General features: G+C 71.3%; 29 protein-coding genes and 1 pseudogene. 21 read left to right on the top strand and 9 right to left on the bottom strand.

What is annotated here, in order from left to right; genetic code table 11:
• Positions 1–93: 93 nt before the first annotated feature.
• Positions 94–690, bottom strand: coding sequence for a DM13 domain-containing protein (locus ACFU3E_RS32655; protein WP_384166509.1), 597 nt, complete (start codon positions 688–690; stop codon positions 94–96).
• A gap of 369 nt (positions 691–1059) precedes the next feature.
• Here ACFU3E_RS32655 and ACFU3E_RS32650 point away from each other — a divergent pair, with 369 nt between their 5' ends.
• The 5 genes from ACFU3E_RS32650 to ACFU3E_RS32630 all read left to right on the top strand — a co-directional run bounded on the left by ACFU3E_RS32650 (position 1060) and on the right by ACFU3E_RS32630 (position 9223).
• Positions 1060–2100 (top strand): TerC family protein, encoded by a 1041-nt coding sequence (locus ACFU3E_RS32650; RefSeq protein WP_384166506.1) that lies wholly within the window; start codon positions 1060–1062, stop codon positions 2098–2100.
• Between the two features lie 1236 nt (positions 2101–3336).
• Entirely contained in the window at positions 3337–4863 is a 1527-nt protein-coding gene (locus ACFU3E_RS32645; RefSeq protein ID WP_384166503.1) for an alanine/glycine:cation symporter family protein, read from the top strand.
• 248 nt (positions 4864–5111) lie between these two features.
• Positions 5112–6425, top strand: coding sequence for a Na+/H+ antiporter NhaA (gene nhaA / locus ACFU3E_RS32640; RefSeq protein WP_384166500.1), 1314 nt, complete (start codon positions 5112–5114; stop codon positions 6423–6425).
• Between the two features lie 67 nt (positions 6426–6492).
• Positions 6493–6762 carry a hypothetical protein gene (locus tag ACFU3E_RS32635; protein ID WP_384166497.1) on the top strand — a complete coding sequence of 90 codons (270 nt, stop codon included), beginning with the start codon at positions 6493–6495 and terminating at the stop codon, positions 6760–6762.
• An 877-nt stretch (positions 6763–7639) separates the two neighbouring features.
• The gene (locus ACFU3E_RS32630; protein ID WP_384166494.1) at positions 7640–9223 is read left to right on the top strand and encodes a prenyltransferase/squalene oxidase repeat-containing protein; all 1584 of its coding nucleotides are present in this window, start codon (positions 7640–7642) and stop codon (positions 9221–9223) included.
• A gap of 100 nt (positions 9224–9323) precedes the next feature.
• Here ACFU3E_RS32630 and ACFU3E_RS32625 read toward each other — a convergent pair whose 3' ends face one another.
• Positions 9324–10637, bottom strand: a complete 1314-nt coding sequence (locus ACFU3E_RS32625) for a BTAD domain-containing putative transcriptional regulator (protein WP_384166491.1) — start codon at positions 10635–10637, stop codon at positions 9324–9326.
• Between the two features lie 1364 nt (positions 10638–12001).
• On the opposite strand from ACFU3E_RS32625, the gene dxs reads away from it, so the two are divergent.
• From dxs to ACFU3E_RS32560, 13 genes are all read left to right on the top strand, one after another.
• Positions 12002–13963: a 1-deoxy-D-xylulose-5-phosphate synthase gene (gene dxs, locus ACFU3E_RS32620; protein WP_384166488.1), complete on the top strand. Its 1962-nt coding sequence runs from the start codon at positions 12002–12004 to the stop codon at positions 13961–13963.
• Entirely contained in the window at positions 13950–15107 is a 1158-nt protein-coding gene (gene ispG, locus ACFU3E_RS32615) for a flavodoxin-dependent (E)-4-hydroxy-3-methylbut-2-enyl-diphosphate synthase (RefSeq protein ID WP_384166485.1), read from the top strand. Before dxs ends, ispG begins: the two co-directional genes overlap by 14 nt.
• Before the next feature lie 9 nt (positions 15108–15116).
• Complete coding sequence (gene ispH, locus ACFU3E_RS32610; RefSeq protein WP_384166482.1) at positions 15117–17099, top strand: 4-hydroxy-3-methylbut-2-enyl diphosphate reductase; 1983 nt, start codon at positions 15117–15119, stop codon at positions 17097–17099.
• 189 nt (positions 17100–17288) lie between these two features.
• Complete coding sequence (locus ACFU3E_RS32605; protein WP_384166479.1) at positions 17289–18221, top strand: aromatic prenyltransferase; 933 nt, start codon at positions 17289–17291, stop codon at positions 18219–18221.
• A gap of 195 nt (positions 18222–18416) precedes the next feature.
• The gene (locus ACFU3E_RS32600; protein ID WP_384166476.1) at positions 18417–19640 is read left to right on the top strand and encodes an FAD-dependent monooxygenase; all 1224 of its coding nucleotides are present in this window, start codon (positions 18417–18419) and stop codon (positions 19638–19640) included.
• Between the two features lie 243 nt (positions 19641–19883).
• Positions 19884–20720, top strand: coding sequence for a PhzF family phenazine biosynthesis isomerase (locus tag ACFU3E_RS32595; RefSeq protein ID WP_384166473.1), 837 nt, complete (start codon positions 19884–19886; stop codon positions 20718–20720).
• A gap of 28 nt (positions 20721–20748) precedes the next feature.
• Positions 20749–21399, top strand: a complete 651-nt coding sequence (gene phzG / locus ACFU3E_RS32590; protein WP_384166470.1) for a phenazine biosynthesis FMN-dependent oxidase PhzG — start codon at positions 20749–20751, stop codon at positions 21397–21399.
• A gap of 267 nt (positions 21400–21666) precedes the next feature.
• Positions 21667–22176: a PhzA/PhzB family protein gene (locus tag ACFU3E_RS32585; protein ID WP_384166467.1), complete on the top strand. Its 510-nt coding sequence runs from the start codon at positions 21667–21669 to the stop codon at positions 22174–22176.
• Positions 22177–22924: 748 nt separating this feature from the next.
• Entirely contained in the window at positions 22925–25036 is a 2112-nt protein-coding gene (locus ACFU3E_RS32580) for an MMPL family transporter (protein ID WP_384166464.1), read from the top strand.
• A gap of 494 nt (positions 25037–25530) precedes the next feature.
• The gene (locus tag ACFU3E_RS32575; protein ID WP_384166461.1) at positions 25531–25992 is read left to right on the top strand and encodes a PhzA/PhzB family protein; all 462 of its coding nucleotides are present in this window, start codon (positions 25531–25533) and stop codon (positions 25990–25992) included.
• 45 nt (positions 25993–26037) lie between these two features.
• Complete coding sequence (locus ACFU3E_RS32570) at positions 26038–27210, top strand: 3-deoxy-7-phosphoheptulonate synthase (RefSeq protein WP_384166458.1); 1173 nt, start codon at positions 26038–26040, stop codon at positions 27208–27210.
• A 123-nt stretch (positions 27211–27333) separates the two neighbouring features.
• On the top strand, positions 27334–27957 hold the full coding sequence (locus tag ACFU3E_RS32565) for an isochorismatase family protein (protein ID WP_384166455.1): 624 nt from the start codon (positions 27334–27336) through the stop codon (positions 27955–27957).
• Between the two features lie 74 nt (positions 27958–28031).
• Entirely contained in the window at positions 28032–29942 is a 1911-nt protein-coding gene (locus ACFU3E_RS32560; protein ID WP_384166518.1) for an anthranilate synthase family protein, read from the top strand.
• 99 nt (positions 29943–30041) lie between these two features.
• Here ACFU3E_RS32560 and ACFU3E_RS32555 read toward each other — a convergent pair whose 3' ends face one another.
• From ACFU3E_RS32555 to ACFU3E_RS32535, 5 genes are all read right to left on the bottom strand, one after another.
• A complete protein-coding gene (locus ACFU3E_RS32555; RefSeq protein ID WP_384166452.1) occupies positions 30042–32834 on the bottom strand; it encodes an SWIM zinc finger family protein in 2793 nt (930 codons plus the stop codon).
• Complete coding sequence (locus tag ACFU3E_RS32550) at positions 32831–35662, bottom strand: DEAD/DEAH box helicase (protein WP_384166449.1); 2832 nt, start codon at positions 35660–35662, stop codon at positions 32831–32833. Before ACFU3E_RS32550 ends, ACFU3E_RS32555 begins: the two co-directional genes overlap by 4 nt.
• A 250-nt stretch (positions 35663–35912) precedes the next feature.
• On the bottom strand, positions 35913–36494 hold the full coding sequence (locus ACFU3E_RS32545) for a sugar kinase (RefSeq protein ID WP_384166447.1): 582 nt from the start codon (positions 36492–36494) through the stop codon (positions 35913–35915).
• Positions 36491–37639: an ROK family glucokinase gene (locus ACFU3E_RS32540; protein WP_384166444.1), complete on the bottom strand. Its 1149-nt coding sequence runs from the start codon at positions 37637–37639 to the stop codon at positions 36491–36493. Before ACFU3E_RS32540 ends, ACFU3E_RS32545 begins: the two co-directional genes overlap by 4 nt.
• Positions 37640–37747: 108 nt before the next feature.
• Complete coding sequence (locus tag ACFU3E_RS32535; RefSeq protein WP_384166515.1) at positions 37748–38485, bottom strand: GntR family transcriptional regulator; 738 nt, start codon at positions 38483–38485, stop codon at positions 37748–37750.
• A 128-nt stretch (positions 38486–38613) separates the two neighbouring features.
• Between ACFU3E_RS32535 and ACFU3E_RS32530 the strand changes: the two genes are divergently transcribed.
• Entirely contained in the window at positions 38614–39636 is a 1023-nt protein-coding gene (locus tag ACFU3E_RS32530) for a Gfo/Idh/MocA family oxidoreductase (protein ID WP_384166441.1), read from the top strand.
• A gap of 16 nt (positions 39637–39652) precedes the next feature.
• On the opposite strand, the gene ACFU3E_RS32525 is transcribed toward ACFU3E_RS32530, so the two are convergent.
• Together ACFU3E_RS32525 and ACFU3E_RS32520 are read right to left on the bottom strand one after the other, a co-directional pair.
• The gene (locus ACFU3E_RS32525) at positions 39653–40330 is read right to left on the bottom strand and encodes a response regulator (protein WP_384166438.1); all 678 of its coding nucleotides are present in this window, start codon (positions 40328–40330) and stop codon (positions 39653–39655) included.
• 103 nt (positions 40331–40433) lie between these two features.
• Positions 40434–41708 carry a sensor histidine kinase gene (locus tag ACFU3E_RS32520; protein ID WP_384166512.1) on the bottom strand — a complete coding sequence of 425 codons (1275 nt, stop codon included), beginning with the start codon at positions 41706–41708 and terminating at the stop codon, positions 40434–40436.
• Positions 41709–41887: 179 nt separating this feature from the next.
• Between ACFU3E_RS32520 and ACFU3E_RS32515 the strand changes: the two genes are divergently transcribed.
• Both ACFU3E_RS32515 and ACFU3E_RS32510 read left to right on the top strand, forming a co-directional pair.
• Positions 41888–42088 carry a hypothetical protein gene (locus tag ACFU3E_RS32515; protein ID WP_384166435.1) on the top strand — a complete coding sequence of 67 codons (201 nt, stop codon included), beginning with the start codon at positions 41888–41890 and terminating at the stop codon, positions 42086–42088.
• 50 nt (positions 42089–42138) lie between these two features.
• A pseudogene (locus tag ACFU3E_RS32510) lies at positions 42139–42222 on the top strand (oxidoreductase); the annotation flags it as partial.
• Between the last annotated feature and the right edge of the window lie 133 nt (positions 42223–42355).

The raw sequence follows: 42355 nt of genomic DNA, 5'->3' as shown, positions 1-42355 counted from the left end.
GGCCGCCACCCGTCTTGGGCGGCGGCCCGCTGCCGTCCCGGAGCCGGTCTGGTCGTCCTGACCCGTGGGCTCCGGCGAGGCCGGGTCCCGGTGTCAGGCTCGGGCGAGTTCGGCGGCGCCGAAGGACACGTCGAAACGGTCGCACCAGATGCTGACGCTGGTGAAGCCGGCGGGGTCGATGTCGTCGGGCAGGGCGTAGTTCTGGCTGCCCTTGTTGCCCTTGAGCTTGCCGAGGCTGACGTACTTCCCGTCGTCGAAGACGTGCCAGCCGGCGCGTCCCTCCGTCACCGCTGCGTCGGTCAGCCACACACGCAGGTCAGGACCGTTGCTGGTGTCGAGGTTCTCCAGCCGGACGACGTGGGAGCCGTCGGTCAGCCGTACCAGTTTCACCGTGCCGGACGTCGCGTGCTCGTGACTGATGAGTTCGCCGCTCGCCAGTGTCTGTGGTCCGGTCGGCGCGGAGGGCGCGGAGGGCGCGGAGGGCGCGGAGGGCGCGGAGGGCTCCTGGGAGGGCTCCGCCGCGGGAGGGGCCGAGGCCTGCACAGCCTGGGGCAGGGCCTCTTCGACCGTTTCGTCCTGCCACAGTTTCCACGGCTGGAACCAGTACAGCCCGAATCCCGCTCCGACCACCGCTATCACCAGCACTCCGATGACCAACGGTCTGGTCAGTACCTTCTGCACGCGCTCCATCTCCGCCTCGCTTCTTGGGTGTCTGCCTGTCGCTACCCCATTCAACGCACCGGGCGGCCGTCCTGTGGCCCACAGCAGATGACGGAACCCTTACGTCGTCGCCCAGCATCGGGGCGACCGGCAGCGGATACCGGGCATCGCCTTCGCGATACCGCCGGAAGCCGAGCCGGCGGTCGGCCCGTCTCCCCCCGGCCGCCTTGGCCGACCACGCCATGGACGGGCGTCATGACGCCGCGTGGACCCAGGGCGTCCGGCACCTCACGAGCCACGACCCCGCCGACCCCGGCAGCGGACCGGGGAGACAACCTCTGTCGCGTGCCCCAAACTCGTAAGAAGACTGCCGGACGGTCGCGTGGAGGGGTCGGGCCCGTGCATGACGTGCCGCTGTGGATGTGGGTGGCGTTCGCCGTCACCGTACTGGTGTCGTTGGCAGTCGATCTTCTCGCACACCGGCAGGAACACATCATCGGCTTCCGGGAGGCCGCCGCCTGGAGCGGTGTCTGGGTGGGGTTGGCGATCATCTTCGGTGGCGTGGTCTTCGCCGTGGTCGGCACGTCGGCCGGAGTCGAGTACACGACCGCGTGGCTTCTGGAGAAGAGCCTGTCGGTCGACAACCTCTTCGTCTTCGCCCTGATCTTCGGCTACTTCAAGGTGCCGCGCGCATACCAGCACCGTGTGCTGTTTCTCGGCGTCCTCGGCGCCCTGGTCTTCCGCGGCATCTTCCTCGCCGCAGGTGTGGCGGTGGTCAGCCGCTTCACCGCCGTCCTGTTCGTCTTCGCCGCGATCCTCTTCTACAGCACGTACAAGATCCTCAAGGAGGAGGAGGACAGCTTCGACCCCGGCAAGAGCATCGCCGTGAAGCTGCTGCGCAAGATCATCCCGGTACGGGACGAGTACGCGGGGGCCCGGTTCTTCGTCAAGGAAGCCGGGAGACGCGTCGCCACACCGCTGCTCGCCGTCGTCGCCGCCATCGAAGCCGCCGACATCGTCTTCGCGGTCGACAGTGTGCCGGCCGTCCTGGCCGTCAGCAGCGACGCCTTCATCGTCTACACCAGCAACGCCTTCGCCATCCTCGGACTGCGCGCTCTGTACTTCATGCTCGCCGGGCTGCTCGACCGCTTCCACTACCTCAGCAAGGGCCTGGCGCTCATCCTCGCCTTCATCGGGGTCAAGCTCATCCTTCAGGCGTCCCACAAGACGATCAGTACCGCCGTTCCAGAGATTCCCTCACTCCTCAGCCTGGCCGTCATCGTGGTCGTACTCGCCGTTTCCGTCGGGCTGAGCATGGCCCGGCCTTTGCCGTCCGGCCCCGCTCCCGCCCCTGGGGCCGGGGACGACGTCTCCCCCGCAGCCGACGGGGATCCACCGCGGGCCAATCCGCACGGCACGTCCGGGCCACCCGATTCCTGAGGTCCAAGCAACTACCAAGAACGGCTAAAGAAGTCGTAAAGTGAGGGTATGGGTTCAAGTAGGAAGAAAAAGGAAACCACGTCGTCCGGAATGGTCTGCCGCTCCTGCAAACAGCACGTAGACGCCGTCGTGAAACGACACAAGACCATGGGCGTCTTCGTTCCCGTCTGGACCGCAGGCCCCTGCCGCAACCCACTGTGTCCGGAATACGAGCCCGAACAGGCGCCGATCGACTCGGCACACGGCGGCAGACGCTTCAAGCCGACGGACTGGGAAGGCATCTAGCAGGTCACCCGGGTGCGCGGATCGCCGTCGGCATCGTTCCCGCCGTCGCGACAGGCCTCCGGGGAAGAGGCCGACTCCGGACGTCACCCGCCAGGACGTGTCCGGCCGGTCCCTGTGCCGCGGGCCGCGATCGTCGCGCACCACGGATCACCCATGGCACGCGCGACTACGAGGTCTTCGTCTACGCAACCGCGGACCCGCGCACCGGTGCCGGGCGGCACACCTGCGACGTCTCCTCGACGATCTCCACGCGATGACTCCCAGCCTTCTCCGCACCCATCGGCGACCGGAGTGGGGCCGGGGTGTGGACGAGCACGGTGGCGCCGCTGATCTCCCAGACGTCGGCCGTCGATACGGATCCTCCCGCCCGAACCCGTCACCACCGAGACGACGCAGGCACCTCCGCCGGCCATGGCGTCCACCCGAAGCGGACCGCTCGGAGAGGGAGCAGGCGGCGCAGCGCGACGGGGCACCCGAAGAGCACAGCGACTGCTGCGGGCGGCGATGACAGAGGGGCCCCCACCACAGCCGGTGCGGCTGTGATGACCCACCGTGCCCGGCCCGGGCACCCCGCAGGGAACGCCGACGAGCGACAGCCCGGCCCCGGCGCCGCCACCGTCACATAGGTGTCCGATGAACGGATCCGAACCTCCGCATAACGGTCCGATATCGCTCGCTGGCATTTTCGGAAGTAACTGATGGTTATGTGACTCTCATCACTAAGAGCTGAGTAAAGACCGTGGTAGAACTGCGCAACTCCGCAGGTGGCACCGCTCAACGCCACAGCGCGGAGCGGTCGGCATGCACCGGCATCACGGCCAGGGTGTTCACGGTTCGCATCCGCGGACCGCCAACCCAGGGTCGCCGATCGGACAACGAGGTTCGTTCAGAGACCGCACGCAAGCCGGAGGCATTCCCCTGCCCCGGTCCCGCACCATCGAGGTAGCCACTGTGTCACTCGACTCCATGACCGACTCCGTCGACAAAGCCGTAAGCGAGTTCTTCGAACCCATCGCCACCTGGCTGGGGGAAGTCGTCTTCTACTCCGTTCCGGTCGGTGGAACGGACCTTCCTCTCATCGTCGCCTGGCTCGTCGTCGCCGGCCTGGTCTTCACCGGCTGGTTCGGGTTCGTACAGCTCCGCAAGTTCAAACTCGCCGTCGATGTGGTGCGCGGGAAGTACGACGAGGAGGGGTCGGCCGGTGAGGTCAACCACTTCCAGGCGCTGACCGCCGCCGTCTCCGGCACGGTCGGCCTCGGGAACATCGCCGGTGTGGCCGTCGCCGTCTCCATCGGTGGTCCGGGCGCGACGTTCTGGATGATCCTGTGCGGTCTGCTCGGCATGGCGTCCAAGTTCGTCGAGGTCACCCTCGGCGTGAAGTACCGCGAGGTGCACGCCGACGGCACGGTCTCCGGCGGTCCGATGCACTACCTGCCCAAGGGCCTCAAGGAGCGCTTCGGCAGCGCCGGCGCCAAGCTCGGCAAGGTGCTCGCCGTCCTCGCCTCGATCATGATCCTGTTCTTCGGACTGTTCGGTGGCAACCTGTTCCAGACCAACCAGAGCTACGCGCAGATCTCCTCGACCTTCGGAGGCGAGGACGGCTTCCTGGCCTCCTCCGCCGGTGCCGTCCTCTTCGGCCTGGTCGTCTCCGCGCTGGTCGGTCTCGTGCTGCTCGGCGGCATCCGCTCCATCGCCTCGGTCACCAGCCGGCTGGTCCCCGCGATGGCCGGCATCTACATCGTGGCCTGCCTGGTCGTCATCCTGGGCAACGTCACCCACGTGCCGGACGCCTTCCAGACCATCCTGCAGGGCGCCTTCGAGGCCGACGGCGTCGCCGGCGGTGTGATCGGTGCCCTGATCATCGGTTTCCAGCGCGCCGCGTTCTCCAACGAGGCCGGTCTCGGCTCCGCCCCGATCGCCCACTCCGCGGTCAAGACCAAGCACCCGGCGAGCGAGGGTCTGGTCGCCCTGCTGGAGCCGTTCATCGACACCGTCGTCATCTGCACCATGACCGCGCTGACCATCGTCATCGCCGACCCGGCGAGCTGGGGCGAGGCCCGCGCCGGCGAGAGCATCGGCGGCGTCACCATCACCTCCGACGCCTTCGAGACCGTACTGCCCTGGTTCCCGGCCGTGCTCACCGTCGCGGTGCTGCTGTTCGCCTTCTCCACGATCCTGACCTGGGGCTATTACGGCCTCAAGGCCTGGTCGTACCTGTTCGGCAAGAGCAAGGCCAGCGAGATCGCCTTCAAGGTCATCTGGAGCCTGTTCGTGATCGTGGGCGCCCTGATGTCCCTCGACTCGCTGATCAGCCTCGCCGACTCCGCGCTCTTCCTGCTGTCGGTCTTCAACATCATCGGTCTGTATCTGCTCGCCCCTGTCGTCAAGCGCGAGCTCAACTCCTTCCTGGAGTTCGTCCGCGCCCGCAAGGCCGGCGAGATCACCGACGACCAGGAGTCGGCGAAGACCACCGCCTGACCGCCCCCGCGGCCCGGCTCCTCATCGGGTCCGTACACACCTCGCATCCAGGTGTGTACGGACCCGTTTTTGTTTGCATCGGGGCAGGTGAAAACGCATCTGGCGTGATCACGACCCGGCGGTTAGGGTGTTCGGAACGCGTCAGCGGTCCACCCGAAGCGGGGTGCCGCGCGCAGGGTGTGCCGGGAAGTCTGGTCGGCGTCGTAGGGGGCCGTGCCCTCATGCCGATACCCCGGAGGTCTCTTCTGATGGCTGCTGAGCCGCGCGAGCGTTCCACCTTCCTCGGCCTCCTGCCGTGGCCGGAGCGGTCGGCGGTGGCCCAGGCCCTGCGGACGGAAACCGTCGGCGGACTGGTCCTGCTGGCAGCGGCCTTGGTGGCGCTGGTGTGGGCCAACACCCCGTGGAGCGGAGCCTACGAGGAGATCCGCGACTTCCACTTCGGCATCGGTGCGCTCGGACTCGACCTGTCGGTGCAGCACTGGACCGCCGACGGGTTGCTCAGCATCTTCTTCCTGGTCGCGGGCATCGAGCTGAAACGCGAGCTCGTAGTGGGTTCGCTGCGTACGCCCGCCACGGCCGCGCTGCCGGTCGTCGCCGCGCTGTGCGGCATGGTGGTGCCGGCCGCCGTGTACGCGGTTACGGCCGCCGTCGGCGGGGGCAGCCTGGACGGGTGGGCCGTGCCCATGGCCACCGACATCGCCTTCGCCCTCGCGGTCCTGGCCGTCCTCAGCACCCACCTGCCGTCCGCCCTCCGCGCCTTCCTGCTCACCCTCGCCGTCGTCGACGACCTCGGTGCGATCCTTGTCATCGCGGTCTTCTTCACCAGTGATCTGAATCTTGCCGCCCTGGCCGGCGCCGTCGCCGGACTGGTCGTCTTCTACGTGCTCCAGCGGTACCGCGTGCGCGGCTGGTGGTGGTACGTACCGCTCGGCATCACCATCTGGGCCCTGATGTACAACGGAGGCGTCCACGCCACCGTCGCCGGCGTGGCCATGGGCCTCATCCTGCGCACCACTCGCGACAAGGGCGAAGACGCCTCCCCGGCCGAGCGGACCTCCCACCTGCTGCACCCGGTCTCGGCAGGAGTGGCCGTACCGCTGTTCGCTCTCTTCGCCGCAGGTGTTGCGGTCTCCACCGGGTCGATGGGTGAGATATTCACTCAGCCTGAGCCGCTGGGGGTGGTGCTGGGCCTGGTCCTCGGCAAGGCCCTGGGCATCTTCGCCGGCACCTACCTCGCCGTCCGGTTCACCCGGGCCCGCCTCAACCCCGACCTGGCCTGGGCCGATGTGTTCGCCCTGGCGGTGCTCGCCGGGATCGGATTCACCGTTGCCCTCCTCATCGGCGAGCTGGCCTTCCCCGACCCGGCCGATGCCGAGCACATCAAGGCCGCCGTGCTGCTGGGCTCGCTGATCGCCGCGGTTCTGGCGGCACTACTGGTCAAGCGCCGCAACCGGATCTACCGACGTCTGTGGGAAGAGGAGACGCGGGACGAGGACGCCGACGGCATCCCCGACATCTATCAGCGGGCCGTCCCTGAACGCGGTGCCGCAGGCGACAGTTGACGGGGACGGTGGCCATGCGTGCCCGGGCTCTCGCTGATCGCTGCCCCCGGCGTCGGGCCGCTGCCCCGTGAACGGCTCCCGGTCCCTGCTCCCCGTGGTGATCGTGGTCGCCGCGCTGGTGATCAGGACCGTGATCGGTGAGCTGCGCCGACCAGGCAGCGCCCGGCAGCAGTGGGCGTACGCGACCGACGGCCCTGCCGTGGTCGCCGGGGTGCTGGCGGCGGTGGCCGTAGCCGTGACGGGCTGGTCACACGCCGGGACGGCGGCCTTGGCCTGGGCAGTGCTGGCCGGCGCGCTCGTTGCCTGTCTCGTGGGGCGGCCGCGGAACGGGCCGTAGCGCCTCTGTGGGTTTGTTCGGCGCGAACGAACGTACGTCCGTGCCGGGACGGTGACGGTCTGTTCCTCCGGCGCGGCGAAGATCTCCTCGCCCGGCCGCCCGGCCCCTCTGGGCGCCGTCGCCGGACGACGTGTGTCGTCCCCACGCCCTCTTCGGGTGCTCCGGAGAGAAACCGGGTGCAGCGGTCCCGCGCCGGACGCTGCAGCGCGTGGGAGATCTCCCCGGCCGGCAGCCGTCCCACGGCAGGCGGCCCCGGATCCTGCCGGCGTGACTGAGCGCGGCCGGCCGCCTCATGATCGCGTCACGAGCTCCCGGCCGCATCGGCCCCAGGTGCACCACTCGCTTTACAGTCCCCTGATCCGCGCCAATTGCCGATGAGCCTCGCCCGGTCCACGCCGGTGCTTCCACGGCGCTGGGGCGCAATTCCACTTATCGCATTCGGGACATCGATTCGGCACGTCGAGTTCGGCACATCGAGGAGCCAAGTCGGCGCCAAGTCGCGGAACAGTGCCGACCAAGCTCCGTCGCCGAACCTTGCTCGTATGGAGCGCCAGGACGAGGACACCACGACGAGTGTGGCGGCTGGGCCCGACCGGGTGGAATCGGCGCGAGCTCCGATCCGTATGCGCCAACCATGTCGAGCGGCTTGACCTGTTACGGCATTGACTCTGGTTTCTTGCCATTCCCCTCGAAAGCGGATGGTCACGGCATGCAGCGGTATGTCGCAGGTTTCGGCGCTCGGCTTTCCGCGGTCACGCAATGCCGTCCTCGGGCCCCTCACCCACACCAGGCATCGAGATAGGAGCATGACATGAGGCCACCGAATTCACCGCGTTCGGCCCCGTTGCCGTGGCCCTCGGAAGTCGACCCGGATCAGGTGCGCCAGACCACTTCCGCGCTGGTCGCACATGTCAGCAGCAGGGTCGATCCCGACGGCGCGATACGCGAGGAATGCGAGAGCCGGGTTCTGGAGTCGGCGCTCGCGCTGACGCTGATGACCCGTACCGGCCTGGCCTCACCCGCGCGGGACAGCGTGCTCACCTTCCTCCAGACGCACCTCGACACCCCGCGGGAGTTCGACCGCGTCCTCGCCACGCTCGCCGTCGGACGGGCCGCCGGCCGGACTCCCGCCGATGACACCGACCTCATCGACAAGCTGACCGATGCCCTGCTCGGCGCGGCACCGGAGTTCATCTCCGCCCGGCGCCGCAGGATGCTCTACGCCGTGCTGTCGGTGCTCGGCTGCCCGTTGCCGCCCGGCCTCGTGCCGGCGGCCGATGAAGAGGCCCCCACCGATCCCATCCACTCCTGGGCCGCCGTCCAGCAGGCCGCCGTGACACTGATCCTCGCCTCCGCCGCAGGAGTCAGCAACGAGGCCACCGCCGCCGCGCTGAGCACGCTGACGGCCACGCGCCCGGCGACGAGAGTGTGGGAGGGGTACGTGCTGCTGCACCTGCTGTCGCTGCACGCGCTCGCCGGTGTGCCCGGGCAGGAGGCGACGGTGCGCAGCGGCCTGGAAACACTGTTGCGGCACCAGCGCGACGATGGCGGTTTCCCGTTCGTGCTGGAGATGCAGAACTGGTGCACGTCGACCGCCGCGATAGCGTTCGCGGCCGCCGGTGCCCCACCGGCCCTGCTGCAGTCGATGGCGGGGAAGCTCGCCGCCCACCGGGTCGACGATTCGGGGCACTCTCTCTCCCTTTCCCTGTCCCGCGGTGCGGCACTCAGCGGCGGCTGGTCCATCGGTCCCGGTGTGGCGCAGAACGATGTCGACTGCACCTCGTGCGTCCTCGAGTTCCTGCAGGAGATCGATCCGGTCTCCCACGCAGGCCCCGTGCGACGCGGAGTGGACGCGCTGCTGGCCGTGCAGGGCTCCGACGGCGGGTTCCCCACCTATGTCGCCGGTGCCTCCTCCGAGCCGTGCATGACGGCCGCGGCCATCAATGCGCTCGCGCCGCACCCCTCCACCGCACCCGCGCGGGAACGCGCCTTGGCGTTCCTCGCCGACAGTCAATTGTCCGACGGCGGTTTCGAGCCGGGGTGGAGCCGCAGTCGCCTGCACACGATGTTCCGGGCGCGTCTCGCCGCATGCACCGCTGACCCGCACGACCGCCGTACGGCCGCCATGGCCGAGCGGATCGAGCGCTCCGTGTACGAGACGCAGAACCCCGATGGTGGCTGGGGAATGCAGCCCGGTGATCCCAGCAACGCCATCAGCACCGCCTACGCGCTGATCACGCTGTGCTATGGGGCCGAGGTCCGGCCTGTCGGGCGGGCCATGTCCTGGCTGCTCGCGAACCAGAACGCGGACGGGGGGTACGGTGGCCCGCCCGACATGGTCGGCCCCCGCCCGTTCCCGTACCACTTGCCCGTCCTCACCGACATTTCCGTGCTCCTCGCGTTCGGCCACGTTCGTTCCCGGGTTCAGCGCACGGCGTCCCCGCTCCAGGGCGTGGCGTGACGTAGACGGCCGGGCAGGACAAGGTGCTCGGGGCCCGGGCGCGCTCCACCGTCCGGGGAGGCGGGAAGCGCGAGGCTCGCGGCCGGCGAGTCGGTCGGCCTCAGTCCAGGCTCGGGGCCTGGTGCAGGATCTCCCGCTCGAGATGCTGGAGCGCCGGGCTGGGGTCGATCCCCAACTCCTCTGCCATCCGCTTCTGATGGGCTCGCAGCATCGCCAACGCGTCGGCCTGCCGTCCTGCCCGGTACAACGCCAGACTGAAGAGCTCGCAGCCGTATTCACGGAGCGGATGGGCCTGTGTGAAGGCCGCTAATTCGGACACCGCTATCTCGTGCGCCCCCATGGCTATCAAGGTCGCGCAGCGCCCCTCGATCGCCCACAGCCGCAGCTCCTGCAGCCGCACGACCTCCGGCGCCACATGAGTCGCATCGGCCACTTCCGCATAGGCCTGCCCGCGCCACAGTGCCAGTCCCGCATCGAACTCACGCAGCGCCCGCTGCGGATCGCTCTGGTCCAGTGCCCGCCAGCCGGCCATGGCGCGCTCACCGAAACGATGGACATCCACCTCGACGGCGCGACTGTCCAGCAGATAGGCACGGCCGCGCGTGCGCAGCACCGTCGCCGGCTTCCGTGGCGCGCGGTCCGGTTCCAACGCCCTCCGCAAGTTGGCTACATACGCGTGCAGCGAGGTGATCGCCGAGGGCGGCGGACGCCCGTCCCACAACTCCTCCAGCAGCACATCGACCGACACCGGCTGACCCACCTGGCTGACCAACAGCGCAAGCACCGCACGCTGCTTGGGTGCCCCCAGATCAATCCGTCGGCCGGCGACAGCCGCCTCCACCGGACCGAGCACCCGGAACTCCACCCCGGCCGGCGGCGTCTCCGCCGGTTTCGGGACCTGTGCCTCGGCCCCTCGGACAGCACCCGGCCCTATGGACCGGGAGACCGCAACAGCATTCGTGCTTTTCCTGCCACCGGTCCTTTCGAAGCCGGCATCGGGGATCGGAGAATCAAGATGGAGCCCAAGAGCCTTCGCCACATGCATCTTGAGCGTGTCATTCGTGCGCCGGAGATCCTGTAATTCGCTCTCCAGTTCGGCTACTTTGCACTTCAGTTCGGTGACGCGCCGCGCATCACCGATACCGTCTCCCGGCCGTGGCCTGGGAAGGAAGTACGTCCGACGACTGTCGACGGCCACAGGCTCGGCGACCATCGTGTCGCAACCGGCATCTTCGTTCGTCATCTCTGAACTCCTCTGCATTTTCTTTTCCTTGTTCAGGGAAAAAGTCCATTCGACACCTGGACGTGAGACGGCCGGGTGCGCGACATTGGGGTCGAACCGCTGCGAGGCAGCGGAACCACCGGAGTGCAGAAGCGGAAAATCTGGTGTCAACGAAACGTGCTCGGAGGTCATGGACAAGTCAGGGGCGAACGCGGACTCGACGACCGGGGCACCCCGCGTCCTGAATTGCGCGGCCCGGTAAACCGAAGGCTGCTGGGAGTGCCGGACAACGGCGCCAGGACCCGTACGACATGCCCGGGGCGCCGGAGGCACGGCAGCTGCCGTCGCCACTGAAGGGGCGCGAGAGGACGCAGCCCCGCCTGCGGCGGACACGAAGTCGCCCGGCAGCGAGTCCGGTCGGCGTGAGAGAGGTGAACTCGTGGGCGCTTATTACCTCACCGCAGATGGTCACGTCTGCCGCGGAACCGCCTCGTCCTGATCCCGGTGTCGAGGGCGTCCGGCGACACGCGAGCCTGTCTGACCGAGTGGCCGGCGTGGGATCCGGTGCGACGTCGCCGCGTGTCGTCCGGATGGGCGACGGCGCGCGCTGTCCTCACCAGGTCCCGGGCCTCGTCCGCCAACTCGCCTGCGGCAGGGCGGCAGATCAGCCACTCGACATTCCGGAACAGGCAGCGAGGAGGTTCCTGGACGTCCGGGACCGCAACCTCGACTCGGCGTTCTCCGGCAACGAGGCCGGTCAGGGAAGCCGAGACCGTGCGCAGGGCGGATCGCATCGCGGCGGCAGCAGCAGCAGCGTTCGTCGAGTCGGTATCAGCGCACTCGAGCGCCTTCTGTATCGCGCGCATCCCCCCGGTCCCGCACCCCAGTTGCGGTCGGGTCACAGCGGGGACGGATTCGACGGATTGAGCACGCCACTTTCGGCCCGTACGGCAGGCAGCGCATGATAGTTGCCCGAAGCCAGTTTCTCCCGGCCCCTCTCTCACCCTTCCGCTCGCTTTTCGACACGGCGCAGCTCGGCCTACCTGGCCCGTGACCACAATTCCCCCTTTGGCGTGAATCCGCCGTTTCCCCCGTCTGCGGAACGTCGGCGAACCCACTCGAAGGAGAGGTTCACCGAGATGGGCGGCACTAGTCAAGGGGGTTGTTCCTCTGGCTGCCGTGGCATGCGCGAGGGGGCGAGCCGGTACCGCACGGTGAACTCCCCCGTACGCCGTGACCGCACCGGTCGGCGCCAAGAGCACAAGCGGAATGATTTCGTGTTCACCAAAACCAAGATCCTCCGCCTTGGCCGGCCTCTCGGCCTCACCGGGAGAACGGCGATCTCAAGGGAACGACGAGAATCACGGCAGTGACCGGAACAACGGGTTCAGAAGAGTACGCCCGCTTTCAAGCGGAACGGCTCGGCGCGACCGTGCGCCGGGTCGGTGCCGGCTCGACGCCAAGCCGGCACCAACCCGCTCATCAGTCCCAGGCAAGCCCGTCAGCCGATGGTGGTCGCCGTAGCTCGGGAAGCCTCACGGAAGAGCCGCATCCGCATGGAATTGCTAGAGAAGATCCACAGTCCGGAAGACCTACGATCGCTGGCCCCCTCGCAGTTGCCGGACCTCGCGTCCGAAATCCGTGACTTCTTGGTGAGCGCAGTCTCCAAGACAGGCGGACATATCGGGCCGAACCTGGGAGTCGTCGAGCTGACCATCGCGCTGCATCGTGTATTCGAGTCCCCTCGGGACCAGCTGCTCTTCGACACCGGTCACCAGACCTACGTCCACAAGCTGCTGACCGGGCGTCGCGCGGGCTTCGGCCGGCTGCGCCAGCGCGGTGGCCTGTCCGGATATCCGAGCAGGGCCGAGTCCGAGCACGACTTCATCGAGAACTCCCACGCCTCGACCGCGCTTTCTTACGCCGATGGGCTCGCGAAGGCGCGTCAACTGCTCGACCTCGATGGGTGCGTGGTCGCCGTCGTCGGTGACGGCGCGCTGACCGGCGGCATGGCGTGGGAAGCGCTGAACAACATCGCCGCATGCGAGGAACGTCCCGTGGTGATCGTCGTGAACGACAACGGACGGTCCTACTCGCCCACGATCGGCGGCTTCGCCAGTCACCTCGCGTCGCTCCGGCTGGACCCCGACTACGAGAACGCGATGAGCCTGGTGAAACGGGTGATGCCGCAGGCACCCGTGGCCGGCGCGGCCGTCTACGAGGCGCTGCACGCCCTCAAGAAGGGACTCAAGGACGCCCTCGCCCCGCAGGCGATGTTCGAGGACCTCGGACTCAAGTACGTCGGTCCCGTCGACGGCCACGACGTGCACAGCCTGGAGGACGCTCTCCGCGCGGCTCGCGCATACGGGCGCCCGGTGATCGTGCACTGTGTCACCAGGAAGGGCCAGGGTTACGCGCCGGCCGAACGGGACGCCGAGGACTGCTTCCACGGGCCCGGTGCCTTCGATCCGGAGACGGGCCGGTCCCGGGCGGCCCCGACCACGTCGTGGAGCCATGTGTTCGGCTCGGAGATGGTGAAGATCGGAGCCGAACGGTCCGACGTCGTGGCGCTGACCGCCGCCATGCTGCACCCGACCGGGCTCGCCGGCTTCGCCGAGGCCTACCCGGACCGGCTGTTCGACGTCGGAATCGCGGAGCAGCACGCCGCCACGTCCGCGGCGGGCCTGGCGATGGGGGGTCTGCACCCCGTGATGGCGGTGTACGCCACCTTCCTCAACCGGGCGTTCGACCAAGTCCTGATGGACGTGGCGCTGCATCGGCTGCCCGTCACCTTCGTCCTCGACCGCGCAGGCGTGACGGGCAGCGACGGGCCGAGCCACAACGGCATGTGGGACATGTCGATCCTGCAGCTGGTGCCGGGTCTGCGGCTCGCGGCCCCGCGGGACGGGGCGCGGCTCCGTGAGCTGCTCCGCGAAGCCCTGGACGTGAGCGACGGCCCCACCGGGATCCGTTTCCCCAAGGGAGCGGTGGGCGACGACATCGACGTCGTCGACAAGCTCGGCGACATGGACGTGCTCGCACGGCTCACGGGGCCGTCCCCCGTCGACGGCGAAGCGGCGGACGTCCTCCTCGTCGGTGCCGGGTCCATGGCCCGCGTCTGCGTGGACGCCGCGCCTCTGATCGCGGCCTCGGGGGTCGGTGTCACCGTCGTCGACCCCCGATGGGTCAAACCGCTGGACCCCGCGCTCATCGGCGCGGCCCGCGCGCACAGCCGGGTCGTGGTCGTCGAGGACAACGGGCGTGTGGGTGGCGTGGGCGACGCGGTGGCCAGGTACCTGCGCGATGCCGGCGTCACCACGCCGGTGCGGACCTTCGGCATCCCGCAGGAGTTCCTGGAGCAGGCGAGCCGGTCCGAGATACTGGCCGACATCGGCCTGACCGCGCGGGATCTGGCCGACGACATCACGCTGTTCGCTCAGAGCCCCCTCGACGACCCCGGTGACGGCCACGTGGCCGCCTCCCCGCCCGAGAGGAGCATGGTTCGTGCCGAACGTTGAGCTCGGAATGCCGCAGTCCGCGCCGCAGCCGCTGGCCGAGCGGCGGCGGTCCCGTCCGCTGCGGGTGGGATCGGTGGGCGTGGGCGGCGACCATCCCGTATCGGTGCAGTCGATGACCACCACCCGGACCTCCGACGTCAACGCCACGCTGCAGCAGATCGCCGAACTCACCGCCTCCGGCTGCCAGATGGTCCGCGTGGCGGTGCCCACGCAGGATGACGCCGACGCCCTGGCCATCATCGCCGAGAAGGCTCAGATCCCGGTCATCGCCGACATCCACTTCCAGCCGAAGTACGTCTTCGCGGCGATCGACGCCGGCTGCGCGGCGGTGCGCGTCAACCCGGGCAACATCAAGCAGTTCGACGACCGGGTGAAGGAGATCGCGGCCGCGGCCTCCGCGGCCGGCACGCCGATCAGGATCGGCGTCAACGCCGGGTCCCTGGACGGACGTCTGCTGGCGAAGTACGGCAAGGCCACGCCGGAGGCGTTGGTCGAGTCGGCGCTGTGGGAGTGCTCCCTGTTCGAGGAGTACGACTTCCGGGACATCAAGATCTCGGTGAAGCACAACGACCCGGTCGTGATGGTCAAGGCGTACCGGCTGCTCGCCGAGCGGTGCGACTACCCGCTGCACCTCGGCGTCACCGAGGCCGGCCCGGCCTTCCAGGGCACCATCAAGTCCGCCGTCGCCTTCGGCGCCCTGCTGAGCGAGGGCATCGGCGACACCATCCGGGTCTCGCTCTCCGCCCCGCCCGCGGAGGAGGTGAAGGTCGGCCTGCAGATCCTGGAGTCGCTCGGCCTGCGCCAACGGGGTCTGGAGATCGTCTCCTGTCCCTCCTGCGGTCGCGCTCAGGTCGACGTCTACAAGCTGGCCGACGAGGTCAACGCTGCGCTGTCCGGCTTTCCCGCGCCGCTGCGCGTGGCAGTCATGGGATGCGTCGTCAATGGGCCGGGGGAAGCCCGTGAGGCCGACCTGGGTGTGGCGTCGGGCAACGGCAAGGGCCAGATCTTCGTCAGGGGTGAGGTCGTCAAGACCGTACCTGAATCGAAGATCGTCGAAACGCTGATCGAAGAGGCCATGCGTATCGCTGAGGAGATGGGGATCGACCCCCTCGGCGGCGATGGCGTTCCGTCCCGAGCGACTTGAGGGGAAAACATGCCGCCCACCCCACGCCGAATCCTGCTCGCCGAGCCGCGCGGTTCCTGCGCCGGCGTCCACAGGGCCATTGACATCGTGGAACGCGCGCTCGAAATACACGGCGCGCCGGTGTACGTACGCAAGCAGATCGTGCACAACGCCTACGTGGTGCGCCGACTCGAGGCGCTGGGTGCCAGGTTCGTCGAGTCGGAGACCGACGTACCCAACGGGGCGGTGTGCATCTTCTCCGCGCACGGCGTGTCCCCGCAGGTACGCAGCAACGCCGAGCAGCGCGACCTCAAGGTCATCGACGCGACGTGCCCGCTCGTCGCCAAGGTGCACCAGGAGGCCCGCCGGTTCGCCCGCGACAAGCAGACGCTGGTCCTCATCGGCCACGCCGATCACGAGGAGGTCGAGGGCACCTACGGGGAGGCGCCGGACCGCACGGTCATCGTGGAGAACGCGGAGGACGCCAGGCGGCTCGACCTGCCGCCGGGAACGTCCGCCGCGTATCTCACCCAGACCACGCTGTCGGTGGACGACACGGCCGAGATCGTGTCCATTCTCAGCGAGCGGTTCCCCGGGATGACCGGCCCGGGCAGCGAGGACATCTGCTACGCCAGCCAGAACCGGCAGAACGCGGTGAAGGCGATCGCCGGGCGCAGCGACCTCGTGCTCATCGTCGGGTCGCCCAACTCCAGCAACTCGGTCCGGATGGTGGAGGTCGCGCAGGCCGCCGGAGCTCCGGCCCGGCTGCTGCCCGACGTGGACCACCTGGACACCGCCTGGCTGACGGACGTCCGCACCGTGGGGCTGAGTGCCGGGGCGAGCGTGCCCGAGGTACTGGTGGAGCAGGTCGTCGAGCGGCTCGGGACCCTGGGGTTCACCGACATCGAAACCGAGGTGACGGCCACCGAGAACGTCGTGTTCAGGCCGCCGCCGGAGCTGGAGCGGACGGGGCCCGCCGAAGTCGGCGACGACGCCTGCGCCGAGTTGCTCGCCCGGGTCGACGCCCGCATCCAGGAACTGCTGAGTGCCGAGGTCTCGCGCTGGGCGGCCGTCGATGCCCGCGTGGCGGTGCCGGTCGAGGCGATAGCGGAACTCGTCGGCGCGGGCGGCAAGCGGCTGCGCCCGACGTTCTGCATCAGCGGCTATCTGGCGGCCGGTGGTTCGGCGGACGACGACACGGTCGTCGCCGCGGCAGCCGGGCTGGAACTGCTGCACGCCTTCGCCCTGATCCACGACGACATCATGGACAACTCGCCCACGCGGCGCGGAGTGCCGACCGTGCACGCCCACCATGCCCGTGTCCATGCGGAGCGCGGCTGGGTCGGCGAGCCCCGCCGGTTCGGGGAGGGCGTCGGCATCCTCGCCGGCGACCTGGCGCTCAGTTACGCCGGCCGCCTCACCAGCGGGCTGCCCGCCCCGGCGATGCAGATCTGGACGGACCTGGTCACTGAGATGATCATCGGCCAGCAGCTGGACATCGCCCTCGCCGCCGAGCTGTCGCCGGACCCGGACCTCGCCCGCTGGGTCGCGGTCTGCAAGTCCGGCCGCTACACCATCCACCGGCCACTCGCCCTCGGCGCGTCCATCGCCGGGCGCCCCGAACTGCAGGAGCCGTTCGAGGAGTACGGGGTCGCAGCGGGCGAGGCGTTCCAGTTGCGCGACGACCTGCTCGACGCGTTCGGTGATTCCGCGGCGACCGGCAAGCCGGCCGGGCTGGACGTCAGTGAACACAAGATGACCCTGCTGCTGGCTCTGGCGGCCGCCAAGGACCCCCGAGTGGCCCGCCTGGTGGCGGACGGCAAGAAGGGCGACTGGAACGCGGCCGAGCTGCGCGAGGCGTTGCTCGCCTCCGGCGTGCGCCGGGACGTCGAGCAGCAGATCGACCGGCTCGTCACCACCGCCCGCACGGCACTCGACAAGGCGCCGCTGGCGGACGACTGGCAGCAGCGCCTGGGCAAGATGGCGGAGCAGGTGGCCTACCGCGACCGCTGACGCCGCCGCGCGAACGCCGGTCGGGGCATGAGCCGCACGGCCCCGGCTGGTGCGGGCGCACGCGATCGCCAAGCAGACGCCAATCTGACGGCAAGCGGAAGGCGCGACGATCCCGACGTCCATTCGAGCTGTGCAGATTCCTTGATCGATCCGCCTCACGGCGATGGAGCACGGGGGTCCGCTGTTCCCATGAGCAAGCAGGATGACCTTCTGGAGGGGGAAATGTCCGAAGTCTCTGAGCCGGCAGACATATACGCGGCCGTCGAGGAAACGGCTCAGCTGCTGGATGTGCCCTGCTCACGTGACAAGGTCCAGCCGGCCCTGGCCGCTTTCGGGGACGGGCTCGCGGACGGCCACATCGTGTTCAGCATGGCGACCGGCGAGCGCTACAAAGGTGAGCTCGCCTTCGACTTCACGGTGCCCACGGCCGCGGGTGACCCCTATGCCATCGCGCTGTCGAACGGCCTCGTCGAAGAGACGGACCATCCCATCCGCACCCTGTTCTCGGACGTCCGGGGGCGGTGCCCTGTCGACAGTTACGGGGTGGACTACGGAATCGTCGGCGGCTTCAAGAAGACCTACGTATCGTTCCCTCTGGGTGAGCTGCAGGGGCTGTCGAGGCTGACCGGCATCCCGTCCATGCCGCGGGCCCTGGCCGAGCATGCCGGCTTCTTCGCGAGCCACGGCCTGGACGACAGGGTGTCGGCCATCGCGATCGACTACGCCCACAGGACGTGGAACGTGTACTTCAGCGGGCTTCCCGCTGAATTCATCGAACCGGAGACCGTCCTGTCGGTGCTCCGGACGTTCGGGCTGCCGGAACCGAGCGAGCGGATGATGGAGTTCATCCGGACGTCGTTCGCGATGTACACCACCTTCGGCTGGGATTCTTCGAAGGCCGAGCGGATCTGTTTCTCCGCCCGAAGCTCGGATCCGACGGCCCTCCCCGCTCGTTACGAACCGCAGATCGCAAAGTTCGCGAGAAACGCGCCGTACACGTACACCGGCGAGCGCGTACTCACCTACGCCGGCGCGCTGTCGCCGAGCGAGGAGTTCTACAAACTCGCGTCGTTCTATCAGAAGACATCCAAGCTGTCCGACCGGGTTCGACCCGCGACGTGACATACGACAGTCGCCGCGGGAATCCGTCAGAGGCCGCGGGCCTGCCAGCGAGGAAACCAGTGAGGACAAGGGACCGAGGATGACCGAGGCAGACGAAGGCGCCGCCACAACCGAGAGTCCGCGACCGGCCGTAGGGCCGCGGACCGCAGGCCGGCCGGGAGCCCCCGGGGCTGACGCTGTCGAGGGGGGCGAGCGATGACACCCGTCCTCATAGCCGGTGGTGGGATCGGCGGGCTCACGGCCGCGCTGAGCCTGCACGCCGCGGGCATCGACACGGTCGTGGTGGAGAGCGCCCGCCGCATCGAGCCGCTCGGCGTCGGGATGAACCTCCTCCCCCACGGGGTGCGCGAGCTGATGGAGCTCGGCCTCGGCGACGACCTGGCCGACATCGGCGTGGCCACGGCCGAGCACATGTTCTGCGACAGTGCAGGCGACGAGCTCTTCACCGAGCCGCGTGGCCTGGCCCAGGGCTACCGCTGGCCGCAGTACTCCGTCCACCGCGGTGAGCTGCACCTGATGCTCCTGGAGCGCGTCCGCGAACGGCTCGGCCCCGACGCCGTGCGCACCGGCACCCGGTTGCTGGACTTCACCGAGGGGCCCGGCACCGTCCGTGTCCGGGTGACGGACCGTGCGACCGACGCCGTCGAGACGCTCGACGCCACCGCGCTGGTCGGCGCGGACGGGCTGCACTCGACGGTCCGCGCTCAGCTCCACCCGGACGAGGGGCCACTGAGCTGGTCGGGCCAGCGGATGTGGCGTGGCGTGGCGCAAGGAATCCCGCCGTTCCTGACCGGCCGTTCCATGGCGATCGCCCATGACGGCACGGCGTCGCTGGTCGCGTACCCGATCGGCCGGGACCGGACGAACTGGGTCTGCCTGGTGCGCGTCGGAGAGCCGGGCCCCCTCCCCGAGGACGGCACCGTGGACGCGGTCGACGACCACCGCACGGGCCAGCTGAAGGAAGTGCTGGCCCACTACGAAGGCTGGTCGCTGGGCTGGCTCGACGTGCCGGAGCTGCTGGAGCGCAGCGAGCGCATCCTGGAGTACCCCATGGTCGACCGCGAGCCGCTCCCCGCGTGGGGCCGCGGCAGGGTGACGCTGCTCGGCGACGCCGCGCACCCCATGTATCCCGCCGGGGCCAACGGCGCGTCCCAGGCCGTGCTCGACGCGCGGGTTCTCGCCCACGAGCTGGCGCAGGCGGACGGCGACACGGCGTCGGCGCTCGCCGCCTACGAGCGCACTCGCCTGCCCGCGTCCACGGAGGTCGTCCTCGCGGGCCGCATGATGGAGCAGGCGGGGGGCATGCTGCTGAATCGCAGTCAGCTCACCTTCATCACCGAGATGTACCGGCAGAAGGCCGACGGCGAGGTCACCGAACTCAACGCCCGTCCGTCCCTGACCCCGCCCGGACGGTCGTAGAGCCCGCGCTTGCCCGGGCCTGCGAGGAACGGTGACGGGAGAATGCGGCCCGCGTACCGGAGTCGCGGACGGGCGTGCCGGGCGGGTTCCGGTCACGCCCGTCCGCGGCTCCGGCCTGCCGGCTCCGTTCGCCGGGACACCGGCCGGGGCGGCGGGCCGGTCCCACGCCGAGCCGGTGCCGATCCGTACGGGTCCTCACCCGTACGAACCACCCCCCCGTTCGCCCCACCAGGGAGGATCACCATGCACGCGTACACGGTGGTGGACGCTTTCACGAGCACGCCGCTGGAGGGCAACCCCGTAGCGGTCTTCTTCGATGCCGACGACCTCTCGGCCGACACGATGCAGCGCATCGCCATGGAGATGCACCTCTCGGAGTGCACCTTCGTGCTGCGTGCCAAGGCGGGCGGCGACGCCCACATCCGCATCTTCACCCCGGTCAACGAGCTGCCGTTCGCGGGCCACCCGCTGCTGGGCACCGCCATCGCTCTCGGCACGGCCACGAAGCGCAACGAACTGTCGCTGGAAACCCGCATGGGAGCCATCCCCTTCACGCTCGAACGCCGCGACGGCGAGGTCGTCGCCGCCTGGATGCGTCAGCCCGTCCCCACCTGGGAGCCGTTCGACCGCGCCGACGAGCTGCTCGCCGCGCTCGGCGTCGAGTCCTCGACGCTGCCCGTGGAGATCTACCGCAACGGCCCCCGTCATGTCTTCGTGGGCGTGGAGAGCGTGGCGGCGCTGTCCCGGATCTCTCCGGACCACCGCCGGCTGGCGACGTTTCCCGACATGGCGACCAACTGCTTCGCCGGATCGGGGCGGCACTGGCGCACCCGGATGTTCTCGCCCGCCTACGGCGTGGTCGAGGACGCGGCCACCGGTTCGGCTGCCGGGCCGCTCGCGCTGCACCTGGCGCGGCACGGCCTGGCCGGCCACGGGCAGACGATCGAGATCCTCCAGGGCGTGGAACTGGGCCGGCCCTCGCTGATGAAGGCGGTGGCCCGGCGCGAGGCCGATGAGGTCTCCTCGGTCGATGTAGGCGGCAACGGCGTGACCATCGCCCAAGGAACGATCTACGTGTGACGCGCATGACGCATCGGAGGTGCCTCAGATGAGCGCGATCGGGAATGCCAGCAAGACCGAGTCCATCACCGGGTCGCTGGACTTCGTCTTCAAGGAGTACGACGACCCGCCGGCCGACCCGATTCCGATGCTGCGCGACTGGCTGGCGTACGCACAGGAGCAGAACGTCAGAGAGCCGAAGGCGATGGCCCTCGCCACGGCGAACGCGGCGGGCCGGGCCTCCAGCCGGATCGTCGTGCTGAACCGGGTCACGGACGACGGCTTCGTCTTCGAAACGCATGCCACCAGCCGGAAGGGGCGCGAGCTGGCGGAGACGGGGTGGGCGTCCGGGGTGCTCTACTGGCGGGAGACCAGCCAGCAGATCACCATCAGCGGGCCCGTCCTGCAGCTCTCCGACGCCGAGTCCGACGCGCTCTGGCACGCGCGTCCACCAGCCGCCCATCCGATGACCACGCTGTCGCGGCAGAGCGAGCCGCTCGAGGACGCGGTGGCCATGCGGACCGAGGCCGAACGCCTGCATGACGTGCCCGGACCGCTGCCGCGCCCCGAGCGGTACCGCGGCTACCACGTGGCCGCCGCCCGGATCGAGTTCTGGTACGCGCGGCACGATCGGCTGCACCAGCGGCTGAGTTACGAACGCGACGTCGACGGCTGGACGGCGACCCGGCTGCAACCCTGAGCCCCGAGACCGCGGCCGCCCCCGAACTCCCGGAGTTCTCACCGGCGCCGGTCACCCGATGCGAGGTGATCCGGGGATCAGCGCGGGACCTCGTTGTGTTCTTCACGGTCCGCTCACCAGTTCCACCCCGGCCTCGGCCCTCGGTCGCACACGGCGGAAAGGGCAGCTCGAACACGCCATTTTCCTCTCCGCCTTCTCCGCCCCGCGCGACCGGCTCCGGCCTCGAGAAGGCCGCAGAGGCCCCCACCGACCCCGCGAGGAGAGGCCATGACCTCGTCACTGCACCCCCAGCCCGGCACTGCCGCAGCGGTGTTCACCGACCACCACGACCTACGGGCCCGCAACCGGCGGGCAGTGGAGCAGTACATGGAGACCGGCGCGGAAGCCCGGTTGCGCAGGTACCGCCTCTACACCGACGACGGGTCCGCGTGTCTGTTCAACACCGACATCGGCCGGCCCATCCTCGTGGAGGGCAGGGAGAATCTGAAGCGGCACGGCGAGCTCTCCCTCAAGGTGTTGCCCGACTGGCAGTGGATCGACGTGCACCTCTACGAGACGCAGGATCCGGCGGTCATCTGGGTCGAGTGCGACGGCGAAGGAACGATCCGGTTCCCCGGCTATCCCGAAGGCCGCTACCGCAACCACTTCATCCACGGCTTCACGCTGCGCGACGGACGGATCGTCTCCAGCCGCGAGTACACCAACCCGATCGAGCACATGCGTGCCCTCAGCATCGAGACACCGCACATCAAGCGGGACTGGATCCCCTCCTCCTGATCCGCCCGCTGTGCCGGCACCCACGGGCCGGCGTCCGCAGCAGGGCCGGCCTGGCGGCCGGACGTCACAACTGCCTGTCTGGCCGGATCAGTTGCCACGGGTCGTTCGTGCCCTACGGGCCCGGCACCGCAGGCTTCCGCAAGTGATATAGATGACGTCTGGAGCGGATGTCACACTCCCGGTGCCTGGACCGCCCCCAGTTCGGACCTGTCCTCGACGGGAGGCTCCACAGTGCCCGACCCCCCGCGAGACTTGCAGCGGCCTTGTCCTGATGCGGCCCACGGGAAGCGGCGGATCCGGTGGCAGACACCACGGCACAGGTGTCCGGCGAGCGCTGTGAGCCGCTGTCGTGGACGACCGGTTCAGGCACCGGACCCGGAGCGGATCGTCGGCCGGCGTGCCCGCCCGGTGCAGGTCGCGGCGCACCGGGCCCTCGCCGGCAGGCCGCCGCAGGCCGTCGCCGTGAACCTCCGGGGGGCCATGGCCGACTGAACCGGCGGCCGGCGCCCACCGACGCTCCACAGGAACGTTCCGCCGCGCTCTACGGTGCCCTCCCCTCAGGCGGCGGGTGGCCTTCGGCCGCTCCACCGCGGGGACGAGGCCGCCCGCCCGCCGCAGCCGGTCCTCGCTCGGGCAAGGTCCCCGAGACCGCCGGCCCCGGTGCCGACGGCGACCGCATGTGCGGGATCCACGGCGTCGCCCGTCCCGGCAAGCACTCTCATGTCGACCCATCGCTGAGGAAATTCACATGATGCGAAAACTGACGTCCTTACCCAGCGGCAGGGTGGCCAAATGGGTCATCCTCGCCCTCTGGGTAGCCCTGCTGGTCCCGGCACTCATGCTGGCCGGCAAGCTCGGCGACGTTCAGGAGAACGACAGCGCGGCCTGGCTGCCCGGTGACGCGGAGTCGACCGCGGTCGTCGAGCGGGCCATGAAGTTCCAGCCCGCCAGCACCGTGCCGGCGATCGTCGTCTACGACCGCCCCGAGGGCGTCACCGCTGCCGACATGGCCAAGGCCCGGGCCGACGCCGAAGCCTTCAAGGGCGTCGACCTGGTCGTGGGGCAGCCGCAGGGCCCCGTGCAGTCCCAGGACGGCAAGGCCCTCCAGACCGTGGTCCAGGTCCAGAACGACGACAGTGGCTGGGAGGGAATCCACGACGCTGTCGGCGCGATGACCGAGGTCGGCGAGGAGAACGCCGACGGTCTCGGGTTCCACGTCACCGGACCGGCCGGCTACGCGTCCGACTCGATCACGGCGTTCAGCGGAGAAGGCGCTCTGACAGCGATCACGGCCCTGGTCGTGGTCGTGATCCTGCTGCTGACCTACCGCAGTCCGGTGCTGCCCCTGCTGCCCCTGCTGACCGCGGGCAGCGCTCTGATCACCGCGCAGGCGGTGATCTATCTGCTGGCGAAGCACGCCGGACTCGTCGCCAACACGCAGACCAGCTTCATCCTGACCGTCCTGGTGTTCGGGGCCGCCACCGACTACGCACTCCTGCTCACCTCGCGCTACCGGGAGGAGCTGCGGCGGCACGAGGACCGGCACGAGGCGATGGCCGAAGCATTGCACCGCTCCGGTCCCGCCATCATCGCCAGCGCCGCGACCGTCGCGGTCAGCCTGATGCTGCTGATGCTCGCCACCCTCAACTCGACCCAGGGGCTCGGGCCGGCCTGTGCCGTGGGCATCCTCGTCGGACTGCTCGCCACGGTCACGCTGATGCCGGCCCTGCTGGTCATCTGCGGCCGCTGGATCTTCTGGCCGGTGAGGCCGTCGTACGGATCGGCCGAGAAGACCAAGGAGAGCATCTGGGACCGGGTCGGCACCGCCGTCTCCCGCCGGCCGCGGATCGTGTGGATCGGCACCACGCTCGTCCTCGCCGTCATGGCGATCGGAGCGTTCGGGCTCAAGGCGGACGGGCTGTCCAACAAGGACCAGTTCACCAACAAGCCCCAGATGGCCGTCGGCGAGGAGATCCAGAGCAGGCACTTCCCGGCCGGATCGGGCGACCCCATCTACGTCGTGGCCGAGGCATCCTCGGCCGGGCGGGTGAGCACCGCGCTGTCCGGCGTCCCGGGAATCGCCGAGGTCTCCCCACCGACGGTCAAGGACGGTCAGGCCCTCATGCTCGGGGAGCTCGAGGACGCTCCCAGCAGCACGGCCGCGCTGGGCACCGTCGAGAAGGCCAGGACCGCGGTCCACGGCGTCGAGGGTGCGGACGCCCAGGTCGGCGGCAACACGGCGATCATGCTCGACACACGGGAAGCGGCTTCCCGCGACTCCAAGGTGATCATCCCCATCGTGCTGGTCGTGGTGTTCCTGATCCTCGCGTCGCTGCTGCGGGCGATCGTCGCACCCCTGCTGCTCATGGCGACGGTGGTGCTGTCGTTCGGTGCGGCCCTCGGCGTGAGCAGCCTGATGTTCAACCACGTGTTCGGCTTCGCCGGAGCGGACGCCTCCTTCCCGCTCCTGACGTTCGTGTTCCTGGTCGCCCTGGGCATCGACTACAACATCTTCCTCGTCACCCGGGTACGCGAGGAGGCTCTGCTGCACGGCACCCGGCGCGGCGCGCTCACGGGTCTGTCCACCACGGGGGGTGTGATCACCTCGGCGGGTCTGGTGCTGGCCGGCACCTTCGCCGCGATGGCCTCCTTGCCGCTGGTCTTCGCGGCGGAGCTCGGATTCGCGGTGGCGTTCGGCGTGCTGCTGGACACCATGATCGTCCGCTCGGTGCTGGTCACCGCGCTGACCCTGGACGTGGACCGCTGGATGTGGTGGCCCAGCAAGCTGTTCAGGAATCAGGACCCTGCCCAGTCGCCGGCGGGCGGGCCCGACCTCGAACCCGCTCTCAGGAGCACGTGACGGCCGATCCGCCTCGGGCCTTCCGGCGTCGGCCGGGAGGCCCGGGAACGGTTGGAGGGGCCGTCCCGGGACGGCTTGCGGGAAATCGCCGCCCTTTCCGTGCCGTCCCCGACGCCGCCCGTGCGAGGACGACAGCGGCCGGTATCACCGCCCGGCAAGGCTGCACCCGGAGATGCCGCAGGGCGCCCTGACGAGCGTCGCCTGCTGCCCGGCACGGGGCCGCCCGGGCACCGCTGACCGACCGTCCGCGCATCACGCCCGCACGCCCGGACGCTTCCGCCCGTACGACCGGAGCGACCCGTCCGTCTGCCAAGAGCTTCACAAGTCCGCTGCCACACGGTGGTACGTGGTTGTGCCCGACCTTTGACCACGGCAGTACGCCGGTTTCCGCCTGGGCATTCCCCGGCAGGACCACGGCGGCGCGGTGGCCGGCAAGGACGCGCGCACGATCAATGCAGCTCCCACCACCCGAGCAGTGGAAAGTGAGGCCGCCCATGTCCGACGACAAAGAGATACGCGACCACAACCGGGCTGTCGTCGCGCGGTACATGAACACCCGTGGCCAGGATCGCCTTGAACGGCACCTGCTGTTCACGGAGGACGGCACCGGCGGCCTGTGGACCACGGAGAGCGGCGAACCCATCGTCATCCGTGGCCGGGACCGGCTCGGTGAGCACGCCGTCTGGTCGCTGAAGTGCTTCCCGGACTGGGCGTGGATCAACGTCGAGATCTTCGACACCCAGGATCCCGACCGGTTCTGGGTCGAATGCGACGGCGAGGGCAAGATCCTCTTCCCGGGCTATCCGCCGGGGCACTACCGCAACCACTTCCTGCACTCGTTCCTGTTCGAGAACGGCAAGATCAAGCAGCAGCGCGAGTTCATGAACCCCTGCCAGCAGTTCCGGGCACTGGGCATCGAGGTCCCCGCGGTCCGCCGGGAGGGCATCCCGACCTGATGCCCTCCGCCCGATCGTCGATCCTCGAGCCCACAGGGGGAGACCGTGCGTACGAAAGCCCAGGACATCCACGCGTCACCGGCCCTTCAGCAGCCCCGGTGGGAGGACCCCGGCCCGGTCGGGCGAGTACGGGACACCCTCAGCGTCTCTCCACCGCTGGTCACCGCTGACGGTGTGGCACTGCTGCGGCGCCTGCTCGCCGACGTCGCTGCGGGCGCGGCGCACGTCCTCCAGGCCGGCGACTGCGCCGAGGACCCGGCGGAGTCGACGCCCCACCACGTCCGGCGCAAGACTGCGCTGCTGGACGGGCTCGCCGAAGCGGCGGCCACGGTCACCGGGGCGCCCGTCATCCGGATCGGGCGGATCGCCGGGCAGTTCGCCAAACCCCGCTCCAAGCCGGTGGAACAGGTCGGCGACATCACCCTCCCCGTCTACCGCGGTCACATGGTCAACGCGCCGGAACCCGACCCCGACCTCCGGCGCCCGGACCCGGAACGCATTCTCATGTGCTACCGGGCCGCCCAGGACGTGGTGCGCGAACTCGCCGCGGTCAACGCGGGCCGCCCGGACGCCGAACGGGTGTGGACCAGCCACGAGGCGCTGCTCTTCGACTTCGAGTTACCGATGCTCAGGCCCGCGGGAGCCGACCAGTTGTTCCTGGGCTCCGCTCACCTGCCGTGGATCGGAGAGCGGACGCGTCAGCCGGACGGCGCTCACGCCCGCATGCTCGCCGACATCGTCAACCCCGTCGCCTGCAAGGTCGGCCCGGGCGTGACGACCGAGGACATCACCGCCCAGGCCGCCCGGCTCGATCCGGCACGGCTGCCCGGTCGTCTCGTCCTGATCGCCCGGATGGGCTCGGGGTTCGTGTCGCGCCGGCTGCCCCCGCTGGTGGAGGCGGTACGGGCGGCCGGACACCCCGTGATCTGGCTCTGCGACCCCATGCACGGCAACACCATCACCAGTCCCGACGGACACAAGACCCGGTTGCTGGACGCGATGATCGCCGAGGTCCAGGGCTTCAGCGACGTCATGGCGACGGTCGGCGGCGTCAACGGTGGGCTGCATCTGGAGACGACCCCGGACGACGTCACCGAATGCGCCGCCGACATCTCCGGACTCGGCATGGTGGGCGATCGGCACACCACGTTCTGCGATCCCCGGCTCAATTCGGAACAGGCCCTGCGTCTCGTATCGGCGTGGGCCGCGACTCTCTGAGCGTCGCGGGACTCTCCGGGCGTCGCCGCCGCGGTGCCGGGCACTCCCGCGCACCCGGACGGCGCCGCGGGCACCTTTCCCGTCTCCCAACCTCGTCCCCACCGTCATTGAAAGGACCGACTCGTGGTTGGCATACCTGTCATCGCCCCGTACGCCATGCCGACGGCGGACAGCCTGCCGGCCAATGTGGCCGACTGGACACCGGACCCCGATCGCGCGGCACTGATGGTTCACGACATGCAGCACTTCTTCCTGCGGCCGCTGCCCGACGCCCTCCGCTCGCAGCTCACCCACAACGCCGCGCTGTTACGCAAGCGGGCCGCGAGCCTCGGAGCCCCGGTCGCCTACTCGGCGCAGCCCGGCGGGATGACACAGCAGGAGCGCGGGCTGCTCCGGGACTTCTGGGGCCCGGGCATGCGCACCACCCCCGAGGACCGGGAAGTCGTGCCCGAGCTGGCCCCCGCCGAGGGCGACTGGATGCTGACCAAACGGCGCTACAGTGCCTTCTTCCGGTCCGGCCTGCTGGAGAGACTGCGGGCCGAGGGGCGCGACCAGCTCGTGTTGTGCGGGGTCTACGCCCACATCGGTGTGCTGGCCACGGCGATCGACGCGTTCAGCCACGACATCCAGGTGTTTCTGGCCGCCGACGCCGTCGCCGATTTCTCCGCCGACCACCATCGGCTCACGCTGGACTACGTGGCCGGCCGGTGCGGAATGGTCACCCTGAGCGCGGAGGTGTTCGGGTGACCGCCCGGCACACGGAGCGGCATGCCCCGGGGCGTGACGCCGTCGACGCACCGGGCCGACGGGGCGAACCCGATCTGCTCGACCGGCTGCTGGCCGGGCCCACGCCGCCCGACTTCGCGCTGCTGCACCGGCCGGAGACGAACGCCCCGGGCACGGTCGACATCCTGCTCGGTGAGGTCTCGCACCCCACCTCGCTGGGCGGTCTGCCGCTGCCGGAGCCGGACGGCCCGCGGGACGCCACGGCACATGACGCACTGATCCTGGTGCCCTACCGGCAGCTCACCGAGCGGGGCCTCGCCGCTCCGGACGACGGGGCGCCTCTGATCGCCCTCACCGTCACGGAGCAGGCCGTGCTGCCGATGCCGGAAGTCCTCTCCCGGCTGCCCGACACCCCGGTCGCCCTGTCCGGGCAGCACTTCGACCTGTCCGACGAGGACTACGCCGACGTGGTGCGGCGTGTCGTGACGGACGAGATCGGCAGTGGCGAGGGGGCCAACTTCGTCATCAAGCGCACGCTGCTGGCGGACCTCGGCGGCGATTCGGCGCACAACGCGCTGGCCGTCTTCCGGCGGCTGATCGCGCTGGAGCAGAGCGCCTACTGGACGTTCGCCGTCCACGTGAACGGCCGGGCGTTCGTCGGAGCCACCCCGGAGCGCCACATTTCGGTCCACGAGGGCCACACGGTGATGAACCCCATCAGTGGCACCTACCGCTACCCGTCCGGCGGTCCGACGCTGGACGGCCTCACGGCGTTTCTGAGGGACCGCAAGGAGACCGACGAGCTGTACATGGTGCTCGACGAGGAACTGAAGACGATGTCCCGCATCTGCGAGGACGGCGGCCGGGTCACCGGCCCCTTCCTCAAGGAGATGGCGCGGCTCGCCCACACCGAGTACTTCATCGAGGGCCGCACCCGCCGGGACGTACGGGAGGTCCTGCGCGAGAGCCTGTTCGCGCCGACCGTCATGGGCAGCCCGGTGGAGAGCGCGGCCCGGGTCATCGCACGGCACGAGCCCCAAGGACGCGGCTACTACAGCGGAGTCGCCGCGCTGATCAGCCGGGAGCCGTCGGGCAGCCGGTCGCTGGACTCGGCCATCCTGATCCGCACCGCCGACATCGCGCCGGACGGACGCATGGCCATCGCCGTCGGGGCGACCCTGGTGCGCCATTCGTCCCCGGACGGGGAAGCGGCCGAGACCCGGGCCAAGGCGGCCGGACTGCTCGACGCGCTGGGCGCGGACCCCGGCCCGGGGCCGGCACCGGGGCCCGGCGGCAGCCCTGCACCGGCCGTCCCCCGGTTCGCGGATCATCCCGTGGTGCGGGACGCCCTGGGCAGCCGTAACACCGGCATCGCCGACTTCTGGCTGGCGTCAACGGCCGCCCGGTCTCTGACCGTGCCCGCGCTGGAGGGGCTGAAGGTCCTGGTGGTCGACGCCGAGGACACCTTCACCGCGATGATCGTGCAGCAGCTGGAAGCGCTCGGGCTCGCCGCGGAGGTCCTGCGCTACGACCAGCCGTACGCCCTCGACGGGTACGACCTCGTCGTGATGGGGCCCGGCCCGGGTGATCCGCTCGCCGGTGACGATCCGAAGATCGCGGCGCTGGACGCGGCGATGGCGAGGCTGCTGGACGAACGGATCCGTTTCCTGTCGGTCTGCCTGAGCCACCAGGTACTCAGCCTCAGACTCGGCTTCGACCTGGTGCGGCGGACCGAGCCCAACCAGGGCGTGCAGCGCGGCATCGACCTCTTCGGCCGGTACGAGCGGGTCGGGTACTACAACACCTTCGCCGCCGTCAGCCACACCGACTTCCGCGATGTGCCCCGGGTGGGTCGGGTACGGGTCAGCCGGGACCCGGCCACCGGGGAGGTGGACATGCTGCGCGGCCCGCACTTCGCCTCGTTCCAGTTCCACGCCGAATCGGTCCTCACCGTCGACGGGCCCCGGCTGTTCACCGAAGCCTTGCGGGCGGTGCTCGACCGGTGAGGCCGCGGGGCCGCCGGATCGACTCGAGGCCCCCGGCCGGTGCCCCCCGTTGTCCCGAGGCCCTCGGCCGGCGCCCGGCATGTGCGCCGGCCACCCGGGTCAGTGGTCGCTGGGCAGGCCGAGGCCGGTGAGGACGCCGACCGGGTCCAGGTCGGGGGTGCCTCTCGGCCACCAGTCGTCGTGGCCCGGCTCGGACTCGTAGGCGTACCAGAGACCGTCGCGGCCGAGGCGGAGCTGGACGTGGCCCCCGGGGTGGGTGAGGTGGTTGCGCCAGGGGCGGAAGGCGGGCAGATCGGCGGCCAGCAGGAGGGGGCGGGCCCGGTCGAACCGCCCGGCGGGCGGGTCCCACGGCTCCTCCAGTACGGCGAGGCCCTCCAACCCGCCCTGACGCCAGGCGGCGACCGCGCGGGCCAGCTCGGAGGGGGTGCGGCCCGCGGCGGACGCGAGGGACGAGTAGAGCGACCGAGTGCCGGCGGTGAGTCCCGAGCCTGGGCGGGCGGCGGCCAGGCGGACCGCGTCCTGCCAGAAGGTCAGCTGTCCGACCGGGTCACGGCCGGTGCTGAGCAGGGCGTGGGCGCGGGCGGCGGCGTCCGTGGCCAGCTGGTCCAGTGCGAAGGGGTCCGGGCCGCCCGGGGCCGCCGGGTAGGCCGGGGGCTGCTCGGGGTGCGCGGGCGGGGCCAGTGGGGTGGGGAGGGGCGGACGGACGTGCGACGCGAGGACCTCCGCGGCCCGCATGCCGGGCAGGGGCGCCGGGCCTCTGTCCTGCGCGACGCGCGCCGCGCGGGTGGCGCTCAGCCGGGACAGCGCGTCGAGCAGGTCCCGCTCGCCCCGGCCGCGCAGCAGGAGCAGGACGAAGGGGTCGGCGTCGAGCAGCCGGGCGGTCTGGTAGCAGAGGGCGGCCGCGTGCTTGCAGGGGTGGCCGCGGTCGGGGCAGCTGCACCGGGGGTCCAGGTCACCGGGGCCGGGCAGCAGCGGCACGCCGCACTCCGCGAGGGACTGGGGCATCTCCTTGTCGAGCAGCGCGGCGATGTGCCCGGGGCGGTCGGCGGCGGCGTCCAGGAAGCGGTCCCAGCCGGTGTCGTCGAGCGTGCGCAGGCGTACCTGGACGCGGTAGGGGCGGGGGCGGCTGCCCTGGACGTAGGCCAGTACGAGTCCGGGCGTGACGGTGATGGCGTCGACATGCCCCTGCGCGGCGTAGCCCCGCCCGCGTTCCAGCCGCTTCATGTCCAGCGCACCCTGCTCCAGCGCGCCGACCCAGGCGTTTCCCCACCAGCTCTCGGCGAAGCGGTCGCCGTCCCGGGGTGGGAAGGGCGGGAAGGTGCGGCGGAGTTCGTGGTCGCGGGTGGGGGCGGCCATGGAGCGGGAGGACCGGGCGGAGCGATGGGACCGAGAGGTGTGGGACGCCACGGTCGTGGGCGGGGTCGGCCTGGTGGGCGGGGGCGGCGGTGTGGGGTCGCCGGTCGCGGAGCTCGGAGGCACGGGGTGGCGGGGCAGGGCGTAGCTCGGAACCGGGGTCGCCACCGGAGCCGGGGCAGGCGTCACCGGGGCGTCGGGGTGCGGAGTGGGGTCCGGATCCCGGGGTGCCGCGGCGTCGTGCGGAGTGGGGACTGGTTCCCCGGGCGCCGGGGCGTCGGGGTGCGGGGTGGGGCCCAGGTCACCGGGCGGCGGGGTGTCCGTGCGCACGGCGGGGCCCGGGCCTCCGGGGGCCGGGGCGTCCAGGTGTGTGGCTGGGTTCGGGCCACCGGGTGCCGGGGCGTCCAGGTGTGTGGCTGGGTTCGGGCCACCGGGTGCCGGGGCGCGGGTCCCCGCCGGGGCGGCCGAGGGCTCGGACCAAGGACCCGGGCTCCCGTCCCTGTCCGGCGTCTCCGGGCTCGGCACCGCTGGGGCATGCTCGCCGACCGGCGTCTCCGGGCTGGGTCCGGCCAGGCCGTGCTCGCCGTCCGGCGTCTCCGGGCTTCGGTCGGCGGGGCCGTGCAGCAGGTCGGTCATGCGGAAGGTCTCGCCACCCTGCCCGGTCGTCCGCCATGCGTCGTCGGTGGTCGCGTCCGGCAGGCTCGGCATCCGGAACGCGTCGGACAGCGACTGACGTACGTGACGCACGCCCCCGCCAGGGGCTTCTGCGCCCGCCCGTCGCGCAGCCGCCGCTCTGTCGTCCACGGCGCTCTGCCGGGCCCGGCGCCTACGGCGGGCACCTTCCCGCTCGGTCTCGTCCCGGGCCCGCCGCGCCTCGTCCCGCGCCGCGCGCAGCGCCTCTCGCGCGACGTCCGCCGCACGCGCCTCGGTACCCGCCTGGGCCGAGGACCGTGCGGGGGCCGCACCGGCCGGGGTGGCCCGCGCTGTGCTCGTCCGCGGGTCGCCGGATGCCTGCGGCTCCGGCGTCGCGGCCGCCGGGGTGTCCTTCGGCGCACCAGCGGTCTCCGGCCCACGGACGGCCTCGGGGGCCCCCACGTCCTCCGGCCCACAGGCGACCCCGGCGGCGCCGGTGCCCTCGGGCGCACTGCCGTCCTGACGCCCGGCGGCCTCAGCATCACCAGCGATCTCGGATGCGTTTGAGCCCTCCACCCCGCCGTCGATCGCGGCAGCCCGGGAGACCACAGCGCCCCCGGGCGCAACGATGTCCTCCCCCGCCCTGGCATCCCCGGCCCCGTCCACACCGTCCGTCTCGTCCGCCGGCCCCGCCGCGCCCCGCCCGCTCCCCCGCTGCTCGGACACCGCCCTCCGCAGGGCCTGGCGCGCCGCGTCTGCCGGCCTGGGTGCTTCTGACTGGTCGGCGGGTTCTCCGGCCGGGGACGGCTCCGGGCGGCAGGCCGGGGCCGGGGCGGGGTCCTGGGCTGCCCGCTCCCGGGCCTCCCGCAGGGCCCGGCGGGCTTCGTCGGCAGGGCGGGGTGTCATGACGACCTCCGCAGGGACACCAGGTCGGACAGCTCCCGGTCCGTCAGTTCCGTGAGGGAGGACTCGCCGGTGCCGAGGATGGCGTCGGCCAGGGCGCGCTTGGACTGGAGCATCTCGGCGATGCGGTCCTCGATGGTGCCCTCGGTGACGAGGCGGTGGACCTGCACCGGCTGGGTCTGGCCGATGCGGTAGGCGCGGTCGGTGGCCTGTTCCTCGACAGCCGGGTTCCACCAGCGGTCGAAGTGGACGACGTGTCCCGCCCGGGTGAGGTTCAGGCCGGTGCCGGCCGCCTTGAGCGACAGCACCAGGACCGGCGTCGCACCGGCCTGGAAGCGGTCCACCATGCGCTCCCGCTCGGGGACCGGCGTGCCGCCGTGCAGGAGGTCGACCGGGACCGCTCGGGTGGCCAGGTGGGAGGTGATCAGGCGGGCCATCCCGACGTACTGGGTGAACACGAGGGCGGACCCGTCCTCGGCCAGCAGGGTGTCCAGCAGCTCGTCCAGCAGGGCGAGTTTGCCGGAGCGGGCGGCGAGCCGGTCGCCCGCGGCCGAGGTGTGCCCCTCCTTGAGGAACAGCGCCGGGTGGTTGCAGATCTGCTTCAGCGACGTGAGCAGCTTCAGCACCAGGCCGCGGCGGGGCATGCCCTCGGCCGTCTCGATGGCGAGCATCGACTCTCGGACCACCGCCTCGTACAGCGCGGCCTGTTCGCGGGTGAGCGGGACGGGGTGGTCGGTCTCCGTCTTGGGCGGCAGTTCCGGCACGATGCCCGGGTCGGACTTCTTGCGGCGCAGCAGGAAGGGCCGGACCAGTCGGGCCAGGCGCTCCACGGCCTCCTCGTCCTCGCCGTTCTCCACGGCGCGGGCGTGCCGGGCACGGAAGGACTTCAGCGGGCCGAGGAGGCCCGGGGTGGTCCAGTCGAGCAGGGCCCACAGCTCCGAGAGGTTGTTCTCGACGGGCGTGCCGGTCAGGGCCACGCGCGCGGGTGCCGGGATCGTGCGCAGCGCCTTGGCGGTGGCCGAGTAGGGGTTCTTGACGTGCTGCGCCTCGTCGGCGACGACCATGCCCCAGGGGCGCTCGGACAGGGTGGGGGCCGCCGAGCGCATGGTGCCGTAGGTGGTGAGGACGAATCCGCCGTCCAGGCCGTCGAGGGTGCGGTCCGGGCCGTGGAAGCGCCGGACGGGAACGCCGGGGGCGAAGCGGGTGATCTCCCGCTGCCAGTTGCCCAGCAGGGAGGCCGGGCAGACGACCAGGGTCGGTTCGCGGCGGGCCCGCTTCAGGTGCAGGGCGATGAGGGTGACGGTCTTGCCGAGGCCCATGTCGTCGGCGAGGCAGCCGCCGAGGCCGAGGGTGGTCATCAGGTCGAGCCAGGCCAGGCCGCGGAGCTGGTAGTCCCGGAGGGTCGCCTGAAGGCCGGGGGGCGGTTCGGCCGGGCGGATCCCCGCGGTCAGGCGGTCGCGCAGGGCGGCGAGCGCGCCGACGGGGACGGCCTCGACCGTCTCGCCGTCCACGTCGGCCGTGCCGGTGAGGGCGACGGACAGCGCGTCGACCGGGTCGAGCAGGCCCAGGTCCCGTTTGCGGGCCTTTCGGACGAGCGCCGGGTCGACCAGCACCCACTGGTCGCGCAGCCGGACGACCGGGCGGTGGGCCTCGGCGAGGGCGTCCATCTCGGAGTCGGTGAGCGGGTCGCCGGCGAGCGCAAGCTGCCAGCGGAACTGGAGGAGGTCCTCACTCTCGAAGAAGCCGGTGCCGTCGGTCGCCGAGCCGGGCGCCGGACGGACCACCGCCGCGGCGGACAGGTCCTGCGCGAGGTCCCGCGGCCAGTGCACGGCGACCCCGGCCGCGGCGAGCCGGGTGGCCGCGACCCCGAGCAGGTCGCTCAGCTCGTCCTCGGTCAGGGCCAGCACGTCGGGCACGTCCTGGTCGGCGAGCCGGTCGAGCGGGGGCCAGACGCGGGCCGCGCGGCGGACGGCGAGGGCCGCGTCCACGCGCGCGCGGGGACCGAACGCGTCGTCGGCCCCGCCCGCCCACAGGGCCGCCGCGTCGGCCACGAGGGTGGGGTCGGCAAGGCTGTGCACCTGGACGATCGCGGCGCCGGCGCCGCGGGCACCACCGTCGGAGGCGTCGTCGAAGAGGTCGTACGCCGACAGGTCCAGGCGGAGCGAGACCCGCACGCCGGCGTCCATGCCGGCGGCGACCTCGGCGGCCCAGTCGTGCGCGGTGGGCAGGTGCTGGGCCTCGCGGGCCGCGAAGGGACGGCCGGAGGTGTGGGGCGCGGCCGGGGTGCGGGGCAGGGTGTCGGCGACCGCGTCGAGGAAGGCGCGCACCAGTGCTTCCGGTTCGGGCAGCCGGATGGGGCCGGGGCCGGGCAGCGGCACGGCGTGGCCCTCGTAGGGCAGGGCGGCGGCCACCGCGCGCAGGTGCGCGATGTCGTCCGGGTCGAGGGGGCCGGCCCGCCAGGCGTCGTGGCCCGTGGCGGTGAGGCCGGGCAGCAGACGGCCGCGGGCGGTCAGCCGCAGGGCGTGCAGGGCGGCGGCGCCCCAGCAGGCGGTGGCGGGGTGGGCCGCGGGGTCGTGCCGGGCGCGCACGAGGAGCGGCAGGGCCGCGTCGAGAGGGAGGGTCAGCGCGGGAGTGGTGCGCCGCCGGACTCCGGCGCCGTGCCGTCGCACGACGGTCAGCTCGGTGTCCTCGGCGGGCAGGGACTCGCCCTCGGGGTCCCAGAAGGCGATGCGCCCCTCGCGCGGGAGCGGCGCGGGCAGGAAGAGGGCCGGGAGCCGGACCGGGACCGTCGCGTCCCCCGCCCGCTCGGCCACCAGAGCCGTCTCTCCCATACGTCCTGCCACCTCCCGCCCCGCGTGTCGGATCAGTTGTCTCCGACTCTACGGGCGGGGTCCGACAATCGGCCCCGGCGGCGGGCTGGTGCCGCGGCAGGCGACCTTCGCCCGTCAAGGAGCGGCGTCCGGTGCGTGCTCTCGGCGTGCCGGGTGCACGCCCTCGTATTGGACGTACTTGCGCTTGTGCCCGGTGCGGCGAGTGGAGGCACCGGACGCCGCGACGGGGCGAACGTCGCCTGCCGCGGCACTAGGGCACGGTCCGGGACACGACGTACACCCAGGGGTACGCCGGGTTGGACAGGTCGACGACCACGTCGTGCGTGGGGGCCGGCTTCTTCTGCCGGTGGACGAAGCCGTACCAGGCGTCGCCCTCGGGGAACTTCCAGCCGGTGACCTTGCGGGCCCGGGCGCTGATGGTGATGTCGCCCTCGTTCAGGTCCTCGCGGGTCACGCCCAGGCCCGTCAGGTAGGCGTCCAGGCCGGCCGCGTTGGTCTCGAACTGCGTGTAGAGGCGGCTGGTCCTCCAGTTGTTGGTCTCGTAGTACGCGACGTGCCAGGCCGGGTGCGGGACGGGCACCTGGTAGATCCTGCGCTGGAGCTTGGAGGGCCAGCCCTCGGTCAGGCCGGTCGCCGAGTACTTCTCCTCCTTGTCCTTGCCGCTGTCGCGGCTCTGGTTCGCGGAGATCACGAGGTAGCCGGCCGGGATGCCGATGAGCAGCACGATGATCAGCAGGGTGAGGGCCCTGCGGCGGATCATGCGGCGGCGGTCCTCGACCGGACGGTCCGGCTCGTCGGGCCAGGATCCCTGGTGGGGCAGGGAGGCGGTCACGGCGTCTCCTGGCTGCTGCGCAGCGACTGTGTGTACCGCTCGTAGCGCTCGAACCGCTCCACGCGGCGGCGCTTGGCGCGGCGGAAGCGGCGGGCGACCAGCCGGGCGAGGTCGGCGGCGCCGACCATGCCGGCCTCGGGGCCGAGCTGGGCCCGGACGATGCGGGCCTCGGGGCGGTAGCCGCGGCCGGTGAGGTGGCGTTTGAAGGCGTCCCGGGCGGGGCCGATCAGCAGGTCGTCGGCGGCCGAGACACCGCCGCCGATCACGAAGCAGGAGGGGTCGAGGGCGGCGGCGAGGTTGGCGATGCCGACGCCGAGCCACTGGCCGATGTCCTGGAGCAGCTCGATGCACATGGCGTCGCCGTCGCGGGCCAGCTCGGTGATCATCGGGCCGGTGATGTCGCCGATGTTGCCCTTGACGTGCTCGATGATCCCGTACGCGACGGGCGAGTCGGCGGCGGCCAGCTCGCGGGCCTCGCGGACCAGGGCGTTCCCGGAGCTGTACTGCTCCCAGCAGCCGCGGTTGCCGCACGGGCAGCGGTGGCCGCCGGGCACGACCTGCATATGGCCGAACTCGCCGGCGACGCCGTACTTGCCGCGCTTGACCTGGCCGTCCTCCAGGATCGCGCCGCCGATGCCGGTGCCGAGCGTGATCATGACGAGGTGGTCCTCGCCGCGGCCGGCGCCGAAGCGCCACTCGGCCCAGGCGGCGGTGTTGGCGTCGTTGTCCACGAGGACGGGGACGGAGAGCCGGCCCGAGAGGCGGTCGCGGAGCGGTTCGTTGCGCCAGGACAGGTGGGGGGCGAACAGCACCCGGTTGCGGTCGGCGTCCACCCAGCCGGCCGCGCCGATGCCGACGGCGTGCACGTCGTGCCGGTCGGAGAGGTCGAGAACCAGCTCGGCGATGGTGTCCTCGACGACCTTGGGGCTCTTGGACTTGTCCGGGGTTTCCGTGCGGAGCATCTCCAGGATGTTGCCGTCGGCGTCGACGACGCCCGCCATCACCTTCGTACCGCCGATGTCGATGCCGACCGTGGGCACGCGGGGAGCCGTCAGGTGCGAGCGGCGCTCCCGGGTGCCGACGGTGCGGAGCACGGTGGCACGGCGGGAGCCGATGGGGGCGGTGAAGTCGCGGTAGGTGCTCATCGCCGCCGATTCTGCCTCACGGGGAGGCAGGGTGCGGAGCGGCGGGGTGGTGCGGATCGTCGTCGGGCGCGGGCCGGTGGGGGCTGGTCGCGCAGTTCCCCGCGTCCCTCAGGAGCGCACCAGCAACTGGAATTCGAAGCTGTAGCGCGTCGGGCGGTACGTGTGTGTGCCGTACTCCACTGCTCGGCCCGTGTCGTCGAACGTGACGCGTTGCATGGTCAGCAGCGGCGCGCCCGTTTCCTCCGCCAGCCGGTCCGCCTCCTCCGTCGTCGCCGCCCGGGCGCCGATCGACTGGCGGGCGCTGTGCAGGGTGATGCCCGCCGCTCGCATCAGGCGGTAGAGGCCCGTGGACTCCAGCTGGTCGGTGTCGAGGTCGATGAGGCCGGGGGGCAGGAAGTTGCAGAGGTAGGCCATGGGCTCGCCGTGGGCGAGGCGGAGGCGTTCGACGCGGTGGACGTCGCTGTCCTCGGCGACGCCGAGTGCGGCGGCGACCTCGGCGGAGGCGGGGACGAGCGTGTTGACGAGGACCCTGGTGGCCGGGCGCTGGCCGGCCGCTTCCAGGTCGTCGTAGAGGCTGCTGAGCTCCAGCGGGCGCTTGACCTGGCTGTGCACGACCTGGGTGCCCACGCCGCGGCGGCGTACGAGGAGCCCCTTGTCGACGAGCGACTGGATCGCCTGGCGGACGGTCGGCCGGGACAGGCCGAGCCGGGCGGCGAGTTCGATCTCGTTGCCCAGCAGGCTGCCGGGGGTCAGCGTGCCGTGCTCGATGGCGGCCTCCAGCTGCTGGGACAGCTGGAAGTACAACGGCACGGGGGAGCTGCGGTCCACGCTCAGCTCGAGCTGCACGGTCGGGTCCACTTCTGGTTTCGGCACGGGCCGAGCGTAGCTCTGTGCGTTGTTGACGGGAAGTCGTGTAGTCAGATTGTCCGGACATACAGATTGACAGCGGCGCATTGTGCACGCACTTTGTTTTCATGCGCATCGGCGTCATCGGTACGGGCCGCATCGGCACCATCCACGCGAACACGCTCAGTCGGCACCGCGACGTCGGCTCCCTGATCCTCACGGACGCGGACGCCGCCAGGGCCCAGGAACTGGCGCACCGGCTGGGCGAGACGGCGGCGCCCGGCGTGGAGGAGATCTTCCGCTGGGGGGTCGACGCGGTGGTGATCACGACGGCGACGTCGGCCCACGCCGAACTGATCGGTCGGGCAGCACGCTCGGGTCTGCCGGTGTTCTGCGAGAAGCCCATCGCGCTGGATCTGCCGGGGTCCCTGAGCGCGATCGCCGAGGTCGAGGCGGCCGGGACGGTTCTCCAGATGGGCTTCCAGCGTCGCTTCGACGCCGGCTACACGGGTGCGCGCGAGGCCGTGCGGTCCGGCCGGCTGGGACGGCTGCACACCGTGCGGGCCCTGACCAGCGACCAGGCGCCGCCGGAAGCGGCGTGGCTTCCGCTGTCCGGCGGGCTGTACCGGGACACGCTGATCCACGACTTCGACGTCCTGCGCTGGGTGACCGGCCGGGAGGTGACGGACGTCTACGCCGCCGGGTCCGACGCCGGTCCCCGGATGTTCCGCGAGGCGGGCGACGTCGACACCGCCGCCGCGCTCCTCACCCTGGACGACGGCACCCTCGCCACCCTCACCGCGAGCCGGATGAACGGCGCCGGTTACGACGTGCGCATGGAGCTCGCCGGGGAACGCGACCAGATCGTGGTCGGCCTGGACGACCGAACGCCGATCGCGTCCACCGAGCCGACCGGCCCCCCGGCCGCGGACAAGCCGTGGACGGGCTTCCTGGAACGGTTCGGCCCCGCCTACGAGGCGGAGCTGAACGCGTTCGTCGAGGTCGTCCGGGGCGAGCGGGCCAACCCCTGCGACGGGCGCGAGGCGCTGCAGGCGCTGCGGATCGCCGAAGCGTGCGAACTGTCGCGGCGGGAGCGCAGGCCGGTGCACCTCGCGGAGATCGCCGGTGGTTCCCCGCCCGCGTTCGCCTGACGGCGAGCCGCGCCGGTCAGTGCTCTTCCCGCTCTTCCTCCAGGAGCCCCCCGTCGTGGGCGAGCAGCGCGATCTGCACCCGGTTGTTGAGGTCGAGCTTGGCCAGGATCCGTGAGACGTGCGTCTTCACGGTGGCGACGCTCATGAACAGGCCGGTGGCGATCTCGGCGTTGGCCAGGCCCCGGCCGACCGCGACGGCGACCTCGCGCTCGCGGTCGTTGAGGACGGCCATGCGGTCCCGCGCGCGGGTGCGGCGGGTGTCGGCCGCGGTGCCCACGGCGTGCCGCATCAGCTGTCGGGTGACCGTGGGAGACAGGACCGGGTCGCCGGCCGCGACCCGGCGCACCGCGGCGAGGATCTCGGCGGGCGGGGTGTCCTTGAGGACGAACCCGGCGGCGCCCACGCGCAGCGCGCGCAGCACCTGCTCGTCGGCGTGGAAGGTGGTGAGCACCACCACCTGCGGGGCGTCCTTGCGGGCACGCAGCCGCTCCGTGGCCGTGAGGCCGTCCACCGTCGGCATCCGGATGTCCATGAGCACGACGTCCGGGCGGGTGCGGTCGACGAGGGCCTCCACCTCGGCGCCGTCGGCGGCCTCGCCGACGATCTCGATGTCGTCGGCGCCGCCCAGCATGAGGGACAGCCCGGCCCGCACCAGCGGGTCGTCGTCGACGAGGAGCAGTCTGATCGCAGTCATGGGCCTTACGTAATCACGGCCGGGCCGGGCGGCGGGCCCGGACGGGCGACGGTGCGCCAACGCCCTTTCCTGCGCACGGGGTTGACGGCCGAACGGCAGGTGCTCACCCCCACGGCAGCCACGCCCGCACCTCGAACCCGCCCCCCGGTGTGTGCCCGTGCTCCAGCCGGCCGCCCGCGAGGGTCGCCCGCTCCGTCAGGCCGATCAGGCCCTGCCCGGAGCCGGGTACGTGCGGCACCTCGCCCTCGGGCGGCGGGTTGTGCACGCGGACGATGAGGCCGGTGCCGGGTGCGCCGGTGACGGTCACCGTGACCTCCGTGCCGGGGGCGTGCTTGCGCGCGTTGGTCAGGCCTTCCTGGGCGATCCGGTAGGCGGTGCGGCCGACGATGGACGGGACGGCGCCGGGATCCTCGACGCGCTGGTCGAGGGAGACTGTCATGCCGGCCTCGCGGGACTCGGCGACCAGCGTGTCCAGCGCCGCGAGCGTCGGCTGCGGCCGGCCCGTGTCGTCGGGCTCGCCCGCCCGCAGCACGCCGATGATCTCCCGCAGGTCCTGGAGCGCCTCGTGCGCGCTCTCCCTGATCACGCCCGCCGCCCGCGCCGTCTCCGCCGGGGGCGCGTCGGGCCGGAACTCCAGGGCGCCCGCGTGCACGCTCAGCAGCGTCAGCCGGTGGGCGAGCACGTCGTGCATCTCCCGTGCGATGGACTCCCGGGCGAGCCGCTGCGCCTGCTCGGCCCGCAGCCGCGCCTCGGTCTCGGCGCGCCGGGCACGGTCCCTGAGGCTCACCATGAGCTGCCGCTTGGCCCGTACGAACATGCCCCAGCCGACGATCGCCCCGGTGAGCACCACGACGAAGAGGACGCTCACCAGGTAGGGGAGCTCCGCGTCGGGGCGCACCCAGTAATAGAGGGGCACCAGCGCCACGTTGATGCCGCCCACCCAGGCCACGTACCGGAAGGGCCGGTGCACGGCCAGGGTGAACAGGGCGATGAGGGCCGCACCGCCCGCGGTGTCCGAGGCGAAGGCGACGGCGGTCATCGCCACGGCCAGCCCCAGCGGCCAGCGACGGCGCAGCCAGACCGCCGCGCAGGCCAGCGCGCCGATCACCTGGTCGACGACCGCCAGCGCGTGCGGCACATGGGGGTTGTCGACGAGCGCGTCGATGGCCAGGGCGCCCACCGCCACGGCCAGCAGGAAGCAGGAGAAGTCGACGACCCAGTCGCGGGCGGTGCGCCGGGGCCGCCGCCCGGCCCGTGCGGAGTCGGGGTCGAGTTCGTGCAGGAGGGCGGACGGAAAGAACCATCTGCGCCCGGTGAACAGCGCGGGCGCCTCTCCCACCGCCACCCGGGGGGCCTGCCCCACGTCGTCACCAGTCACGAGCGCCAAATCTACGCAGCCGAGGGCCAGTCCCACCCGCCGTCGGGCGGGATCGTCGACCAAAGTCGCCACGTCGCGGACTTTCGATGCGGCCGGGGCGCCGGAGCGGGGACTTCCGTCCCCGGGTGCCCGTCCCGCGGCCGATGTGCGTGGGGGGTCCGCGGGACGAGGCTGCCGGCATGAAGCAGGTACTGGAGATTGTCGGCCTCCTCGCCCTGGTCCAGGGTGTGGCGGGCCTGGTGCACGAGTTCACCGACTGGAACTGGGGCCTGGTGCGGCGACTGGGGTTCCTCGACGGCTACGAGATCTACGCGAGCGTCGCGCTGCTCGTGCTGGGCGGCGCCCTGTTCGCGGCGGCCGGGAGCCGGAAGTCCGTCTGAGCAGCGGACGGACGACCGGCCCGGGGTCCGGCGGGGTTCAGCAGCCGTAGGTGGCGTCCATGGTCGCCTACCTGGCGGGGGCGACGTACGTGACCGGGGCGGAGTTCTCGGTGGACGGAGGTCACGCGGCGTGAGGCGCGCGGGGCGCCCCGGGGGCGTGCGGCCGGGGGGCCCCGCGGGCCTGGTTCAGCCGCCCCGTTCCAGGTGGGGTGCCGCCCTCCGGCTCGTGCCCTCCTGGGTGAGGGGGCCGAACAGACGCCGCCGGGA

Origin of the sequence: Streptomyces sp. NPDC057424, assembly GCF_042803315.1 — a bacterium.
Classification (GTDB): Bacteria; Actinomycetota; Actinomycetes; order Streptomycetales; family Streptomycetaceae; genus Streptomyces.
Note: the sequence above shows the minus strand (reverse complement) of the source record. Positions and strands in the feature narration are given on the sequence as shown.

What these genes read in the sequence shown, in the direction of transcription:
- ACFU3E_RS32655 (WP_384166509.1), bottom strand. Translation starts at nt 690, where the DNA reads ATGGAGCGCGTGCAGAAGGTACTGACCAGACCGTTGGTCATCGGAGTG.
- nhaA (WP_384166500.1), top strand. Translation starts at nt 5,112, where the DNA reads ATGGCTGCTGAGCCGCGCGAGCGTTCCACCTTCCTCGGCCTCCTGCCG.
- ACFU3E_RS32625 (WP_384166491.1), bottom strand. Translation starts at nt 10,637, where the DNA reads ATGACCTCCGAGCACGTTTCGTTGACACCAGATTTTCCGCTTCTGCAC.
- dxs (WP_384166488.1), top strand. Translation starts at nt 12,002, where the DNA reads ATGGAATTGCTAGAGAAGATCCACAGTCCGGAAGACCTACGATCGCTG.
- ispH (WP_384166482.1), top strand. Translation starts at nt 15,117, where the DNA reads ATGCCGCCCACCCCACGCCGAATCCTGCTCGCCGAGCCGCGCGGTTCC.
- ACFU3E_RS32605 (WP_384166479.1), top strand. Translation starts at nt 17,289, where the DNA reads ATGAGCAAGCAGGATGACCTTCTGGAGGGGGAAATGTCCGAAGTCTCT.
- ACFU3E_RS32600 (WP_384166476.1), top strand. Translation starts at nt 18,417, where the DNA reads ATGACACCCGTCCTCATAGCCGGTGGTGGGATCGGCGGGCTCACGGCC.
- ACFU3E_RS32595 (WP_384166473.1), top strand. Translation starts at nt 19,884, where the DNA reads ATGCACGCGTACACGGTGGTGGACGCTTTCACGAGCACGCCGCTGGAG.
- phzG (WP_384166470.1), top strand. Translation starts at nt 20,749, where the DNA reads ATGAGCGCGATCGGGAATGCCAGCAAGACCGAGTCCATCACCGGGTCG.
- ACFU3E_RS32585 (WP_384166467.1), top strand. Translation starts at nt 21,667, where the DNA reads ATGACCTCGTCACTGCACCCCCAGCCCGGCACTGCCGCAGCGGTGTTC.
- ACFU3E_RS32580 (WP_384166464.1), top strand. Translation starts at nt 22,925, where the DNA reads ATGATGCGAAAACTGACGTCCTTACCCAGCGGCAGGGTGGCCAAATGG.
- ACFU3E_RS32575 (WP_384166461.1), top strand. Translation starts at nt 25,531, where the DNA reads ATGTCCGACGACAAAGAGATACGCGACCACAACCGGGCTGTCGTCGCG.
- ACFU3E_RS32555 (WP_384166452.1), bottom strand. Translation starts at nt 32,834, where the DNA reads ATGACACCCCGCCCTGCCGACGAAGCCCGCCGGGCCCTGCGGGAGGCC.
- ACFU3E_RS32550 (WP_384166449.1), bottom strand. Translation starts at nt 35,662, where the DNA reads ATGGGAGAGACGGCTCTGGTGGCCGAGCGGGCGGGGGACGCGACGGTC.
- ACFU3E_RS32540 (WP_384166444.1), bottom strand. Translation starts at nt 37,639, where the DNA reads ATGAGCACCTACCGCGACTTCACCGCCCCCATCGGCTCCCGCCGTGCC.
- ACFU3E_RS32530 (WP_384166441.1), top strand. Translation starts at nt 38,614, where the DNA reads ATGCGCATCGGCGTCATCGGTACGGGCCGCATCGGCACCATCCACGCG.
- ACFU3E_RS32525 (WP_384166438.1), bottom strand. Translation starts at nt 40,330, where the DNA reads ATGACTGCGATCAGACTGCTCCTCGTCGACGACGACCCGCTGGTGCGG.
- ACFU3E_RS32515 (WP_384166435.1), top strand. Translation starts at nt 41,888, where the DNA reads ATGAAGCAGGTACTGGAGATTGTCGGCCTCCTCGCCCTGGTCCAGGGT.